The sequence below is a fragment of the Sphingobacterium sp. 2149 genome, assembly GCF_031455655.1.
Taxonomy (GTDB): Bacteria; Bacteroidota; Bacteroidia; order Sphingobacteriales; family Sphingobacteriaceae; genus Sphingobacterium.
Window position 1 is genome coordinate 519043 of the sequence record NZ_JAVDTD010000001.1, and the last position, 57671, is coordinate 576713.

The following is a 57671-nucleotide window of genomic DNA, read 5'->3' on the forward strand; positions in this document are numbered from 1 at the left end:
GTAGCGACGCTCTTCAATTCCGGTAATTGCCTTGAATTTTTCGATGACTAGTTGAGACTGTTTAAATGGTAGCCCGTTCTCATCCAAAAAAAGATGATTTTTAAAGTAATCGTTTTTAATGCGATTTGATGGGACTAAGCTGCCCGATCCGATGATCTTAATATTCATAATATTTCCCTTTTTAAGCCTTGAAAGGATTTAGATACTGTTAACTACGCTGATTTCTTGTGATCGCTACAGGCATATTGCTAGCGTCTTAATCTTTATCGTTAATAATATACTAAATATTGTCGGAATGGGACTAATTTTGTTTTGAGCACCATTCTAAGAGGGGCTTGTATAAAGACGCTATATTTTTGTTTTTATTGTCTTTATAGCGGCTAAACAATTCGGCGTTAAATTCATCTGCTTTAGGAAATCCTTTTTTGTTCACCATCATATCATTGACGTTTTCGACAATCTGTCCAAATAGATCATAATCTTCGCCAAATTTGTCATAACAATACAAAATGAATAGTCCCCAAGTTAGGTATTCGTCGAACACTTTGACCGGACTTGGGTAATGGACTGTACTTTTATTCGATGCATCTATCCAGAATTCCCGGTTGTTAAATATGGTATCAATCTGTTTTTTATTTTTTTCACTCAGAGGTCCGACGTAGTTATGGTCTATTTCTGTGAAAATGATCCGGGTATTTATTGCTTTCTTAAATTGGGGACTCCAAGATTCGTCTTCACGAAGCGTGGGTAGAAAAAGTAATATTTCTTTGAATCCTTTATATTTGAAGGTGTGTGTTGCATTCATCCCGGCAATGAGGGGCGATGTCAATATACGATAACTGTTGATTTTGTAATTGAATCTTTTTTCTAACCATTCTTTCTGTTCGGCAATGGAAGCATATTCTTCATAGGCGGCGCGAAGACTATCGTAGTAGGGTTTATGCTGTTTATAAAATGCCCGGTATCCAGATTTTCTAATAAACTCTTCCAGTTCTTTTTTGTAAGCCGGAATGGGGTTTGATTTGATCTGGTAATTTCCAACTCCTTTTGCCGGAAAAATATAGATGTTCGTCGGTATTAGTTCATCGTCTTTGAACTTGAAGCCATAAACATTTGCTGCTAAAAGAAAATAATTCGTTAAATTCTCTCGCAGTTGTTGGTCAAATTTCTTCACTATAGGTAGATCCGAAAATGCCGTAAAATGTGATTTGACCTCTTCAAAATATTCGGTATTCTGTTTGGTCATGTTTGGATTTTCTTTTCCAAAGTCCGTTATTGAAAAGATAATATAAACGAGTTCCTGTGCTTCATTGATTTCCACAGTTGTCTTGCCATCATTATGCGCAATATAGGCATTGCTAAAATCCACCTCGCGTTGTTGACATAGGGCCAGATTCCAGGTTAAGATAAAACTTGTTAAAACTAAAATTAGATTTCTTTTCATTGTATTGTTGCTTCCAGAGGTAGGGCTTGGTGGTCTGACTCCAGGGATTGATAACCGTCAGACCTATCCACGTACGCGTACATTTATGTTTGGTCTAAACTTTAATTTATAAACAGATATGTATTTATTCGCTGTTCTTTTTTCGAGTGGGGAGTCCCTATCGGACAAAGAGAGGATATACGACATAGACTTTAAAAGGAAATATTTACAGATGAAATCAAAACTTTTTATTCGCTTAGTCACTTTATTGGCGTTGACCTTTTCAATGGGGTCATGTACTGATCTCGATGTTGACATAAAATCGCAACTCACGGAATTTCCGGATTCAGAGCGTGCCGCTGAGGCTATTCTTGCTGATGTATATGCGGCCTATCGTGGTGCAATGGGGCGCGATCACTGGATGGTTCAAACCCTTTCTGGGGATGAGGCGGTCAGCGTTGCTATGGGGACGGACTGGTATGACGGCGGTCGGTATCGCGAATTTCATGTGCACAATTGGAATGCCGACAACGGCCTTTTGCCCAGTATTTGGAACGATGCTTCTACAGGAATCACCTTAGCCAATAATGCCATCGAATTATTTGGGGAAGATAAAGAAAAACTCACAGCACCTGCCCGTGCTATCCGTGCTTATTACTATTTCATATTGATGGATAATTTTGGTGCTGCACCATTAATTACAGGGCCTGTGGATGTCGTGCCAGCACGTTCAAGCCGTGCTGAAATTTGTCGTTTTATTGAAACCGAATTGCTTGCGGTGAAGGATTTGCTGCCGACAGCAGTTTCTGTGGCAACTTATGGAAAAGCAACGAAATATATGGCTGAGGCATTGCTGGCTAAGTTGTATCTCAATTGGGCTGTCTATACGACGGCGGATGTCGCCAACTACAACCCAAGTGCGCAAAATGAAAAATTAAATGACGTGGTTGCGATGTGCGATCAGATTATTTCCTCAGGACAATTTAACCTGACGAGCCACAGATTTATGGCTAAGTTTCGTCCGGACAACGATTACCGGGTGAAGGATTTTATTTTTGCCATACCCTTTGATCGTGAGAAACAGCAGGGAATGACCTATTCACGGTTTTGGATCCATCGTAGTGCCCAGAATCAGTTTGCCACATTACCTCAAAGTGTTGGCGGGACCTTTCGTGTATTGCCCACCTATTTGGACAAGTTTAGTTTAGATGGCGACGAGCGCAATGCATCTTACATCGGTGGCAAACAATATTATTGGTCAAATTATGTTGAGGACAAAAAGCGTCCTTTCATGATCAAGACCTCTAAACGTGGTATAGACCAAGATTATAAAGGTGCTGATGCTGATGTGCAGTTTGACTGGCAGCTCGAAACCACCAGGGAGATTACTTTGCGTCCCGATGGTGCGGCCACGTTGAATGCAGGAAACGACCAGAAGGGCCGTTCGATGGGATACCGTTCCATTAAATTTTATATGGATGTTGCAGTAACGTCGGCCAATCAACGGAATCAGAGCAATGATGTTCCTGTATTTCGATATGCGGATATTCTACTGATGAAAGCTGAAGCTATACTTCGTGGTGCTACCGCGACCAACGGTCAGACGCCCCAATCCCTAGTCAATCAGATTCGATCGTATGTCAATGCACCGGCACTGACAGTCGCCCCAAGCTTACAGGATGTATTGGATGAGCGTGCACGAGAGTTTGCCGATGAATCCTGGCGTAGAAATGACTTGATCCGTTACGGCAAATTTGAAGATAACTGGGGATTCCGATCGCTGTATCCGGCTGGCATGAGCGAGAAGTTTCGTCGCATCTTTCCGGTGCCAACAACAGTCTTAAATGTAAACACACACTGGAAGCAGAATCCGGGTTATTAGAAACGATTTATGAAACGCAGAACTTTTATGAAAAATTCCCTGGGCACGGCGATTGCAGCCGGCCTGGGAGGAATTTCGTTCGACAGCTTTGGAGCCGTAAAACCGACCCAACTGGAAAGCGAAGATATACAGCAGCTTTTGAAGCCGAAAGATGGCTATGATCTTCATTTCATGGCTGTAGGCGACTGGGGACTCAACGGCGCCGATCATCAGTTGGCAGTAGCAGGGCAGATGGGCCAATGGGCCGATCAGCATCCCAATGACTTTATTATTTCTACAGGTGATAATTTTTACCCCTCCGGTGTGGTCAGTGAACATGATCCCCTGTGGCATTATTCATTTGAAAATATCTATACTGCATTTTCGTTGCAATGGGACTGGTACCCTATCCTGGGTAATCACGATTATAAATCAGATCCCGATGCTCAGGTGCGCTATAGTACGATCAGCAGGCGCTGGAAGATGCCTGCGCGTTATTACAGCAAGACATTTAGGCTCAAGGACGGAAAAAAGATACTAATGGCTTTTATCGATACCAACCCGATGATCCCTGAATTTTACAGCAATAGCGAGTATGGACCACATGTAGCGGGGCAGCAGCCCGAGAAACAGCTGGCCTGGCTGGACCAGCTACTGGAAGATTCGGATGCCCATTGGAAAATTGTCGTCGGTCATCATCCCTTGTATACGGCGGGACCGCGTACGACGAATTATGATACCTTGGCAGTGCGAAAGGTTTTGGAACCTATCTTTGAAAAAAGGGGAGTAGATATCTATCTTTCCGGGCATGAACATTCGTTGCAGCACCTAAAAGTAGAGAGTAAGAGGTTTCATCAATTTATTTCGGGGGCAGGATCCGAGGTAACACCGGTGAAAACTGACCTGTCGTACAGTCGTTTTGCAAAAGACCAGTATGGGTTCTTTTATTTTTCGATCAATGCTTCAGAAGTAATGTGTCAGATGATCAGCCATGAGGGGATAGCGCTTTATAATACGGTGGTTCGAAAGTCTTGATTGATATAAAAAGTAGAAAAAAGGTGTTTGTTTTTTAAAACACCTTTTTTCTAAAAACGTTTATCTCTCACATCGACCAGCTGCAGGATTTCGCTGCGAAGAAAAATACGGCTAGCCATACGAGCCCTTTGGCCAGGAAGAAGAGAAATGCTCCAATTCCGGCACGCTTAAGCCATTTTGATTTGTTATCTTTTTGCTCCATTTAAGGAATTAAACACTATTGCTCTTATTTTAGTTTGCACTTGCAATAGGAGTGAATACTTCGCCAAAGTTATAAAAAGTTTGGTTAGCAATCTCTACTGCGCGGTCATAAGTTGACGGATCTTCGGAATATTTGTTTAATACTGTTGTAAAACCAGCCCACATGTCGCGGCTATTTTCGCCATAACCTTCGAAGAAAGAAGTTCCTTTGGTAACGCCATATTTGTTGAGCATCTGCACGATATACGGACCACCCATGATTGAACCTTCCAAAACATATAATGATGCAAGTGCTTCCTGTACATTGGCTACTGCCGGAGCAGTGGCTTCTGGCAGGTTATCTACGTTACCACCCAAGGCTTCGATGTCGCTTTTGATGTACGATGAATTACGGCGTTCGGCCAAATCTGGCAATACTTCGGCAGTAACGAAAGGAGCTATGCGGTCTTCTACGGCACGGAAATATGCATAAAAGCCTTTCAATACTTCTGCGTAATCTGCTTCTGAACGAATACTTTTCAATTGGCGCACGATCGTTCCTTCTACGTTTTGGTGAGCTGCGTGCGTTTGCTCTTTGATATGTTGACTTAACATGTTTCTATTTTTATTTATAACGATTCTATACAAAGATTCGTATTTATTTTTACAAATTTATGCTGTTTTCTGCTTTATCATCTATGAAAAACGCTTTTAATTTTAATGGAAAGTATTATTGTCATATATTCGATGTTATTAATATAAGAGAGTTTTTAGTTTTAATAAACTATTTTTTTAACAAAATAGGATGTGTATATATATCTTTTAGTGTTATTAAATTTATGTGATATTTAATGTTATTTTAATTTAATTTTTAATTGGAATAATTATAAATAAGCGTATATTTGACCAAGTTAACATATAATTATTTAAACAATGAAAAGAATATTTTTTGGTGTAGCATTGCTTATGCTATCATGTTTTAGTTCTTGTAAAAAGGACATTCCTAGTGATGTAATTGGAACAAGTCAACGGTCTGCAGGGGATAAAGATCTTGATTTATTAGGGCATGGATATAATGCGTTGGGTAGATTTGCTAATGAGCAGGAAGGAAAAGGATTGGTAATTGATGTAAAGAAAATCAGATCTGAACAAGCAAATAGAATTGAAGTAGGGACATTAAGTTATCAAAATTTTAATGTCAATTCGGCTGAAGATTCAAGAACATATATTAAGAATATATTAACTAAAATAAATATAGATACAAAATATTTATTATTTAGTTCAACGCTGAGAAGCACATTTACGGATTATGATTCTACAGAAACCACATATTCTTATGCTTCGGTTGATAAGTTAGTAATTACAAAGAAATTGGCTATTATTATGGGGCTTGACGAAATAAAAAGTAATTATCTCTCTGCTAATTTTTTGAGTGATTGTGAAACAATGAGCCCGCAAGATATTATTAAATATTATGGGACACATGTATTGCGTGATATTACATTAGGGGGGAAAATTTCTGCGACCTATAGATCCCAAATAAGTAGTACTGACAAAAAGCACAAAGTAGAAATTGGTGTAAAGGCTGGTGTATTTAAAGTTTTTGGCTTAGGAATGTCCGTGGGGGGGGGTACAAATATTAATGAGAGTGAATTGACCGAGAATAAAAATCAAACCTTAACTTATTCTGCAGTGGGTGGAAACCCTTCAATAAATATTGCTGGTACAGTAAACTTGGCTCCGGGAACTACTATTCCTACAATAGATTTAACGGCTTGGCAAAATAGTGTTGATTTGGATAACTCCCATTTAATTGATATAGCACAAGATGGTTTGATACCAATATATGAGCTAGTACCAGGCTATAAAGGCGTGTTGGTAAAGGAATATTTTATGAAGAATATAAATAAACTGAAACTTGCAATAGACTATTTTAATTTAGGTGATTTTGTTTATCACGATGATTGGGAGTCTAATAAGTATTTTTTGTTTTTGAATTTTCCTGATGGTTTTAGGCTGGTTGGAGCCACTGATATTGAAGCATCTATGATTGGAAACAATAAACTTGATGTTAGTAAGAAGTATTTTAGCAAATTTGAATTGTGCGGAGATGCTATTATAAAACATCATATTCGTGAACCCTTCGCTCGTTTTTGGCCTTACGATAATAGTTTAGCAGATTATTCAGAAAGAGATATAGCTTGGGATAAATGGCATGAAATGCTGTACAACTACACCTATACAATGGAAATGAATAATTGGAATCCCAATATTTACCCACGAAGAGATTGGGGGGTGGATTTAGTTAAGTTGACATCAACAAACAAGTATTATGTTCGTTGGAGACAATATACAAAGGCTAACGCAAATGATTATCAGAATTTTGTTGAAAAGTTATATCCAATTGCTGAAGCTGATATCACTAGGTATGGCTTTAGTAAACAATTTTTGAAGCAAATTGCTAGTACGGGAACTGCTTCAATAGGTAAATCTTTTTAGTCTTAAAATTTTCTGTTTTTCCAAGTTATGGTAGTTAGAATATTAATCTGCTTTCTCCTAATGAACATAGCTTGGAAAGATTCTTTTTCACAAGTAGTTTTAGATTATTCATTAAGGCCTAAAGTTTCTCGCGAAAATTTCTCGTGGAATATTGCCGGTAATTCCCGAGGTGAGAAGCCAAATATTTTGTCAGAATTGTTGTGGAGAAATAATATGCGTGTTGGCGCTGATTTGAAATTAGGGATTAAGTTAAAAAGAAAATTTACAGCTGAAATTACTTACGGGTACGCGAAGACTATATCGGGAAAAGTTACAGATATCGATTACTCCGCTGATAATCGTAAAGGTATAACTAGTAATGAAACCTATGATAGCGATGTGGGAAATGGACAGACCTTTAATATAAAGCTAGGGTATAATGTACACATGCAGCGTAAAGAGCTAGATATTTACGCTGTTATGCAACTACAAAAAAACAGTTATTCCCTTATTGATAAAATGGAAAAATTATCTAGCACTTATAATAACCGAATTTTAGGTGCTGGTATTGGAGCAATTTTTTTCCTTCCATTTTTTGATTCGTTTGACCTCAACATCCTCTTTCAAGCTAGAATGAGTAAATTTAATGGGGATGCAAATTGGAATTTAAGAAGTGATTTTGCTCATCCGAAAAGTTTTGAGCATGATATACCTATCGTGGAATGGGATAATGAAGTTAGGCTTAATTACAGGCTAACTAATTTTTTAAAGATGGGCGTTTTTACCGGTTTTTCTAGATATAGCAGTATTGGCAGAGGAATAGATAAATTATATTACAATGATGGCAATATAAGTTTTACTAGATTAAATGAAGTCAAGGCTCTTTCCATATCTGCAGGACTGTCAATTTTATACTCTGTTTATTTTAAAAACTAAGTCCTCCTCTTGGTTTAAGCCGGTAGTGTGGAATGTGATTGTCCATATTGATAATCACATTTTTAATACTAACATCTAAACTCGGATTGCTCCTAACTACTTTAACCTAAAATTTGTTTTGAGTAGCAAATTTTCTTCTGCTGGCAAGGGAAAATAAGTCACGGATGAAATTGCTTTGATACCTTGGTCTCTGGCAATATCTTTTAATGCCGCTCCAAGCCAGGCTTCCTTTGGATCTCCGGGATGGCGGGAGGTTTCCTGCGCAGCTAAAGGCAGGTCGACTGGGATCCCATCAAAATAATCCGACCAACCATCGGCGTTCCGGATGAGAAATGAAGCCAGGTAAATATCGAAGGCTCCTACACGTATGGAAAAAAATCCGACGGGTTTGCCAAAGGTCTGCTGGCCGATGAGTCGCAGCGGAAGATAGGGTTTGAAACTGCTAATCAAAAGCTCACTAGCCGAAGCTGTACGTTCAGAGACAATACAGGATAACTGCTGCAAAGAATTGAAATGCCCCTTTTTGATAAAGTAATGCGTATTGGCTTTTTCACTATAATCCACATCAGCCATTGTCGCAAGGCGTCCTTTGTATTGAACCACTTTGCCACTGGCATCCAGATAGGGTTGTTTAAGGAGTAGTTTTGCTTTGCCTTGCTGCACATTCGGATGAAATTGCTCGCTAAACATCACTTTTTTATCCAGTCTGGCTGGGCTAATGAGGTTGGCTAAATATTCGGCTGTTTCCACATAACCGCCACCGTTATGACGTAGATCGAGGATTAGATGAGTAACTTGCTGCTGTGCGAGTTCGGCCGCAAGTTGATCCAGTTCGGTCTTCACTGTCTGGAGCTCTGGAAAAGAGGGGATGTATACATAAGCAATCCGTTTATTACCTGCGGTCCAGTAAGAAAGGTGTGTCGCATACCGATAGGGTGTGGTGGTGCTAGCCATGTGACCGCTACTTTTCTTTTCTGTCCGACGGCGTTCCAGATATGAATATTTGGGCTTATTGGGAATGGTCGACCATTCATAAGGCTTATCATACTTGCGCAAGGCATATTGGCTGAGTGCAAAAAGTTCACGCTCGTAGGCCGTTTGCTCGGGTTCTATTTGGGCATATTTTCCCCGCGGATCAAAAGTGGTATACGAAGGGAGAGATTCCTGCCAGCGGTAGAGCTGTTTGGCATACAGGTATATAGAATCGAGTGTGAGTTCTTTTTTTGTTCCTGTTTTTGGACTAATAAGTTCATCGGGTGAAGTCGCTGTTCTACTGTTTTGCTGGCAGGCCGAGGTAGCGGCTACTATAAAAAATAAACCAGTTATTGGGCGGATTTGACTCATAATTTGATGCGCATTTTGTCCTATATATTTGTAGCTGATTCGCTACAAATGGATAATTATCTGAAATTTAATACTTTTTTACTTTTTTATTTAATATAAAAGCCTAATTTTGTGCCAATTTATTTAATTTTTGATGCCTCCGCTGCTGTGGAGTACTCAAATGTCCCAAAGCTAGTCCCTTTGGGATTTTTTATTTTAGGGCAATACTGGCCGCTCGGTCTTGGTCGGTACGCTCGATAAGCTCTCCAAAAAAGCCACGATATTTTCCTGTTCTTTACTGCTCAATCGGACGTTTTGAATATGCGGCGATAAGGTGCCATTGATCTGTTGTCCTGATTTTTGGGGCATGCCCTGACTCAGCAGGTTGATCAGTTCACTTAAGCTTGCAATACTACCATTGTGCAGGTAGGGTGCAGTATGGACTACATTGCGCAGGCCCGGCGTACGAAATTTACCTTTGTCTGTTTCCAGTCCTGTTGCCTCAAAGCGACCATTGTCCAAGGCACCTTTGCTGGTAACAGCATAACCCAGGTTATGAAAATCGAGATCGGTAAAGAAGGCACCATTATGGCAGTTGATACATTTCCCTTTGGTTCGAAACAGATGGAGACCTTCAAGCTGTGCATCATTTAACGCCTGATAATCCCCTTTGATAAACCCATCAAAGGCGGTTTCACCACTGCTGATTGATCTTGAATACGCTGCTATAGCATCCAGTAAGCCTTCGACGGTCATCGTTTCGCTCGAGTAAGCCGCCTCATATAAACGAAGATATCCAGGTATAGCTTGCAGCTTAGCGGGTAAAGCAGTCGTATTTCCGCCCATTTCGATCGGGGAGTTGATGGCTTCGGCGATCTGCTCTCGATATGTCTTTGCGCGGCCATCGTGGAAGAGTTTGCCTTCGAGGTGCCAGACATTTTCCATGGAAGGTGTATTGCGGTGATGCAGAGCGATACCATCTGCCGTTGTTTTTTGATCGATCCAGTAGGTGTCCGGATTATGACATGAAGCGCAAGTCTTCATGCCATTACCGGTGTGGGGGTCAAAAAATAGGGCTTTGCCAAGTGCTACAAGCTCGGCCTTATCTTTCGATGGGTTTTCGGGTATAGTGGCCAATTCACGTACCTGGATATTGTTATACCAAGTGGCAGCTGGCCATTGTTCTGCCGACTTACTATATCGTTGGCGTAAGGTTTCCTCCGGGGTAGGGACAACGATTGTCGGTTCCTCTGTTGTAGCCTTACCTTTGCTGCAGCTGTATACCATTATGTTTGCTAAAGCAATCATAATAAACTGCTTTGTTTGATTAATGACAAACACGATTAAAATGAGTTGGTGAGGCGTATTAATTTAGTGTGATATATTGATCACCCTCTGTTAATATTTGACCATTTTTATCCATCAATTTGAGCGTTTTAATCTGATTGCCCTGAATTGTGGTTGGTATTGGTAATGTAACTATTTTTTTAGTGACATCAAATGTTGCATTTGTTATCTTATAGGAGTTGTTAAGGTTGTCAATTGCTATAAAATGATCGAAATCTGTTTTGAAAAATAGTTCATAAATTTCGGTACTTTTAATCGGCATGACCAGATTTTCTCCTTTTTTTACAGTGTAAGAATCTAATGTAATTAAACTGTAAATCTGTGGCAGTAATATCTCAAAAGCATCTGTGAGTACCGTATAGCGTCCAGATATTAGCTTGATGTGGTAGATGCCTGGTTTGAGATCTCCTGGAGTATTGAATTGTGCAATAAAAGATGTTGGAGGTTGAGAAAAAGAAAGTAAGGTCTCTTTTCCATCCTTATCGACCAGATAGCCCTTGGTTTGGTTCTCGTCCGGGAGGATATTTTCTCCTCGTACTACCAAATCCTCATTTTTTGGGTGACTAAGGTAATATTTACCTTCTAGAAGATTCATTTTTGCCTGTACTAGGGGCTGGTTGTACTGGAATACCAATGTATAATTTTTGCTGGAACCATCTTGTGCCCGTACGGTATAGGTAATAGGTTTGTCGGATTGCAACTGTATGGCAGTACCCGAAGCCGGCGTAATAGTCGCTAAATCCGAAACTTTAATCGTCGGTGTAATGCTTTCGGGTTGATTCACTAATGGAGGCCAATATAGGATAATCTGGTCATCTACAATACTTGCCGATAAGGTTTTGCCGTCAGCATCCTGAATACTAAAAGATTCGATGTCATTGTAGGGCAGGCTTGGGTATTCAGTTTTACAGGACCAGCATGTTATTGCTAGCATAAAAATAGCTAGGAATTGAAGAATATGTATTTGTTTTTTCAAAAACGAGTGTTGCATAATTTTTTTGGTTAAAAAAATCGTTATGCGGATGTTAATTAGGCTAAAAAGATCCGCAACCCATCCACCAGGTTGCGGAATCTTTTATTCATCAAATAGGAAAGACTATAATGCCTTAACTTCGATATTCACATCTGCTTTTACTTCTAATCCAGTAATATTTCTTTGACTGACATTGCTGAAGTTAAGTAGTTTGACTGCATATTTAGCACCAGTTACATCACCCACCAATACGGTAAGATCCGAAACGGCTACATTACTATGGCTATCTAAGTCATATTCATACCATTCGTTATTACCTTGTGATGTCACAGGAGTAGCACTAGCCCAATCTCCGGCTGCAACGGAAGAGATGTCTTTTGTTATAGTTCTGATTGAATAGCCAGAATTTGCTTTGATCGATCCATTCACATGGCTAAAGAATGCAACCTGACCAGAGCTACTCAGGCTTTGCGCTCCGGTTGAAAGGTCTACATAGACTGCCGGCCATGTTGCCGCTGCCGAAGGACTCCACCATTGACCTACTACAGTGTAGTTGCTGTTTGCTTTAGCCTGGTTTAAAGCCAAAGGAGCTGTTGCTGATTCTGTTGTTGGAGCTGCTGCCCATACTGCTGCTGATAGCATAGTCACGGCCATCGCTGATTTTAAGATAGTTTTGATGTTTGAGTTCATGTTGAGATCTCCTCTTGTTTTAATTTATTTAATTTTGATGCCACCATGGCATCTCGTGGATGTCTGTTTAGGATTCTGTTATCGTACTAGGATTTTGCTCCGTTTTTACCACATCGGCCCAGTCTTTAAATTGGAATTTGACCTGTACCTTTTCAAATGTTCCCGTCGGAAGATCTGCAGGTAATGAAACTGTCATTTCAGTTCTCGTGTGCGACTTGATAATCAATGGATAATCTTTGCCATTGAGTGTCATAATAACAGCTGTCGGATCTAAAATCACTTTGTCCAAGTTGGCTGTAATGGTCCAGTCTTTATTTTTTGCCAAATTTAGTCCCAATAAGCTAATATATACATCGGGTTGGCGATACGTAATCTTGAGCGGATTGGCCAAAATAATGGCGTGGTTTAGATTGGTGACCTCAACATCATAAGTTCCTGCCAAAATATCGGATGGAATGCGGTTTTCCCGTTCGGTACCCGTATAGCTTAATTGGTATCCAATCCCCGATACTTTTAAGCTATTGGGCGTTGCCATTTGATACCGTTTTTTCGTTTCTTGATTAATTAGCGCAATACTTACCAATGCAGGATTGGTATGCATAAAGGTTCCATTTATCGCTGGAAAACCAGTGCCGGGCCCTTTTGTAAGTGAAATGGACGATGTAGAGGCGAAAGCGGCTTCAAAAGATGGTGTACTTTGTAGTTCAATCTTTAAGCTATAAGTTCTAGTGGTACCTGTAGCGGACTTTACGGTATATGTCTGGTTCTTTTCATCTGTTTTAACAGGTAAAATTTCTTCGGCTATACTGGCTCCATTGGAGAGTTTAATGCTCGGATCTATCACCAATAGCCCATAGTAGTAAGGGACATATACCGTAATGGTATTGGCCTTATTGTCGACGGCTCCATAAATAACTTCGTCATTGGGGAGGTTGGTGACTTTGTATTCCAGTATTTTGTCTGCTGGAAGTAAGGCTAATTCTTCCGTTTTGGTGCAGCCGGGTAGTAGCAATCCTACAAAAAGGAAGCTTAAAATGCTGTATAATCTTTTCATGTTAGTTTAGTGTCTAAAAAGTGCGCTATACTTATTTTTTTAGTTAGCAATTGTAAATTTGGTACTACCAGCTTTAGCAAGTACATATTGGAATGTAAAGAATGGTGTTGGTGAATCTTTAAACCAATCTTTTGGGTCCAATAGGTCTTTGTAGATACTTTGCATTTTAATCTTGCCATAGTTTCCTTGTGCCGTACGAACAATTATTGTATGCCCCTCAATTGGATAAGCAACGTGTTTTTTGTTTTCAGCACCACCGCCTTTGAACGTACCGTAAAAATCATACAGATACCAGCCCAAGCCTTCACCAAAATCGCCGGAATTATCAGTACCGTAAGCTTTTTCACCTTTACGGAACTCCGCATCTAAAGGGATATCGATGACATCTTCAAACTTTTTCTCGACAATCAAGATACCGCCTTTGCCTGGGCCGCCTTTACCAAATCCGTTTGCTGTGTTGTTGCAGTTGATAAAGCTGCGGAACAAACCCGAAAAGGACATATCCCAACGGACGGTACCGACGTAGTCGGAAGTAATAGCTTTGTTCTGCTCTAAGCTGTAATATATTGGTGACTGCTCTGTTGTAGGTGCACTTCCAGCAGGTAAGTCTTCGCCAAAATTCTTAACCGTAATCAAACGGTTGAACATAGCTTCTGGTGCAACAGGATCTGGTTCAGGCTCTACTACTGTGGGGTCGCTTTTGCTGCAAGCACCCAACACAATTAAAAATGCCAATACCGGTATGAATTTTAATAGGTTGCTGCGTTTCTTTATTTTCATTGTTACTAGTTTTTTTTGTGTTAGTTGATACCTTGTTCCTTTTCTATACATGCAGTAGGGCTGTTAGTATTTTATTTTTATTTAAATTGATTCTAAATAATAGTAAAGATAGAATCTTTTACTGATAAAGTGTGTATGAAAATTGGTATTTAATATATTTTTTTCGGTTTTTGATTTTTGGTTAACAAAAGCAGCTGGAATTTTAACCAGCTGCTTTTGTTGATGCTATTTAAATTCTTGGTAATCGATGGAGTAGAAAACATAGTTATCTGACGCCATTGCTTTATTTGGTGTCTCATTGGAATATACGCTGTTGACTTTAAATTTAAAATAAGGCTTTCCATCTTTTGAAAGAATAAACGTACGGTCTTTAACAGCTATAACATGGTGTGTTGTCTTATCGTAACCAGCCCATCCAATAGCAGTAGGAGTTAATGCAATACCAGCTTTGTTGTCAGTCAATGTTGCAAATTGATCCGCTGAATTGACAGTCTCATAAGCTTTATCTATATAAGACAGTGTAAATGATTTTGCAGTGTTTGCGATCACATCCATGACACGTTGTTGTGCGATTAGGGTTAATGGGGCATCAGCAGTTTGTAGCCCATCGTTCTCCTTAAAGTCGAAATAATAGGTTTGCGCTGCAGTTGTAGTTGCTTTTCCATCTTCACCGATTGTAAATTGTTTAAAGTTATGAAGTGAATAGGTATTGCCTGTACGCTTGATTGTTCCTTGTGTATTGATGGTTTTGGAAACCTTTGTTAAATCAACAGTTTCACCGTCTTTGACCATAACCTTAGCTTGGTATTCCGGCTCGACTTGCTCCACCTTATCGTCATCCTTGCTACAAGAAGTAAAACCTAAACTCAATGCACATAGAAGTGCTGCTGTTGTAAATAATCTATTCATCTTTAATTTAATTGTGTAATTTTTCCTTATTATAATGTGTTTGTGTTTAAATCTTTACCGCCATCCTGCTGTACATAATATTTAAATGTGTAGTATGGGGCAGGCCAATTGAGATTGGTTACCGCCGCTGGATTTCCTTTGTAAGCATTGATAAGCTGCAATTTGGCGTATTTGCCATCTGGCAGTCGAATGGCGTAGGTGCGATTAGGTAAGGCCTGCATAATATGGGTGCTCAAGCTATAACGGAACCATCCATCCGAACCATCGGTTGCTGCCCAGCCAATTTTGTTGACTTCACTTTTATCGAATTCTTCATCGGAAGGTGCTACTGTGACACTCTGATAGGACTGTCTCAATAAAACCACAGCGGTATTGTTGACCTGACCGCCATAACCCGGATTGTATTCATGCTGGGCATTGTTCACATAGATCTCCGAATTGTAAGGACCTGTAAAGGCAATATCCCAATCTTTTGTTTTAAGCCACTGCGCTGAATCGGCTTTGGTTTTAACCCAGATTTGCTTTTGGTCTTTAAAACGAAAAAGAAATATAAAAAATGGTCTTTGCTCTTTTCCTTCAGTACCTTCACCCATTGCTGCATCGGTATCGCCAGCAAGATCTTTGATCAAGGTACTTTTTCCGTCTTCTAATCCGATGGTATAGTCTTTGTCTTTCCCACAGGATACCACCGTCAATAGCAATAGTGCTGAAAAAATACAACGGCCAATCTTGTGAAAGGAAAGCCAGATGCTACATTCTCCAATAATCATGCGAATCGTTCTCATCTTTTATCTTGTACTTGGTGTGCTAAATTCTTGTTTATTAGTCCTTATTATTCTTTTATCCAACGGTAACTGACGCCGCCCATGATAACCCGTCCAGGTTGCCCGAGTAAATAACGGCTGGTAAAATTGAAGAGATTGTCACCGATCAGACGGAAGGTCAACCTTCTGTTCATCAGACTCTTTTCTACCGTCATGTTAACCAGCGTATGATAGGGAATAAAAATGTCGTATTTGTCGATAAACTGGTTGCCATTGTATTCCTGAAAAGGTGTGGCACTTCTGAAATTAACCCGCGCATTGACGTTGACGCCCCAGGGTTTATATTCATATTGGGCTTTTGCATTGAACATGTGTCGCGAACGGTCCTCAATACCCCAATAATCCGATTTTTTACTCTGGCGATATTCACCTGTAGCGGGATCGTTGATCTGGTTATAGGGATAACTGCCCTTGGCAATACTATCCAATACACTCAGGTCTTTGGCAATCAGATATTGATAGCCCATCGACAATTGCAGATCTTTGGTTGCCTGATAGGTCAATGAAACTTCGAAACCTTTATTCATGGCTTTGGGCAGGTTGCGGTAGCTATAGATCTGTGCGACCTTGGTACCGTTACCTACACTAACCGTGTTGATCTGATTGTTGATCCGATGGTAGAAGACAGAGAAATCAGCCTGTAATCTTTTGGACGGGTTCCAGGTCAGTCCAAGATTATTTGAAATGCTGGTTTCGGCTTTAAGGTTGCCCGCCACCAGGTTGAGCATATAGCTGTTTTTGTAACTCAGTTCTCCGGCTTGATCCATGGCTGCTATCACATCGGCTACGCGCTCGGAACCGACCACAAGATAGTTGGCGGCTGGATTGAAGAAGACCTGATAGCGCATTTTATAGTCAGGTGCTTTGAATCCTGCGCCAACACCGCCTTTGATAAGTAGTGTGGGGCTGACATGGTATTGTAGACCGAGACTTGGACTCAAGTGACCATTGTAGACGTTGGTCTGATCGTAGCGTAGGCCCAGCGTAGTTAGCAATCGGTCGACAGGTTTCCACTCAGTCTGCAAATAGGCAAAGGCACTGTTCAAAGATCGTTTGGCATCCAGATCTTGGTTGTCCATGAGTTCGAGGCTACCGCCTATACCTCCTGTGAGTTTAACCTGTTGTGCTGGACTATACGCAAATTGCTGTTCAATGCGGTGTACATTCTGACCAAACTGCTCCGCACTGGCAACAATACCTTGTTGCAACCATTGTGCGGCAATCTGGGAGTGGAAACGCGAGAAATAGTAACGCGTCATGCTGCGCAGTCCCGATTCAAAATTATGGTCGTAACTTGCCGAGAGGTTGATGTCCTGATCTTTTTGTTTATCCTGTAGGGTAGCCGATTCAGACCAGGCATTGATCATTTCGGACTCTCTAGCTGCATAACGTCCCGTCATACCCAATGTTCCATTTTTGCTTGTACGATAGCGTACACGGCCCTGAAAACTGTAATTGGTATAAGGGGGAAACGTTGTACTCTTGGAATCCAGATACTGCTTATCTGTATTGAACCCATCGGTGCGGTAATAATTGCCCGAGAAAACAGCACTGCCGCGCTGATTTGAAAATGGTGTTTCAACCTCCAGAGTTGCATCGACGGTATTGAGACTGCCATAGAGGAGGGAAGCCTGTGCCTGTGGCGTAATGGCGCCATGGCGTGTAATGATGTTGATCGCACCACCCAGTGCATCACTTCCATATAAGCAGGAGGAAGCTCCTTTGATGATCTCGATGCGCTCGATGTTGGTCACCGAAATACGGGATAGGTCAAAGTTTCCGCTATTGCGCCCCAGCATAGGTTGCCCGTCTACAAGGACCATCACGTAGTTGCTGCTGAAGCCCTGAATCTGTACACCCACCGCTCTGGATCCGCCGGCAATATCGTTCACAATGGCAATACCGGTCTGTTCTTTGAGCACTTCATCGAGCCGGCGGCTGCCCATCAGTTCAATCTCGCGCTTGGTGATGACCTTGACGGGCATGGCCGCATTTTCGGCCTTGACAAGATTGTCGACGGCCTGTGCTTTTCCTTGGACATCAATGATATCCATCTGACGGTCCTCAGTTTTTAACACTAGGGCTAATTGCTGATTTTTGTCTTCTAAATCGATGATTTTTCGTTGCTGCTGATAGCCCAGGGCTTGTACTTGCAGTTCATAGCGACCCGCATAAAGCTGATTGAACTGAAACCTTCCTGCAGTATCTGTTTTAAAAGCATATTTATCTGGATAAAGATAGACGGTCGCATTGGCCACGCCTTTATTGGATTCGTTCTTTAATACACCCGAGATTTTCCATTTTTCCTGTGCTTGCACAGTGTAGATCTGGCAGGCGCATAGGGCTATCAGGGTGCTTGTTCGAATAGATGAGATGCTTTTAAACACTATTTTTATTTTTACTAATTCTAAATAATGTTACAAAAAACGGTAATCCGCCGGAATTTTTCTCTATGCAAAATGTCATAAATTCTATTTAATTCGTTTTTTGTTGTGGCTAAAGTGATGATATTTTTATGTTAAATATTTGTTTAATAGTGGTTTGGCGTGTATTTTAAGGTTCATTCCTTTATATTGAAGGATTCAATTTAATTTGTATTTAGACTGATTATTGATTTGTTTTGTACTCAAGATGAGTGGCAAGGCAAGAAGATCATGCAGAAATTTTGCTATTGCCCGGATAGAGCTAAAGAATTGCGATGAGTAGATTTTATGTTGTTATACTGTGCTGTTTGATGCAAATCGGAGGATGGGCAACGGCACAGCAAAGAATCATTACATTAAACAGTTCCCTGACGGAAACGATCTATGGATTGGGCGTAGGTGAGCGCATGGTTGCGACGGATGTGACGAGCATCTCGCCCAAAGCTGCGGCAGCATTGCCTCGAGTTAGTAAAAACCGATCAGTTTCGGCCGAGGGCTTGTTATCTTTTAAACCGACGATCGTGATCGCGAATGAGGGGGATGTATCCAAGGCTGTCGTTCAGCAAATCCGTGCGGCAGGGGTGAAATTTGTTTCGATCAAGCCCAACTATTCTGTTTCGGGTGCCCTTCGTTATATTCAGGAGGTAGCAGATGCTGTAGGCGAATCTGCGGCTGGAAAGAATTTGGCTTCGCGTACAAAATTAAGTCTCGACCATACTATGGAATTGGTCAAGAAGGAGAATCAGGGAAAAGTAGCTCCGAAAGTACTGTTTTTGTATGCACGCGGTACAGGTACGATGAGTGTTGCTGGAAAAGGAAGTAGTCTCGATGCAATGATCAACCTGGCTGGTGGTAAAAATGCCGTGCAGGAATTTTCAGATTTTAAACCGTATACAACCGAAGCGCTGGTACAGGCCAATCCGGATATTGTCTTGCTATTTGACTTTGGGGCAAGTAGTCTTGGGGGCGAGGATGCTATTCTTAAATTGCCGGGTATGCGCATTACCAATGCAGGTAAAAACGATCGCATCTTGGTGATGAATGCTTCGTTGCTGGTCAATTTTAGTAACCGGCTGCCAGACGCGATTCTGGAATTGCACCGTGGATTTGGAAAAGTGATGGATTCAAAATAGATCAGGTGCAGAGGAAACAGAAATTGATATTGCTGGCCCTGGGCCTTGTATTAGTTATGACAAGTATTGTTGCCTTGGGGATGGGGGCCTATCATATTCCGTCCGGTGATATATTAACGATGTTGCTGCAAAAGCTGCACTTGGGGAGTGCCGGCGGTGTGCCTGATATGCAAGAAGATGTTCTTTTTGAGATTCGCATGCCGCGTCTTTTGCTCGGACTTTTGGTAGGTGCAGCGCTCGGTATATCCGGTGCTGCCATCCAAGGTATATTCCGTAATCCACTGGCTGAACCGGGGCTGATTGGGATTTCGTCGGGAGCGTCTCTTTTTGCGGTATTGATTATCGCATTTGAGACTTTTCTATTCACTTCGTTGTCTGCCTGGATCGGTTATTATTTATTGGCTTTTGGTGCGTTTGTGGGGGCGGGTTTAACAGCCTCTCTGGTTTACCGTATTGCAAGCAAGAACGGGCGCCCCAATGTTACCACCATGTTATTGGCGGGGATTGCTATTAATGCATTTGCGGGGGCGCTAACAGGTTTGATGACTTATCTGTCTACAGAACAGCAGTTGCGTACCATCACTTTTTGGATGCTGGGCAGTTTGGGCGGTGCTACTTGGGATAACTTAACCGCTTTGGCGCCATTTATTTTGATCCCGGTATTGATATTGCCCTTTTTTGGTAAGTCGCTAAATGCTTTTGCATTGGGGGAACTGCAGGCAGATCTATTGGGGATGCGCACGGATCGTGTCAAACGATGGGTTGTCATCCTCTCCACGTTAGCAGTGGGAGCTTCTGTTGCTGTATCGGGCATCATCGGATTTGTGGGGCTAATCGTTCCGCATACTGTCCGGTTAATGGGTGGAGCGGATCATCGTTTTGTCCTTCCCGGTTCATTATTATTGGGAGCGCTGGTGTTGACATTGGCAGATGTAATTGCCCGGGTTGCTGTGGCACCGATAGAATTGCCGATTGGTGTGATTACGGCACTTTTAGGAACACCCGTATTCTTGTACATTTTAATCAAAGATAAATAGTCTTTTGACGGAGACCGAATAAAATAATTGAATTATGTTGCGCGTAGAGAAAATCAACTATGAAGTGAATGGACGAAAGCTTCTGAAGGATATTACCTTTCAGGTGCGCAAAGGTGAGATCCTGGCCATTCTCGGCGCCAATGGTGCGGGTAAATCTACATTGATGGGGGTGCTCTGCGGCGAAAAGAAACCAGATTCGGGCGCGGTTCATCTCAATGGAAAGGCTTTATTGGATTATGACCCAGCGACGCTCTCTAAATGCCGGGCGCTGTTGAGTCAGCAGCAGCAGATGACGCTGAGCTTTAATGTGGAGGAAATTGTGTTGATGGGAAGGTATCCGCATTACAAGAATACACCAAAGGAACATGACTATAAGGTCGTTGCGGAAACCATGGAACTTTGTGGGGTATCGGCTTTCGCAGAGCGGGATTTTCTGAGCTTATCCGGTGGCGAGCAACAACGTGTCCATCTTGCACGCATCTTGGCACAGATCTGGGATAACCCCGATTCATTGCTGTTATTGGATGAGCCAATTTCTGCGCTGGACTTACACTACCAGCAGAAGGTCCTTGCCATAGCCCGTGCGCTTGCCCGTAAAGGATTTATGGTGGTGCTGATCGTGCATGATGTCAACTTTGCGGCCATGTATGCCGATCGTATCCTCATGCTCAAAAATGGGCGTAAGCTTTTTCATGGAACGCCTGTAGAAGTGCTCGCCCAAAAGGAAATTTATACCATCTTTTCGGTGGAATCCAATGTCATTATGAATCCAAGAACATTAAAACCGTATGTTCAGTTGGAGGAAATGGATATTGAACTGGGGTAGGTTTTTATTTAGAAAGATTATAAATAATTTTAACTTGCCAACTTATTTCGTTAATTTTGAGTATTTCGGACATATTTTGGATTTGTAATCATGTTGGTTAAAAGTAAAATAGTAGAGTTGTCAGATTGGCTTTTTGAAGAGGAGATTCCGGATGGTTATGTTCCTGCCAAACCTTTAGTGGAAAATAGAGTATCAATATCCAAGGATCCTGTGCATATGGAGAATTTCCAGCTATCCACTTCAGGGTTGTTTATCCTGCATTCAAAGATGCAGTTTGATCGGCCAGTGCAAGTGCTTACGGAGATTGAAGGGGAGACCATCACGAGTCAGTTTATATTTTTTAAGCCGACGGACAGCAAATTACCTTATGGGATGAGCAGGCATAATATCCGCTATATTCCTTCGGTTAAATCCATTCATGAGGTAGAGCCCGGGATCGAATATACCTACTTTATAGCCGTTATATCCAAGGAATACTATCTCAATCTTATTAAACGTGACTCTCTGTTGCACCAACAATTTATGCACGAGATCGAAAAGGGAGAGTATGCATCTTTCTCGGAAGAGGACCTGATAGCAACCTACGAGATGCAGCATACCATAGCTGAATTGATTGAATCCAAAAAAAAAGGTGAGATCCGCCGATTGCATACCGAGTCGCGTATTGTAGAATTATTAATGTACCAATTTGAGCAATATAACGAGAAGAAGGAAAGTAGTAACTCCTTATTCCATGAAGAGGATGTGCAACGCTTGGAGATGGCTAGGCAAATCTTAGAACAACGCATTGCGAATCCACCAACCCAAAAGGAACTCGCCGCAGAGGTACTCACCAGTGAGAGTAAACTCCGAAAAGATTTTAAAGAGTATTTCTCTGTCACTATCCACGATTACCTTATACGCGTACGAATGGAAAAGGCCAAAAGCTATCTTTTGGAAGACAAAATGACAGTTTACGAGGTTGCATTGTTAACTGGCTATGGCCATCAGAATAACTTTAGCAGTGCTTTTAAAAAATATTACGGGATCTCGCCCGGCGAGCTCAAAATCTAATTAAATTTTTCTTGCTACCTGCCTTTTTGAATAGGAAAAATGAGGTCTTCTGAGATTGCGTAACATTGATATTTAATCGATAGTTCCCTGCTGTCAATTCCTGTAAATTTGCTAAATGCAGGTAGGATGATCTGATGCTCAGAGACTAAAAAACAGGGTAGGCGAAGTTGCCGCTTTGGTGGTATAACGATACTCACGCCAGGATGTAGGTGTCCGCTAATCCGGAAGGATGATGGATCGATTGCTTCGGAAGGATGATGTTTAAATTGTATTTGCTGTAGAGCAAAAACTTCGTCATGGTGTTGGATAGCAAATTGCTCGGTGATATTTTTCGATAGCCGATCATGATTTCCTTTGACCAGGTGGAGCTGGAGCCCTGTATATTTTTTTCTAAACTCTTCCAATAACAGAACTTCACGATTGATGCTTGCATGAACGAGATCACCGACGACAATAACTTGATCGGGTTTATAGTGATCTACTAATTCTTCAAGTCGTTTCAGATCGGCAATAGCTGTATCAGTGGGGATGGCAATGCCGTTTTTTCTGAAATGTGCAGCTTTGCCAAGATGGAGGTCTGATAGGATCAATGCTTTTTCTGCTTTCCAAAATATAGACCTTTGATTGTTAAGTGTTAATTGTTGTTTATTGAATGTGATTGTTTGTTCAAAAAGCTTCATCTTCTACGTTTCTTTTTTTGCGCGTTGGTCTTTTCCATTCGTTGAATACGTTCAATCAGTGCCTCACTCGACAACGACTGCCGAAGACTGTCTACCTTAATGGGAAAGCTTAGTGGCGTATATTCTTCGACAAAGGTATAACGTATTTTGCTATTATTAATCCTATCGAATGCTCTTACTAAACGATATTCTTCCAATTGCTGATTGAATACTTCGCTAAAAGCTTGTTTGAGGAGTAAATTGTCGGGATCGTGTTCCATCAGTACCCGGAAAATAATTCCAGATGAAGCTTGTAAAGATTTGTTATTTTGCTGGGTGCCCGGATAGTTCTGGACAACCAATCCTGAAATTACAGCGATATCTCTAAATTTGCGGCTAGCCATTTCTGCGGAATTTATGCTGCTTATTACATCTTCCATTAGATTTTTACGGCTCAATACTTCTTCGAGCTGTGTTTGGGTCAGTTGAATTTCTTTATCGGAATAGAGCTCAAACCCATAATCATTCATGGCCATGGAAAAACTGATGGGATACAATTTGCTGATACGATAAGCGACGAGGGCAGCCATCACTTCATGTATTAGCCTGCCTTCCAAAGGATAGAAGAAGAGGTGGTAACCTTCTCTGGTTTTGATATGCTCAACCAAGAATTCCGATTCGCTCGGTAATGCAGAAAGGGAGGATTGCTTTGCTATAAGGGGAGCTAGGAATTGCAGTTCTTTTTCGTTTGATGGGGGATTTTGGGATTCCGAGAGCTTTTTGCGAAGAAAGTGACTGAGATTGGACGACAGCGGCAGTCTGCCGCCAAGCCAGCTTGGCGTTATGGCTTTTCCGGATGAATTTTTTACAAATACAGTCATGTCCTTCACCATAATAAGTTCTAGGATTCGTCCTGCGAGTATGAACCGTTCGCCTTTTTTGAGTTTGCTTATGAAGTATTCTTCGATCATTCCGATGTAGCCGCCCGAAAGAAATTTGACACGCATCATGGCATCGCCTACAATGGCACCGATATTGAGCCGATGCAGCAGAGCCAAACGACGGTTTTTGATAATCCAATTTCCCTCTTCATCCTGTATAACTTTGTGGAATTCTTCGTATCGCTTACCGATTTTTCCGCCTGCGGTAATAAAATACATGCACCATTGCCATTCTTGCTCTTCCATGTATCTAAAAGCATGGGTATTAGCGACAGTCGCATGCAGTTCTTCCGAACGAAATCCCCCGCCCAAAGCGATCGTTACCATGAATTGAACAAGCACGTCAAAAGTCTGCACCATCGGGTCGCGGTTTTCGATGGTTTGCGTTTTCACTGCATCTTTCAATGCTGCAACCTCAATCAGTTCCAGTGAATGTGTTGGAACGAAGTAGATGGTTGATGTTTCGAAAGGACTATGTCCACTTCTACCAGCACGTTGCATAAATCGGGCTACACCTTTGCTTGATCCCACTTGAATAACCGTATCCACAGGCTTGAAATCTACACCTAAATCCAATGAAGAGGTGGATACGACAGCCTTAAGTTTACCGCTGCTGAGATTCTCCTCGATCCATTCACGTATGTGCGCATCAATAGAGCTGTGGTGGAGGGCGATTTGTCCAGCAAAGTCGGGGTGAGCCTGTAAAAGGAGCTGGTACCACATTTCACTTTGGCTGCGTGTATTCGTGAAGAGAATCGTGCTTTTACTGTTGAGTATAATAGGAACGACTTGATCTGCGAGGTTTCCTCCTAAGTGACCTGCCCAGGGTAGTAGTTCCACTTTGCTGGGGTAAATTGGTTTGATTGCAATCCTCTTTTTTTCTTTGGCAACAATTTGAATGCGTTTTTTTTCTGTTGGTAATAGAACCTCCATCGCTTCGTTAAGATTGCCAATTGTTGCTGTAATACCCCAAACACGCATTGTTCTATATTGTGATTTGAGGAAAGCGAGAGCAAGCTCGACCATGACACCGCGTTTATTGCCCATAAGTTCATGCCATTCATCGACCGTGACACATTGGAGATTCTTAAAATACTTTTCGCGTTGTGTGTGCGCGAGTAGCAAATGCAAACTTTCTGGTGTAACGAGGAGGATATCAGGCATCGATCGTGTCTGTCTGGCTTTCACCTTGGCATCGGTATCCCCGTTGCGAACCTCGACTACCCAATCCAGTCCGATATCGTCTATGGCTTTTTGCATGGCACGGGCAAGATCTTTTGCTAAAGAGCGTAATGGAGTTATCCACAGTAGTTTTAACCCCTTTTGGTAGCGCTCTGGCTTATTTAGAAAATCTATCAATACCGCCATAAATAGCGAAAAAGTCTTTCCAAATCCTGTGGGAGCGATGACCAGACCACTGTAGCCCTGTGTATACTTCTCCCAGGCCTTTGTCTGAAAGCTAAAGGGACTATTTCCTTGGGATTCAAAATAATTGTTTACAATTCGGAATCCCTCACTTTGTACTATTTTATCGCTCACTGTATGCTATCAAACTTTTATTGTATCAATTTTTTAACGTTATCCAATTCGTCGATTTCCGCAGCAGGTTTATCTTTTCGCCAGCGCAATATCCTCGGAAATCGCAATGCTACACCAGATTTGTGGCGTTTACTGTATCCTATTCCTTCAAAGGCAATCTCAAAAACAAGTTCGGGTTTAACCGTTCTCACCGGGCCAAACTTTTCGATTGAATTCTTTTTCACAAATCGGCTCACCTCAAGGATTTCCTTGTCTGTAAGTCCTGAATAAGCCTTGGCGATAGTGACTAAATGATCTCCATCTTTTACGGCAAAGGTATAATCTGTGTAATGAGCACTGCGGCGGCCGCTTCCTTTTTGCGCGTAAATGAGTACAGCATCGATGCTCATCGGATTTACTTTCCACTTCCACCAATCTCCTTTTTTGCGGCCTGCATGATAGGTGGAATCTATTCTTTTAAGCATAATTCCCTCACTGTTAATTTCGCGTGCTGCCGCCTGAATATGCTGGAGTGCTGTCCAGTCCTGAGCATGTATCAAGGGGGACAATTCTAAAATAGTATCCCGATTTTCGGCATGGAGTTTTTCTAGTAAAGAACGCCTATAGGCTAGAGGCTCATTGCGGAGATCGTTGCCATCGAGTTCCAATAGATCATAAAGGTAAACTGAAATAGGGACTTCGTCTCGAAGCGCTTTCGGAATGGTTTTGCGATTGATCCGTTTTTGAAGTTCGGAAAAGTTGAGTACCTGTCCGTCTTTGACAGCAAGAATTTCTCCATCCAGCACGAAATCTCCTTTCCACTGATCAAGTGCTGCCGTAATTTCCGGAAACTGGGCGGTGACGAGCTCTTCGCCACGAGACCAGATGTGGATATCTTCACTGCGTTTGATCAGCTGTCCGCGGATACCATCCCATTTATATTCAGCTTGCCATAAGGTAATCTGTCCTAGCTGCTCAGGATCTTTTTCAACGGGATAAGCGAGGCAAAAAGGGTAAGGTTTGGACAGTTTTGTATCACTATATGCACCGCGAACAAGCTTTTCGAATTCGACTTCATTCGGATTCCACTCGCCCATGATGCTATGTGCTACAGCACTGGCTTCGGTACCTGTATATTGCGCTATGGTATTGATAAGGCCTTTTGCGGAAACTCCCAAACGGAAGCTTCCGCCAAGAAGTTTGTTAAAAATAAAACGCTCGACTGTGGTCAATGCATTCCAGGAATGTAGAACAAAAGTTTTCTTTTCCGTAACTGAGGCATGTTGCAGGGAGATAATTTCATCCATCCACTCGCTTAAGCTTTTTTCTATCAGTTGCGATGCAGGTGGTAAAAGTAAGGATAAGGTCTCAGACAGATCTCCTACAGCTGCGTAAGATTCGACAAATAACCATTCAGGAATTTCTGTTATTTCTAATGTCCAAGTCTTGAGGTCCTTTACTGCAATGCTACGTTTAGGTCTTTTTCCTGTCATCAGTGCTAAAAACCAAAGTTTGTCTTTTTCAGAGGCTCGATTGAAAAACTCCAAGATAGCTTCTTTTTTCAAGTTCGTCTTATTGCTGCTATCCAATGCATTGATTAAGTTCGCAAATTCTTTCATGGGCTATCTTAAGTCGTTTGGGGCTGAGGTTCTTCTTCGTCACCGTACTGAGTCGTGACTTCTTCGGCTTCGATACCGATTTCATTGAGGTATTTGGCGAATGTTGCCGTCTGCCCGTGTGTGACATATACTTTTTCGGCTGCGCTTCCACGTACAGCTTGCAGTAAACCAGCCCAGTCGGCGTGGTCACTGATCGCAAATCCTGCATCAGCACTACGCCATCGCCGTGCACCTCGAATTTGCATCCAGCCCGAACAGATCGCATAAGCCATATTAGGTATCTTCTGAAGGGTCTGGCTATCCAATAAGGCAGGGGGAAGCAATACAATCTGGTTATCCAGTACTTTGACGCCTTCCTTTAGATCTACAATTTGATAGGGCGGTAATTCTATCCCTTCTTGAAGATAAGCTTCATTGAGTTTAGCAATACTATAATGCACAAATACTGGACCCATCTCATGGACTGCATTTAGAATGCGCTGCGATTTTCCGAGTGAATATCCTATAAATACAGACGTTTTTTTATTACTCTGATTGTTTTTAATCCAGGACTGCAAGCGTTCATTTTGCCTAGCAACTGGTTCCCAACGATAAATAGGGAGACCAAAAGTGCTTTCTGTGATAAGTTCATGACACTTAATTGGTTCAAATGGCGTAGATAAGCCGTCGTCCTGTATTTTATAATCACCTGTAAATACAACGACCTTCCCTTTATATTCGAGTCTGATCTGGGCGGAGCCAATGATGTGCCCCGCGGGATGCAAAGAAACACGTACACCATTAATCTGTATCGGTTCATTGTAAGCCAGTCCCTGAACTTGAATATCAGGGCCTATGCGGCTTCGAAGGATATTTACTGTAAAATGATGACAGAGGTATTTTTTCATTCCCCAGTGAGCATGATCTGCATGACCATGGGAGATAACTGCCAGATCAACAGGTTTCCAAGGGTCAAGATAAAACTTGCCCGGAATACAGTATATACCTTTCGATGTAAAACGTATCATATAGCAATAAAACAGCCTTTGACACACTAAAGTTTTACTTATTTCATTCCTATAGATCTTGCTTTTGGGATTCCTCAATTCGATTAGTGGTATTCAGTTAAATTTTTTTAGATTTGTTAACCTTGATGCTAAGTTCAAATACACTATGATATTAATTGTTGATGATAATCCGGATAATATTTACTCGTTACAAAAGTTACTTGAATCCAAAAATTTTGAAGTTGATACCGCTCATTCTGGCGAGGAAGCTTTAAAGAAGATTTTAAAATATAATTATGCATTAATTATACTGGATGTTCAGATGCCGGATATGGATGGCTTTGAAGTGGCTGAAAATATTGCAGGGTTTAGCAAAACGAAAGAAACTCCGATAATATTTTTGTCGGCTGTAAATACGGATAAGCGTTTTATCACGAAAGGGTACAATTCGGGCGGTTTGGATTATGTAACCAAGCCTGTTGATCCTGATATTCTCCTGTTGAAAGTCAAGACATTCTATCGGTTATATGAACAGACGCAAGCACTTAAAGATGTTCAACAAACATTGGAACTGGAAGTGGAACGGCGAAAGCAGGCACAGAAAGAATTAAGTTCGAAAGTAGACTATTTGCATACACTTCTGGAGTCTCTGCCACAAATCGCTTTTACATGTAATCATGAGGGGACTATTGATTTTGTGAATGGTCGCTGGTTTCAGTTTTCCGATGATGCTGTAAAGTTTCCGGAGACATATCCTGGCGATCCATCTATTGAGAAGGAGCTTCATGCCAGTCTTCATTCGGGAAAACCACTCGAAATGGAGGTTCGTATTCAAAGGCGGGCTTGTGGTGAATATCTGTATCAACTTTTGCGTGTGTGGCCCATTTTAGAAAAAGGCGAAAGTAAATGGGTAGGAACATTTACAGATATTGACGCACAGAAAAAGGCAGAAAAGGAAAAAGATGAGTTTCTTAGTATCGCGAGCCACGAGTTGAAAACACCGTTGACAAGCATAAAGGCATATATGCAGCTACTGGATCGAAAGCTAAAATTGGATGAAGAGAGTGCCGAAGCAAAATATGTAACACGGGTGCAGGGGCAGGTAGATAAACTTAATAGCCTGATTTCTGACCTTTTGGACCTCTCAAAGATCGATAACGGGAAGTTGTTGATTAATAAAAAAGTATTTTCGCTTGAGCATATGGTGAAAAGTGCGATAGACTCCATTGTCCAGACGCATGACCAAAGCAATATGAAACTGCTAAGGACAGGTGATATTACAGTTGTACAGATTTATGGTGATGAGATCCGCCTTGAACAGGTGCTGGTTAATTTTTTGACCAATGCTTACAAATATGCTGCTGGTACGGAAAAAGTAATTGTTGACTGTAATGTTATTGGTGATACCGTAAAAATCAGTGTAATTGATTTCGGAATAGGAATACCTGTGGAAAAGCAGGCCGATGTCTTTGAGAAATTTTATCGTGTAGAAGAAACGTCTTTTGATTTCCAGGGACTAGGTATAGGACTTTATATCTGCGCTGAAATTATTCGTGCCCACCAAGGAACTATTTCTGTTGAAAGTTCGGGTGGACAAGGAGCTACATTTTCTTTTACTTTACCTGTAACTATACCCGAAGATGTCAAATACTAAGATACTCAGTAATATAACTTGGGGAATCGGGTTTTCTTTGATTGTGCTGCTCATGAGTTCTACGGCTTCCTATATCGGGATTCAGGAACAAAACAGGCATCGTCGGGAGCTTGCCGTGACAAGAAAGATTATCAATATATCGAATAGCGCGCTTAATTCTTTGCAAGGAGCTGAAACTGGGAATCGGGGGTTTCTATTAACCGGAAAGGAGAGCTATTTAGAGCCCTTTAATAATGCATTAGCAAACTTACCAGCCGAATTAAAGGAAATGGATATACTAACTCATCAGGACCCGGTACAAGGGGTTAAGGTGGATAGCTTTCTAACAGCAGCAAACTTGAGGTTGGAAATTTTAAAGGAATCGATAGCTACCAAAAGAAAGGGTGGGGTGGTTAGCGTAGCGCAGTTGGATCGCAGTAAAATGGTGATGGACAAATGCCGTCAGATTATCGATGAAATTATTCAATATGAGGATGAGAATATTGACCGCAAATCGGCAAAAGTGGATAATTCCTCTTCAATTACGACATTATTTATTGTAATCAGTGCTTTACTTTCACTTATCATTACCAGTTATTTTTATATTCGGTTACGGGTAGATTTCAAAAAGCGCCTGACGCTTGAAAAATCACTTCGGGAAAAAGATGAAGTCATTTCAAAACGTTTAAATTTAATCCAAAGGATTACTAATCGTATCGCATTGGGGGAATACGATGTAAGGGTGGAAGAGTTGGAGGATGACGATCTAGGAGCGATAGCGAAATCTGTTAATAGGATGTCTAAAGCGCTGCAGAAATCCTTTGGCCAACTTACGGATAATGACTGGCTGCATACGGGTTATGCTCAACTCTATATAGGATTAATGGGGAATAAAAACGAAGATGCTATTGCTGCGGACTCCATTAAAACCCTTGTGAGCTATATGGAAGCGGTTAGTGGTGCAATTTATATTTTTAATGAAGAGAGATTGATCTTGATGGGTACCTATGGGCTTGATAGTCAGGTGCAAAAATCTTTTTTACCTGGCGAAGGATATATCGGTCAGGTGTATAGGGACCGGCAAACAAAGACACTAAATAATATTAATACGGCGGATTATGTAGTAAGTTTTGCTAACGGAAAAATTAATGTGCCATATATTCAATTCTTACCTTTATTGGTTGAGGATAAAGTGCTAGGGGTATTAGAAATCGGCAAAATGAATAATTTTACTGCGGTTGAACTGACATTTCTACATGAATGTGCCAGACAGATCAGCATTGCGCTGATGTCTGCCAAGGCACGTGCAAAGATTCAGACATTATTGGAAGAGACCCAAGTGCAATCTGAAGAGCTGTTGACACAACATGCGGAACTTGAGAGTTTAAATGCAGAACTGGAGGCCCAAACTCTACGTCTTCAATCTTCGGAAGAGGAATTGAAAGTTCAACAGGAGGAACTGATACAATCCAATCAAGAACTGGAAGAGCGTTCTCGATTGCTTGAAGATAAAAATCTAATGATTGCGGAACGCAATAAGGAAATCCAACTGAAGGCGGAGGAGCTGGCGATGAGCACGAAATATAAATCGGAATTTTTAGCCAATATGTCGCACGAACTCCGTACGCCGCTCAATTCAATTTTGCTACTTTCACGGTTACTGTCAGAGAACGTCGATGAAAATCTGAATTCAGATCAGATTGAATCTGCCAAAGTCATTCAGAGTTCGGGATCAAGCTTGTTAACACTTATTGATGAAATCTTAGACCTTTCTAAAATTGAATCCGGCAAGATGACTTTGGAATATACGACGTTGGATCTGAACGATATCTTATCAGATTTAAATAGTCTGTTTTTGCCAGTTGTACAAGAAAAGGGATTGGTTTTCAAAACGAATATCAGCGATAAGGTGGCTACAAGATTTGAGGGGGATCGTCTTCGAATAGACCAAGTCCTTCGCAATTTGATTTCGAACGCAATAAAATTTACCAAGGAAGGTGAGATACGCCTGGATATTTACGAAGATTCCCAGGATAAGGATAAGTTGGTTTTTGCCGTTATTGATTCTGGTATCGGTATACCTCTTGATAAGCAAAAAGTCATTTTTGAAGCTTTTCAACAGGCAGATGGATCGACAAGAAGAAAGTATGGAGGTACAGGTTTAGGGCTGTCTATTAGCCGTGAGATTTCTCGTCTTTTGGGTGGAGAGATTCGGTTGGAGAGTGAGGAGGGGAAAGGCAGTACATTTTTGTTTGTTATTCCAACATATAAAATTGAGGTCAGTGAGGTACTGACAAAGGAAGAGCAGCTTGTTGATGAGATATCTTCAGAGGTGGAGGACGTCATTGAGCTGATTAAAGAAGATGGTTATGATCCATTAACAATTCCTATCCCGGAGGAAATACCTGATGACCGGGATACGATTAAAGAGGGTGATAAGGTAATATTGATTGTTGAGGACGACGTTAATTTCGCTAAGGCCCTATTGAAGTACACACGCACACAAAAGTATAAGGGAGTTGTGGTGGTGCGTGGTGACCACGCTTTGCCGGCAGCATTAAAATACAAACCTGCTGCTGTTTTATTGGATATACAATTGCCCGTGATGGATGGATGGGCAGTGATGGATCGATTGAAGGGGAAGAAGGAAATACGTCATATCCCCGTGCATATCATGTCCTCCCTAGCGGTAAAAAAAGAAAGTTTATTAAAAGGAGCGATTGATTTCATAAATAAGCCTGTTGCCTTAGAGCAAATGACAAACATATTTCAAAAGATTGAATTGGCTCTAAAGTCTTCGCCGAAGAAGGTACTTATTGTGGAGGAAAATCCCAAACATGCAAGTGCACTATCTTATTTTTTAAGTAGTTTTAATATCTCCCTTGAAGTAAAAAATAACGTTGAAGACAGTATTACAGCTTTGCGAACGGCAGATGTTGATTGTGTAATTTTGGATATGGGGGTGCCCGATGAAATGGGGTACAATACCTTGGAGGCTATTAAGCAGCATGAAGGTCTTGAAAACTTACCTATCATCATCTTTACCGGAAAAAATCTGTCCAAGTCTGAGGAACTTAAGATAAAGAAATATGCAGATTCAGTTGTGGTGAAGACTGCACATTCCTATCAGCGTATTCTTGATGAAGTCGGATTGTTTTTGCATTTAATAGAGGTCAATAATGCAGATGATATAAAAAGGAAAAATAATGGATTAGGGTCATTAACCGATGTGCTGAAAGGAAAGAAGGTACTAGTAGCTGATGATGATGTTCGCAATATCTTTTCCTTGACCAAAGCTTTGGAGAAATTTCAGGTAAAGGTCCTTCCGGCCATGGATGGCAAAGAGGCCCTAGATGTCCTTGCTTCGGGGGAATCCGTCGATATCGTGCTGATGGATATGATGATGCCAGAGATGGATGGCTATGAGACAATCAAAAATATCCGTCAGGATTCCCAATACGTCGCACTACCAATTATTGCTGTTACGGCAAAGTCGATGATTGGTGATCGGGAGAAATGCATTCAGGCTGGTGCGTCTGATTATATTTCCAAACCGGTGGATATTGATCAATTGTTGTCTTTATTGCGTGTGTGGTTATATGAAAATTAAGGAAGGTTGGATATATGGATAAAAATAAAGTGATATTAATTGTAGACGACGATCAGCGAAATATCTTTGCACTGCGTTTGACTCTAAAGGCCAAGGGATATCGGGTTTTGAGCAGTAATTCTGCTCTTGATGCGATCCGACTATTGGAAACTGAAGATCAGATTGCCTTGGTTTTGTTGGATATGATGATGCCTGAGGTAGACGGTTATGAAGCAATCCAGTTAATCCGAAAGTTGAATTCGAATAGTCGGTTACCTATTATAGCTGTGACGGCACAAGCGATGAGTGGGGATAAAGAAAAATGTTTAAATGCTGGGGCGCAAGCTTATGTTTCGAAACCTATTGACGTTGATAAATTGGCGCTTGAAATTGAAAGATTGATTTAGATGTTGGGCTATAATATTATAAGAGACGATGAGGTCGATATCTTGCTTGAGGATATATACCGTCAATATGGCTATGATTTTTTGCAGTACAGTAGAGCTTCCATCAAGAGAAGGATCAATCGAATTATGACCAACGATCGATTGGCAAGCTTTGCTGAACTCAGATTTGCTTTGAAAGACAATGCCGAATTTCTACAACACTTCGTTGAAGAGATTACTGTAAATTTGACAGAGATGTTTCGGGACCCGCTGTTTTTTCGGGAACTTCGAGAAGAAATTCTTCCTCAATTGGGAACCTATCCTTTAATACGGATCTGGGTTGCTGGCTGCTCTACAGGTGAAGAGGCGTATTCTATGGCCATTTTGTTAAAAGAAGCTAATCTATATCATAAGTCATTGATTTATGCGACAGACATTAACCCTAGGGTTCTTGAAATTGCGCGTAATGGCGTTTACCCGTTGAGCTTGGTCAAGACTTTCTCCGAAAATTATATGGAATCAGGCGGGAAGCAGGATTTTTCGAACTATTATACGGCTAATTATGAGTGGGCAAAATTTGATGATGAATTGAAAAGAAAAATGATTATATCAACGCATAATTTGGTGTCGGATACTTCGTTTAACAGTTTTCAATTGATTTTGTGCCGCAATGTGTTGATTTATTTCAATAAGGAATTGCAGGAACGAGTTTTTAAATTGTTTGACTTGAGTCTTGAAAATTTAGGATATTTGGGTTTAGGTAGTAAAGAAACGATACGATTTTCTAGCATTCAGCATAACTTTACGGCTGTTGGGAATCAAAAAATTTGGAAAAAACTTTATACATTGTAGCCGTATACTTTTAGATATGATTTTCTGTTCAATATTAAACGTAGCGAGCAAAGTATTTTAACTATTTTATGAGTAAAACAAAAACTGTATTGATATTTGATGACGATACCATTATTTTGGAAGTCATAACTGTTGTATTAATGGATTTAGGGTTGAATGTTGAAGTTTCCGAAACTTCACATGACATTATCCCACGGGTCGAATCTTCTAAGCCAGATCTCATCTTGATGGACAATTGGATTCCCAATATAGGAGGTGTGGAAGCGACTAGGTTGCTGAAAGCCGATGCTCGATTTAATCATATTCCCGTAATTTATGTTTCGGCCAACAACGATATTCAATCGCTGGCTGATCGTGCTGGAGCAGATGATTTTCTATCCAAACCATTTGATTTGGAAGATCTAGAAAATATTGTAAATAAATATATCACTTAACAAAATTGGTATGCGGATCTGCTCGAAGAGTTTCGGAATGATCCTTTTTTTGTACTCTCTAAAAACTACAATAAAAAAAGCCTTTCATTTCTGAAAGGCTTTTTCTGCGGAGAGTGAGGGATTCGAACCCCCGAACCTGTGACAGTTAACGGTTTTCAAGACCGCCGCATTCGACCACTCTGCCAACTCTCCGCGACAAAAGTACGAATTTTTACTCTTCCACCAAATTTTATTTTATAAATCGAGCTTATTGAGCTTTTATAAGCTGAATATCAGCACTAAATTTTACTTCATCACTTACCATCACGCCACCCGTTTCCAGTGCAGCATTCCAACTAAGTCCAAATTCCGAACGTTTTATTTTTCCTTCTACAATAAATCCAGCTTTGGTATTGCCCCAAGGATCTTTCTGTATACCTGCAAACTCTAAGTCGAATGATACGGGTTTAGTAACATCACGTATCGTCAGATTTCCTTTAATCTCATCATTTTCTAAACTCGTGGCTTCGAAAGTAATCTCAGGATATTTTTCTACATCAAAGAACTCTGCGCTTTTTAGGTGGCCATCACGTTGTTCATTACGTGTGTTGATAGATGACGTATCAATAACCACTTTCGCAAGCGCATTTTTAAAATCTTCTCCCTCTGCATCAACATCTAGTTTAAAAATGTCAAAGTTTCCTTTAACGTTTGTGATCATCATGTGTTTTACTTTGAATTCTATCTCGCTATGTGCGGCGTCTAATTCCCATTTTCCATGTGCCATAATTTTATGTTTTTATTATTTGTTTAATAACACAAAGGTAACAGCTGTTTTATTCATTTTGTTTGACCAACATCAATAAAATAATCTTGTTGAAATGCAACTAGTTATTGAAAAACCGCAAAAAAATAGAAGTGATATTTTGGAAATATGATGCAAATGTCTACTTTTGCATTACCGAAAGAAACGCGCCAATAGCTCAGCTGGATAGAGCATCGGTTTTCTAAACCGACGGTCTCAGGTTCGAATCCTGATTGGCGTACCAAAAGTGTTAAAGATCGGTCTTAATAACCTCATTAAGGCCGATTTTTCATTTTACTAGTGTTGTAACTAGTCAAATCGAGGCCCGTGTTAACGATTTAACGGCATTTTCTGGATCAAACCGAAAGTTTGGGGGTAAAGTTTGGATATGATCCGATTTAATATTTTTATAATTTTCAAAAATTCTATTTTGTAGCATACTTTCCGACAGCTATCAGCGATTACAGGTCAAAAATTGCGATAATTAAACCAACTTATAAGGACAGGTTTACTAAATGGCAATAATGGATCAATATGGACACATACTTCCTAACTTTATTTTTAAATTGCAATATGATAGGTAGCTATATGGAAAGAAATTCAAAATGGAAATCCAGTATTTAATGATTAGAAGTTCCGGTTTCTTACCACTTTTGTGATAACAAGATGGATGCAGACGAATGTGCCGAACTTGTACGGAAAGGTATCAAACAGGCTACTACACATTCTTTAACAGCATTGCAAATCAACAAAGAAAGTTACCTGCAATTAGAGACCTAGCTATCATCACCGATTGGCATGGAATTCCCAAAGCGGTCACCAAGACCGTTAAAGTGGAGATTGTAAGGTTTAAAGATATGACAGATGAATATGCTTTTATCGAAGGTGAAGGAGATTTATTGGAAAGAAGTATATTGGACTTATTATATGCGCGAATTGAGCAAGCATAATTTAAAGCCAACTATTGAAATGGAACTTGTCTGCGAGTACCTTGAGACGATCTGGCAAAAGAAATAATTGGATTAGTAATAGCGATTACCCAAATTGCCGGAGAGAGGTGTCGGCTGACTCTCCATATTAATAATTTGGGTTACAAAAAAGCGAGTTAATATGGAGGAGAGATTCAAAAAACAAATATATGAGGTAGCTAAACTGATCCCACAGGGACGGGTGACGACCTATGGGGCGATTGCCAAGGCCTTAGGTTATCCCAATCATTCACGGCATGTTGGCAAGGCAATGGGTGGATGTCCGGCCGATGTTCCGGCCCACCGAGTGATTTCAAGTGGAGGATTTTTAGCAGTGCCTGGATTTCAGGAACGTTTGGAAGCAGAGGGGCTTGTTGTGAAGAACTTTCGAGTCAAGGATTTTAAACAGTTGTTTTGGGATCCAATGAAGGAATTAATTGATTAATTTAAAGAAATGAAATACTGTGCTTTTCTACGTGGAGTCAATGTAAAAGGAACTAATATGAAAATGGCAGATGTTTGCCAGGTCTTTAAGAATGCAGGTGTGGCGGATGTAAGTTCGATACTCGCTTCTGGAAATATTATCTTCTCATCTGACCAGCCGGCAGAACTGCTGAAGCGCCTAATGGAAGAATGCATGTCGACACATTTTTTATATGACGCTTCTTTGTTTATCCGGTCAAAGGAAGAAGTGTGTTTACTGGAGAAAAATAATCCTTTCGATAAGCATGAGGATTTTAATGTATATGCATTTGTGGGACTAGATGGAGTCGAAACAATATTGATGGACGAATTCAACAATTCAATGCATTTGTCAGGGGAGAACGCTGAAATAGTCAACGCTATTTTTTATTGGCAAGTGCCCAAAGGAAATACCTTGGATTCTGCGTTTGGAAATGTGTTAGCGAAAAAGAATTTGAAAAATAAAATGACGAGCCGTAATATAAATACGTTTGGGAAGGTATTGAAAAAAATGGGCGAATCATAAAATGAGCCCATTTCTATTTGGGCTCTTTGTCTTTTCAATACTTTTCTCAGCACTGATTTATTGTTCTTGATCAATCTCAGCGGATTTAGCCCAGATGTTAATATGACCGTCTTTTGCATAGAGATCAATTTCTTGAATCTCCTCTTGACTAAAAGACAGATTTCTTAGCGCATCTACACAATCACTAACTTGCTGAGGTTTTGATGCACCGATCAGCGCCGATGTTACCTGTTTCTTACGTAGGACCCAAGCGATAGCCATCTGCGCCAGAGATTGTCCTCTACGCTGTGCGATAGCATGTAAAGAAAGGATATTTTTCTGATTCTCTTCGTTTAGGAATTTTTTCTGAAGTGATTTAGATTGCGAAGCGCGGCTGTCTTGAGGGACGTCATGCAAGTACTTGTCGGTGAGCATGCCCTGCGCCAGCGGGGAAAATACAATAGAGCCAATTCCTATCGACTCCAGGGTGTCAAGCAAGCCATCAGTTTCTACCCATCTATTAAGCATGGAATAGCTGGGCTGGTGAATAATAAAGGGTGTCCCTAATGATTTAAGGATCATATAAGCTTCCTTAGTCCTTTGCGAATTATAAGATGAAATACCTACATAAAGCGCTTTTCCGCTACGGACCAAATGATCCAGCGCCAACATGGTTTCTTCTAAGGGGGTATTGGGGTCGAAGCGATGGGAATAGAAAATATCGACGTAGTCGATACCCAGTCTCTTAAGTGATTGCTCACAGCTTGAGATCAAATATTTACGGCTGCCCCATTCTCCATATGGCCCATTCCACATGTGATAACCTGCTTTTGATGAAATGATTATTTCGTCCCGTAAGCCGTGCAATTGTTCATTTAATATTTGTCCAAAGGCTTTTTCGGCACTTCCAGCAGTTGGTCCATAATTGTTTGCAAGATCGAAATGCGTAATGCCAAGGTCAAATGCCGTTGTACAGATATCTACTTTGGTTTGATGAGGCGTGTCGTCTCCGAAATTATGCCACATGCCTAAAGATATTGCGGGCAATAAGAGGCCGGATCGGCCGCAGCGGTTATAGATCATATTTTGGTATCGGTCTGGATTTGCTGTATACTGCATAGTATTGAATAAGTTTCCTATAAACTAAGATAAATTTTGGCTTATTTGCAAATTTTAATTGCAAGCTATGCTCGAAAATTTTTAGAGTGAGGAAATTTTAGGATAAATCTTGAACTATTTTTAGTGCGAAATATAAAGAAAACTTTTCGAGTTTGGCTTTGGCAAAGCTAAATTTAATGTATTTTTATACACATTAAAAAATTGTTTTATGGAAGTGATAAGGAAAGTTCAGATCACACTATGGTTTGTCTTAATTACTGTAGTCAATTGTTATGCACAGTCAAAACACCTGCTTTTTAAGACGGAATTCGGTAATTTTAAAGCTGTGCTTTATGACTATACACCTCATCATCGTGATTTGATGTTGCGTTCAATTCGAGATCATGTTTATCACGACGCTTTATTTAATCGCATTATCGAAAATTTTGTTGTTCAGGGTGGAGAGCATGATATAGATATTGCAAAACGTGAGGCTGCAGATCCTCTTCATCAACAACCACGACTGGCGGCAGAGTTCGACGATCGTGCTTTTCATAAAATGGGCGCACTTGGCGCCGGACGAGACGGGAATCCCGAAAAGGCGTCTTTTTTGAATCAGATCTATTTTGTTGTTGGGAAGAAAATTACAGCAACGGAACTAGATAATTTGGAATTAAAGAAAGGTATAAAATATACTGCTACACAAAGGAAAGAGTACCTAAACAACGGTGGGCAGCCAAGACTGGATCATGATTATACTGTTTTTGGTGAAATTTATGAAGGTTTTGAGGTAATTATGAAAATTAGCCGGCTAAAAACGGACAATCAAGATTATCCACTTCAAAAAGTGCCCTTCCAGATTGTTGAGATTAGTAAATAATCGTATAAACCCTTACTAGACGCTGCATGTAGCTATTCCAGCAAGGGTCTTTTTTTTTAAGCTAAAAGGCAACTGTTTTAGGATTCGATCCAGAAAATCCCATTTCTGGCAATGATTGAATAGTTTTGATATCGTCTTCTGTCAGCTCGAAACTGTTAATGACTAAATTTCTCTTTATATTATCTGGATTGGTCGATTTCGGCAGGGGTAAGATTCCTTGAGACAGCGCAAATTTAATACAGATTTGCCCAACACTTGTATTTTTTTCTTTTGCCAGTTTAAGGAGTGTCTCATCGCGCAATATTCTTCCAGAACCAAGCGGCGACCAAGCCTGAACAAGAATGCCATTGGACTGACATAGCGCCACAGTATCCTTCTGAAGATAACCCGGATGAAATTCAATTTGATTCACGGCAGGTACTACTTTGGCTGTCTCCAATAATTTGTCAAGGTACTCTTTTGGGAAATTACTCACGCCAATGGCTTTTACCTTTCCCTGCTGATATAAATCTTCAAAGGCTCGCCATGTATCGGCATTGATTTTGGCCCAGTGCTCAAATTGTGTCTCGTTGGCAGGCCAGTGGATTAAGTAAAGGTCAACATAATCCATTTGCAGATCATTTAGCGATTTTTCGAAAGCTGCGGTCGTTTTGTCGTATCCGCGCTCGGTGTTCCAGAGCTTTGTGGTAACAAATAATGAATGGCGGTCGATTCCACTGTCTTTTATGGCCTTTCCAATACTCTTTTCATTTCCATAAATAGCTGCGGTGTCAATATGGGTATAGCCGGCGTGAAGTGCTTCTCTAACTGCCTGATAAGCTTCGTCTCCATCGGGAATCTGCCATGTTCCAAACCCAATGGATGGAATTTCAGTTCCATTGTTCAATTGAATTGATTTCATTGTCAGTTGTTTTTTGATTTGAGCTAAAATAGGGTTTCGGTTGATGTCTCTAGTCACCGAAATGTCAAGAGGAATACTTTTAAGCTAATGCGATAGTGTTTATTCAGTGTAGCCAAAAGATATTTATTTTGACAATTTTATTGTCAAAATGGGTGCGATTCCTCGTAAATTATGGCATTAATTCTTATCTTTAGGCGAATTTTTGAGAAATTCAGATTTTTCAATGAGTTCACATAGCATTAAAAATTAAACATATTTCTAATAGATTACTATGTCAAACAAATCAAAAATTGTTTGGACAAAAACAGATGAAGCTCCTTTATTGGCGACTTATTCGTTTTTGCCTATTGTTCAAGCGATTACAGCTACAGCTGGTATCGATGTTGAATTGAGGGATATCTCCTTAGCGGGCCGTATTCTTGCTAGCTTTCCAGAATTTTTAAAAGAAGATCAAAAAATTGTTGATGCATTGGCCGAGTTAGGGCAGTTGGCAACAACTCCTGAGGCAAACATCATTAAATTACCCAATATCTCCGCTTCAATTCCTCAGTTGAAAGGTGCTATCGCTGAACTACAGCAAGCAGGGTACGCTGTTCCCAATTATCCGGATGAAGCCACAACAGAAGAGGAAAAATCAGCAAAAGCTAAATATGCGAAAGTATTAGGTTCTGCTGTGAATCCCGTATTACGGGAAGGAAACTCCGATCGTCGCGCGCCTAAAGCAGTTAAGAATTATGCAAAAGCAAATCCTCATAAAATGGGTGTTTGGGCGAAAGATTCCAAAACAAAGGTTGCTTCGATGACGTCAGGTGATTTCTATGGTTCCGAGCAATCTGTAACTGTTGAAAATGATGGTCAATTCAAAATTGAGTTTGTAAATGAACAAGGTGCAGTAACGGAATTAAAGGGGCTTTCACCATTAAAGGCTGGTGAGGTCATTGATTCTTCAACCTTGAGTTTAACGGCTTTGAAAGGGTTTGTAGTAGATGCTATCGCAGAAGCTAAGGCGGCAGGTGTATTGTTGTCTGCGCACCTAAAGGCGACAATGATGAAGGTTTCTGACCCGATTATATTTGGTGCTGTTGTAGAAACTTACTTTGCTGATGTTTTTGCGAAGTATGGTGGCTTGTTTAAAGAGTTGGGTATCAACAAAAACAACGGATTAGGCGAAGTGTATGCTAAAATCGCTGGTCATGCAAAAGAGACTGAGGTTAAGGCTGCTATTGATGTTGCTATTAAAAACGGGCCTGCTTTAGCGATGGTAAATTCGGATAAAGGAATCACCAACTTCCATGTTCCTTCTGATGTCATTATTGACGCTTCTATGCCAGCGATGATCCGTATCGGTGGTAAAATGTGGAATAAAGATGGTCAAGAAGAAGATACAATTGCTATGGTTCCTGACCGCTGTTATGCCGGTGTTTATGAAGCAACTATTGAAGACTGTAAAGAGCATGGTGCATTGGACCCTAAAACAATGGGTTCTGTTCCCAATGTTGGTTTGATGGCGCAGAAAGCGGAGGAGTATGGGTCACATGACAAAACTTTCCAGGCTGCAGGAAACGGTGTCATCCGCGTAGTAGACGCTTCAGGGGATGTTTTCATGGAGCAAAAAGTGGAGGCAGGTGATATCTTCCGTATGTGTCAGACCAAAGATGCTCCGATTCAGGACTGGGTGAAATTGGCTGTAAATCGTGCGCGTTTGTCGGAAACACCTGCTGTTTTCTGGTTGGATAAAAACCGTGCTCATGATAGAGAGATCATCAAAAAAGTAGAGAAATACATGCCTGATTTTGATACAACAGGTTTAGACATTCGCATTTTATCGCCTATTGAAGCAACGAAACTGACTTTGGAGCGTATCCGCAAGGGAGAAGATACGATTTCCGTAACCGGCAACGTATTACGTGATTATTTGACAGATTTATTCCCAATTTTGGAAGTTGGTACATCTGCTAAAATGTTATCTATTGTTCCGTTGATGAATGGCGGCGGTCTATTTGAAACAGGTGCTGGTGGTTCTGCTCCAAAACACGTGGAGCAATTTCTTCAAGAAGGTTACTTGCGCTGGGATTCATTAGGCGAATTCTTGGCACTAGGTGCTTCGTTGGAACACTTGTCTCAAACGCAAAGTAATCCGAAAGCGCTGGTATTGGCGGAGACTTTGGATGAAGCTACGGAGAAATTCTTGGCAAATGACAAATCTCCAGCCCGTAGGGTTGGCCAGATTGATAACCGGGGGTCGCATTTCTATTTGACGTTATACTGGGCTCAGGCTTTGGCAGCACAGACAAAAGATGCTGAATTGGCTGATAAATTCGCTTCCGTTGCGAAGGTTCTTACAGAAAATGAAGCTAAGATCAATGAGGAGTTGATTGCTGCGCAAGGTAGTGCTCAGAACATCGGTGGGTATTATTTTCCGAACGATGAATTGGCAGCGCAAGCAATGCGTCCATCGGAAACATTGAATCAGGTTATTGCTAACATATAAACGGTAGTTTTTTAAATAAATATAAAAGCCTGTATCAAACGATACGGGCTTTTATATTTACCCCTTCTATGAAACAAAATATCTGCTATTTTAGTGAATATTTGACACCTGTAAAGGTCATTTTAACAGGTATGATATGCCCGTTTTTGTCAAATTTCATTTCTTCAATACAAGTTACCCGCTCGTTAGCTCCCTCTTTGTCAAGCGGTCTTCGGTGATATACAATAAAATATTTTTCTTTGTTTGGTATTTTGATGACCGAGTGATGCCCGGCTCCAACCGCTACTTCGGGATCCCGCTCCAGTATCGTTCCTATCCGCTCAAAAGGGCCAAAAGGGGAGTCGGCGATGGCATAAGCGACTTTGTAGTCGGGGCCAGTCCAGCCACCTTCAGACCACATAAAATAATATTTCCCATCTTTCATAAACATAAATGGGCCTTCAACATAATCTTTAGGAGTGATTTCTTTATAAAGGCTGCCGTCTTCGAAAGGGAGTAAACCCGTGAAATCTGGTTTTAACTTAACCAAATTGCAGTGCTTCCAACCGCCATAATACATATAAAAAGTTCCATCTTTGTCTTTGAAAACAAACTGATCTATGGGTTGTGCACCATTGATAATGTCATTGATTAAGGGTTTACCTAAAAGATCAGTGTAAGGGCCATCTGGCTTGTCGGCTACAGCTACTCCAATCCCGCCAATCTCTCCCTGATGAACATCGTTTGCTCCAAAAAATAAATAATATTTTCCTTTATTTTCCAATACTGCGGGTGCCCACATGGCTTTTTTTGCCCATTTTACGTTACTGTTATCCAGGATGCGGCTGTGCTTTGTCCAGGTAGCTAAATCTGGAGATGAAAAGGCATCAAAGAATATCTGTTCTTCATAAGGCGCCGAATAGGTTGGGAATATCCAATATTTATCCCCGTACACAATACCTTCAGGATCAGCGTAATTTCCAGTTATAACGGGATTCTTTTGAGCAAAAACTGTAGCGGATAAAAGTAGTGCTGTTGATGTTAAAATTGTTTTAATCATTGTATGGTTTTAAATTGATAAGATACGGTATCAAATTGATGGTCGCGTAGCAAAATGAATCAATTTTATGCTCATTTGTCTCACGAGCTATCTATTTGTTAAAATTTTGTTAAAACAAGTTTTGCTTTCGATTGTTTCCGATTTATTTCACATATTTGTTTATGTCGTTTCCGAATGGCATAAATACTTTTCATAAAATAGGTTAATAATATGGCTAAGACACCCAAAGTTTCCCAGACTTTGGGTGTTTTTTATTCCCGCTCCAACCCAAATATCATCACTAGTTTACCGTTATAATATAAGTTTAGAGTCTGTTCTGCGATATCGAATTGAATTTGCCTTTGTTCGAATATTTGGAAGAACTCATTTTCTATATGTATGGTATTACACGAACGCATAGTACTTGCTAAGTGGGTAAAGTTGATTTTATAGCCTTTAATATGAAATCCGCCCCAAAAAATGTTACAGCCCGTCGTGCCGTCGATTGTACCATTCTTGGCGTCGAATCCCAGGCTCGCCTTACTTGAGCTGACATCCTTTCCATTCAATTGAAGTAAATTCCATTTAAACCGAGCTAGAAAGGCCGCTACGCTGGGCAATTCATTTGTACGTTTTTTCGAAAGGATATCAATTAATCTGTAATTGACAGTGTCAGTATCTCTTCGTTTCGTTTTCTTTACACGAACACGATAGTGGTAGCCTTCCTGATAATCAAAACCATGAATTGGTGTACTCAGATATTTCCATTTATTCGATTTTTCCGATTTTATTTGGAGGCATTTCATTTGTCCGAGCTTTGGCGCATACACATAGTTTTCTCCAACCTCCCAGATTCCGACTTCAGTATTTTCCATTAGTGATTTGGATATTATTTTTATCAAGCTATATCTCGGATGCGAATCGTTTTTGTGTTTGCGGACTAGGATATTGTATTCAAATTTTGGGTTATAATCAAACTTGAAAATTTTAGCATAGAATTTCTCCCAATCATTGCTATTATAGTATTTAACAAGATAAGGTGGAGCTTCCGAAAGGCCTGACTTTACTTTTAACCGAAAAGAAGAGCCTTGGGCTAGTAAATTATGGAATGGTAATAAGAGAGCTAAAAAAATTAATAACAAATGGTGTATTGAGGACTTCTTCATAAACTGTAAAGTAAATATCAATAAAAACGTATCTTTAAACATGAATATTGCACGAGTGAAAGTTTACCTGCTGTTCCTTTTTTTTCTTCTGAGTCTGCAGGTCTATAGCCAAAATAGGAAGGATTATTTTAAAACACAAATAGCTCTCGGAGAACTGACCGATCCACAATTGAAAGAAGTATCTGGCATTATAGCGGCGGCTAGTTCAGGTAATTTTTGGGTACATAATGATAGTGGCGATGGGGCACATATTTATTTAATTAGTCGTGAAGCCCAGCTATTAAAAAAGATTACACTTGAAGGGGTGTCCGTGGTTGACTGTGAGGATATCGATCGGGTAAAGATTGGCGACACCTATTTCCTCGTCCTTGCGGATATCGGTAATAATCTCAGAAAAAGGACCTGGGTATGTCTTTACGTGTTTCCGGAGCCTCAGGCGGAAGATCCTGAACTTATTCCCAAAAAGTCAATTCGTGTAATTTATCTAAAATTTCCCAATCACCAACGCTTGGATGCCGAATCGGTAATGATAGATCCCATAGACAAAATGTTGTATTTGATATCTAAACGTGAATTCCGATCGACTGTTTATAGTGCTTCAGTATTTAGCAATCCTAAACAGCAATATTTTACTTTAGATAAAGTTGTCGAATTACCCTTAACTTTTGCAACAGGGGCTGCTTTAGATCCGACAGGGACTAAAGTACTTGTAAAGAACATTACACATATATTTTACTGGCAGAGGCACGCTAGGGAATCTTGGGAGCAGGTGTTTAAGCGAAGGCCCACTATTTTACCTTATCAGGTGGAACCGCAGGGAGAAGCAATCACATTTGACAGCATGGGAAGCGGATTTTACACGATAAGTGAACGCCCATTCGGTTTAAAGTCCTATCTTTATTTTTTTGAAAAAACGCTATAATTTATGATAAACACTGTGTCTATTTCTGCAAATTCAAATGATCGATTTCGTATCGCCGATGTCGCTAAAAATTGGTTTTTCCGTGAGAGAAGGGGCGCTCCGGTGCTCACGGTCCTCATTCTTTTTTTTTGTTCCTTTACGGTATGTTATGCCGCCAAAGTTGATACCCTATCTGTTCCAAGCCATTCCATGAACAAAGGGATTAAGACTGTGGTCATTCTTCCCCAAAATTATTCTAAAGAAATCAATTACCCAGTGCTGTATTTGTTGCATGGATATTCAGGCAATTATAGTAATTGGATTAAGAACTCGAGTGTGGGTGCATTAGTAGATCAATATGGTTATGTGGTGGTATGTCCTGACGGTGGTTTTGGAAGCTGGTATTGGGATATGCCGAACGACAAGAATTATCAATATGAAACTTTCGTGTCTAAGGAGTTGGTTGAGTACATAGATCAACATTATTCGACGATTAAAACCCGGGATGGAAGGGCAATAACAGGGCTGAGTATGGGCGGACATGGTGCTTTGTCATTAGCGATTAAGCATCAGGATATATATGGTGCAGCAGGCAGCACAGCCGGCGGAGTAGATTTTAGGCCTTTTCCGATGAACTGGGAAATTAAAGACCGTATTGGGAATTATGCCGATGTACCACAAGAATGGGATAGCCGTGTGGTTATCAATATGGTTCCAAAATTGGTTAATAATAAGCTTCGTTTAATGATAGATTGTGGTAAGGAAGATTTTTTCTATGCTGTGAATGTTGCACTGCACGATAAATTGATGTACCATAATATAAATCATACTTTCGTTACAAGCGAAGGTGGGCATAATTGGGAGTACTGGTCTCGGTCCATAGTGTATCAGATGGCTTTTTTCAAAGGGTATTTTGGTGAATCGGAAAGAAATAAGAATAAAAAATAATAAATATTTGGCTTAAATGAATAAATTACTATTTTTGCTAAACAGAGACCTTAACTAACAAATTATAAACTTATTATTAAGCCTTACGAATTGTAAGGCTTTTTTATTATTTTCAGCAAAATTTTTGATTTTACTTGATTATGTTTAGACCTATAAAGGTTGTTTTTTGTTTTTCCTCCCTTGTGTTTTGCGTACAGCAAGCGTATAGTCAACAATCTAAATCTATTTCCGGATTTGTAAGGGACAGTATCAGTGGTGAAAATATTATTGGTGCTGTCATAAGGAATGATATGGAAAAGAAATCTACAGCTTCAAATAAATATGGATTTTTTAGTTTCTCGATCCGAGATGGGAGCAGACCTCTGGAAGTTTCGTCTGTTGGCTATAAGACAAAGGCCTTTTCTGTTCAATTTGATAGGGATTCAACGTATATCGTTCAGCTGGTTCCAGAGGAAAATCAACTAGCGGAAGTAACAGTGACAGGCAGTAGGCGAAAATCAATTAAAGATTTGACTCCCGGCCTTACCCAGTTCAGTCCAAAAGAAATTGAAAAAGTTCCTGTGCTTTTTGGAGAAAAAGATATTTTAAAAACTATTCAGTTATTTCCAGGAGTGACAGGTGGCGGAGAAGGAAGTAGCAATTTTTATGTGCGAGGTGGCGGTGGTGATCAAAATCTCATTTTGCTGGATGAAGCCCCTGTTTACAACAGCTCCCATTTGTTTGGTTTCTTCTCGACATTTAATTCAGATGCAATTAAAGATGTCAATTTTTATAAAGGAGGGGTTCCTGCACAATATGGAGGTAAAATATCATCTGTAATGGAAATAACAACTCTAGATGGAAATAACCAGCATTTCAATGTAGAAGGGGGCTTGGGGCTTATCGCTTCAAGACTTAAAGTGGAGGGGCCAATCCAAAAGGGGAAGAGTTCATTTATGATCTCCGGCAGGCGTACTTATGCAGACCTTTTCTTAAAACTTTCAAATGATGAAAACATAAAGAAGAGCGCATTATTTTTTTACGATCTCAATGCAAAATTAAATTACCGGATCAATGATAAAAATACCCTTTATCTCTCGGGATATTTTGGCAAGGATGCCATGGCTTATCATGATTTGTTTGATTTCAATTGGGGAAATGCTACCGGCACAATGCGTTGGAACCATGTTTGGAACAATAGACTGTTTAGCAATACAACGCTCATTTTTAGTAAATTTAATTATCAGGTTAAAATTGAGGACGATAGCAATTTTAAAATTCGTTCTGATATCTATAATTACAATTTTAAACAAGACTTTCAATACAGCCTTTCGGACGGTCATAATTTAAAATTTGGATTACAGGGAGCATTACAAGAGGTCCGACCAGCAAGTATCGAAGCCGGCGAGGATTCGAAAGTGAATTCATTACAGATTCAACATCGAAAAGGTGCCGATGTCGCAGCTTATCTAACAGATGACTGGTCCGTCACAGACCGCGTAAAATTAAATTACGGGCTGCGGGCGTCTGCTTATGCCACTTTGGGGCCGGGAACTTTCTATGCATTCGATAATAATGGAGAGGTGGTAGACTCAACCTACGTGGGTAATAACAAAATGGGGAAAAAGTACTTTTATCTGGAACCTCGTGTATCGCTGAATTACGCTGTCAGCAATTTAGCCACTTTAAAGGCATCTTTTAACACAAATGTTCAATATTTGCATCAATTGAGTAATACAACGAGTAGTCTGCCAACTGATCAATATGTATTGAGTAACAATACAATTAAGCCCCAGTTATCCAACCAGTATTCACTTGGCTACTTTCGGAATTTCGCCTCCAACAGATATGAATTCTCTGTGGAAGGTTATTATCGTGATTTGAAAAATCAGATCGATTATAGAAACGGAGCCGATTTGCAGGCAAATGAATTGTTGGAAGGAGAATTGTTGTTTGGAAAAGGTCGAGCTTACGGAATCGAATGGTTCCTAAAAAAGAGATTAGGACGATTCAGTGGTTGGATTAGTTATACTTTATCGAAAAGTGAAAGGCAATTCGAGCAGATCAATAATGGTGAATGGTTTAACGCTCGTCAAGATAAAACCCATAATATAGCCCTTGTAGGACAGTATCAACTAAATCCGAAGTGGAACCTTAGTGCTAATTTCGTTTATTATACAGGGGATGCCGTTACCATGCCTGCGGGTAAATATTTTGTTGACGACCGTACAATTTTTTACTACGATAGAAGGAATGGCCAGCGGATGCCTGCTTATCACCGCCTAGATTTGGCAGCAACGTATGATATCAAGCGAACAAAGAATAGTTACTCCAGCTTATCTTTTGGGTTATACAATGCATATAATAGAAAAAATGCCTATTTGATTGACTTCAGAGAAAAAGAAGGCCAATCCAACGTCACTGAGATTTATCGAATAGCATTATTTGGGACTATACCATCGATTACTTGGAACTTTAAATTTTAAAAAAAAATGAAGAAGATATTGGGTGCAATCGTTGTTGCACTAGTCACACTATGGGGCTGCGAAGATAAGATCGATCTGGAGTTGCCAGAAAATACAGGTCAGTTGGTTATCACAGCCGACCTAATGGTCTCGGATCAACAGCATGAAATTAGTATTCAAAAGGTCGTAAGCATCAAAGACTCTCTGTTTTCACCGATAACTGACGCGGAGGTGATCATTACAAATATGCAGAATAATCGCACTTACACCTTTTTAGCGGGGAAAGATGGCGTTTATACCAATAAGAGCTTGCGTTTACAAGAGAAGGTCACATACCAGTTGCAGGTACGTACAGCCGATGGAAGGGAAATCGTTGGAACATCAAAGGTGCCAAGTTATGTAGATGTGGATTCTATAGGGCTATCGGAGCGGGTTATATTTACAGACACAATTTATTACCCAACACTTGTATTCATTGACCCACCAGAAAAAGGTAATTATTATAAGTATAAAATGTCGGTAAATAGTGGTAAATTACGGTTTATTGATGTTTTTAGCGATAAATTTAATAATGGGCTTGAAGTACAGCACGATATTATAGACCGCGATAGGGATCTAAAAGTTGGTGATCGGGTGCGTATTCTCCGACAGTGTATCGATGTAGGGGCCTACAATTACTGGAATAGCTTTCAGATGATTAATCCTGGTGCGGCTTCACCGTCCAATCCTATTTCAAATCTGAGCAATAATGCACTGGGTTATTTTAGTGTTAGTGTTGGTAAGTATTACGAATCCGAAGTCACTTTTGCCCGAGGTAAATCTTAATCTATCCTCGCAAGCTGATAGTTGTTTTTTAACAAAAACTCTATCGTTTTAGGTAGGGCATATTTGACACGGGGAATGGCTTTGATGTTATCGTGAAAAATGATAACAGAGCCATTTTTAATATTAGATAAAACGTTTTCTAGACATTTTTGCGGACTCAAATTCAGATCGAAGTCGCCCGACATAATATCCCACATGATAACCCTATAGCTTTGATAGAGTTGTCGCAGTTGTGATTTTGTTGCTTTGGCATAAGGAGGACGAAAAAGATCGGTCTGTGTCAGTTCCTGACATTGCGCAACATTCATCAAATATTGTTCATCATTTGTTTCCCAGCCTTTAAGGTGATTGTAAGTATGGTTGCCCACCTGATGTCCTTCAGCTAAAATTCGTTGAAACAAATGTGGATTTTTTTTAATATTTTCACCAACACAAAAAAATGTTGCCTTTGCCTGATATTTTTTTAGGATATCGAGTATAAAAGGTGTAATTTCAGGAATTGGACCATCATCAAATGTAAGGTAGACTTTTTTATCATGGCGTGGCATATGCCATATTGATTTGGAATATAGCCATCTTAGGAAGAATGGAGATTTGACAAAATACATAACCGATGAATGAAGGTCAAATCTAAAGAAAAAATGTATGGTTCTACATATGGACATGAAAAGATTTTATTATTCTGCAGTAATATTTACTGGATTACTTTTAGGAACTAATGACGTGGTTCGCGCGCAACAGGTGGTTGGGGTGGCTGATGCGATTCGTATGACCCTGGAACGCAATGTACAAATAAAACAAGCGGAATTGAATAAAGATTTAGCTGCTCAAGATGTATTTCAAGCGAAAAGCAATCTGTTACCAGATCTAAGTGCCTCCGTGGATCAAAGTTTCCGTTATGGTTTTGGTTTCGATTTAACTTCCGGACGAATTGTCAATAACACCTGGACGAAAGGAACTAGTGGCTCAGTGGGATCGAGTGTCAATTTATTTCAGGGTTTTCAACAGGTCAATCAGATAAAAGCAAATAAATTGCAGTTAGAGTCCACAGCGACGCAGGTAGACAAGATAAAAAATGATCTAATTTTAAATGTATTAGTGAATTATTTGGAAGCTATTACCAATCATGAAATGATGGTTGCCAGTGAGGATCAGATCGCTTTATCAAAGCAACAATTCTCTTTGGATTCCATTCAGTTTGCAGTCGGAAATAAAACTATTGCTGATCTTGCGAAATCGAAAAATCAGGTCGCTACGAATGAATTGAACAAAGTGAATTTGAAGAATTCATATGAAATGTCTTTGTTGACCTTAAAGCAATTGATGGAGATGCCACCTGAAACCGCAATTTCTTTAGAACGTCCGAACTTAGAATCGGTATTGGTTCATGCTGAGGATAAAAATGCGGTCGATATATACCAAAAGGCTTTAACATTGCAGCCTGATATCCGCAAGTCGGCCCTGGATAAAGAGGTGGCCTTAAAGCAAATAGACATAGCAAAAGGCGGGTATTATCCTACAGTCAATTTGAATGTAAGTTATGGTACAAATTATTCTTCTGCAACAACTAGACAGACGGATCCATTGGATCCCGCAACCTTATTTAGGGTGCCTTTTGGTCAACAACTATCCGATAACAAATCTTTCTTTACAGGTTTATCTCTCGCCGTTCCAATTTTTTCTAGGAATCAGAATAAAGTGAATGTTGCTAAAGCAAAGATTGGTTTTAAGCAAGCTGACGCTAGTGAGCAATTAGCAAAGAATAACTTGAATAAAGCGGTTAATCAGGCTGTGCTCGATGTGAATGCGGCCAAACAACGGTACAGCTCCGCCACTGTGGCATTTGAGAGCGCTGAGACAGCATTTAAGGCGACCAAGGAACGCTATGATATAGGCATGGCTAATTCGCTTGAATTATTCACCGCGCAAACTGAACGAAATAAGGCTGAATTTGATCTTATCCAAGCAAAATATAATGTAATATTCCGATCAAAGATCATCGATTATTACATTGGAAATCCAATTCAATTCGATAACAATTAACCTATTTGATCCAACAAAAGAAATGGCAAAGAAAAAACGTAGCATAGGAAAAATTATATTGATCATTGTCGTACTCCTGGCAATCCTTGGCTTTATCGGTTTTAAAGTCGGATGGTTTGGTAAAGGAGATATTACTAAAGTCGCCGTGGATGTGGTAAAGGAAGTGGATGTCGATGAGTTAGTTTCCGCAAGTGGAAAAATTCAACCCGAGGTGGAGGTGAAGTTAAGTTCCGAAGTGTCAGGCGAGGTGGTTGAACTTAATATAAAAGAAGGCGATTTAGTTAAAAAGGGGCAAGTTCTCTGCCGCATAAAACCCGATATCTTGCAGTCTGGCTATGATCGGTCTGTAGCAGCTATGAATTCACAGCGCGCTAATCTAGCAGCTGCACAACAACAATTAAAACAACAGGAAGAGAACTTTAAGAATGTTGCCGCTACATATAAACGGAATCAGGAACTTTTTGAAAAGCGTGTTATTTCTGCGGCGGAGATGGATAAAAGTTCAGCTGAATATTTCGCTGCACAGGCGTCTATTCAGGCGCAGCGAGAAACAGTACGTTCTACGAAATATGGTATTGACCAATCGCAAGCGTCGGTAAAGGAAGCGCAGGACAATTTAAATCGAACGACCATTTATGCGCCCTCTGACGGCATCATATCACTTTTATCTATCGAAAAAGGAGAACGGGTGGTGGGTACGGCACAAATGGCAGGTACGGAAATTATGCGCATAGCCAATATGAGTTCTATGGAGGTGAATGTTGATGTAAATGAAAATGACATCAATAATGTAAGAGTAGGCAATCAAGCTGAGATCGAGGTTGATGCTTTTAAGGACAGAAAGTTTAAAGGCGTAGTGACCGAAATTGCTAGTTCATCTAAAAACATAGCAACGACCACTGCGTCCACGTCGTCGACTGACCAGGTGACAAATTTTAATGTAAAGGTTCGTATCAGTGCAGAATCTTATCAGGATTTGATGAGAGAGAATGTTGCGTCTCCATTTAAACCGGGGCTTTCTGCAACTGTTCAGATATTTACAAAACATGCTAGAGGATTGGTCGTTCCCATTCAATCGGTGACTGTACGCTCTGATGACAAAGATTCTACAACTACCAATAAGAAAGTTGAAGAGTATGTATTTGTTTTAAAAGATAAAGCGGTTAAACAAGTTTTAGTGAAAACAGGGATTCAAGATGATAAAAACATCATAGTCATTTCTGGATTAAAAAAAGGAGAAGAGGTTGTTTCTAGACCATTTGATGCCATTTCAAAGACTTTAAAGGATGGTAGCCAAGTGGAGAAAGTGGATAAATCTAAATTGTAAATCTCTTTGTAGATAATAACTGTTGAAAAGGAGGTTTTTAATTTTAATAACCTCCTTTTTATTTTCCTTATAATTTATTAAATTTAAAAACCCAATTATCAGCGGCTTATGAAGAGGCTATTGACGTATTTTAAATTTAATAAAACAGAACAAAATGGGTTTTTCATAATTTTGGTGATTATCGTATTGTTTTTCACAATCTATGCCTTGCTTAAAAGCAACACAATTGATACAATTCCAAATCAGGCCAAGCTATTTGAACAATCCTTTCATGACTCTCTTGAGCTCTCAAGTTCGACAAAACAAGAGACGGGAAATTCAGCCTATTTAACTAATAATGAAAGAGAGTTGTCAGTAAATCCAAATACCGTTTTGGATGATAGTAAACTATTCTACTTCGACCCAAATGATTTACCGCATGCCGATTGGCATAAATTGGGGCTTTCTGATAAACAGATTGCGGTATTGAAAAACTACGAAAATAAAGGAGGACGATTTAGACAAAAGACCGATCTAAAAAAAATCTATTCCATTAATGATCGACTTTACAGGCGACTGGAACCCTATATCCGCATAAAAACAATTCCCGATACGGCAATAACCAAACAGCAAAAAAGAACGTCCTTGTTGTATGATAAATTCGAAAGTAATACAGCTGAACTTATTGATATAAATACCTGTGACACTACGGCTTTGATGACTCTTAAAGGGATAGGTTCAATTCTATCCAAACGCATTTTGAAATATAAAGATGTACTGGGAGGATTCTACCGTATTGAACAGTTAAAAGAAGTTTATGGTGTTCCAGCAGAAACTTATGATCTGATTAAAGATTATATTGTTGTGTCAAGTTTAGATGAAATCAAAAAAATCAATATTAATAAGGTAGATGCAGCTTCATTGGCCAAACATCCGTATCTTAGCGGCAAAGATGCGAAACTGATCATTAATTATCGGGATCAGCATGGAAATTATGTTAATATAGAGGATCTGACAAAAATAGGAACGCTTTCAGATTTAGCTATTGCCAAGATCGCACCTTATTTAATATTTGAAAATGATTCAAGATAAATTGAAACTGGAAATCCGGGATATTGTGGATTTTCCTAAACCTGGTATTGTATTTAAAGATATCACACCTTTATTGAAAGATGCGGCACTGTGCAGTGAAATGATTGATTCGATTGTTGATCAATTACAACGTGTAGAGATCGATGCGATTGCTGGAATTGAGAGCCGTGGATTTCTATTTGGATTTTTACTGGCAAACAGATTAGGCTTACCTTTTATTCCAATTAGAAAGCAAGGCAAATTGCCTTTTAAGACAGTATCTGAGTCTTATGCACTGGAATATGGGCAGGCGACGATTGAAATTCATGAAGATGCATTCAAAAAAGGAAGCCGAATATTGGTTCATGATGATCTGTTGGCTACAGGCGGAACAGTTGTTGCAGCTAGTAAGCTTATTGAAAGATTGGGAGGAGAGATTGTCGCTTATAGCTTTATTATCTCTTTAGACTTTTTAAAAGCGAAAGGTAGATTATCCAGGTTTAGTGACAACATCTATTCATTGGTGAGCTATTAATTTTGAAATATAGAATCTAGATAAACTCAAATGATACTTTTTGCAAATGCAAAAATAAATATTGGACTGCAAGTAATTGCTAGGCGCCCAGATGGCTATCACGAGCTGAATAGTGTTCTTTGCCCGTTGCCAATTTACGACATTATCGAATTATTAGAGATTGACTCGGCGGAAACTATATTAAATATGCAAGGAGAACATATTCCAGGAAATCGTGTTGACAATCTTTGTTTAAGAGCTTTTCTATTGCTAAAAGAGGATTATGATATCCCAAGTGTTTCGATCGATTTGATCAAACAAATTCCAATTGGAGCGGGATTGGGTGGAGGTTCTGCAGATGCATCTTTTGTGTTAAAGGGACTTAATACGCTTTTCCATCTGAATCTCACCAATGAGCAGCTAGAAGGTTATGCGGCCAGACTTGGAGCCGACTGTCCTTTTTTTGTTGCGAATAATCCAGTTTTTGCAACAGGTATCGGTACTGATTTTAAGCCTTTGGATTTGAACCTTGATGCCTATCATATTGCGGTAATCATGCCTAATATCCATATTTCCACTGCTGAAGCCTATGCAGGTGTACAACCTAAGATACCCGAAATTAATTTGGAAGAAGCAATACGTCTGCCTATTCAGGAATGGAAGTTTCACATTCGGAATGATTTTGAGGATGGTATATTTGAGCGTTATCCATTGTTGAAGGAAATTAAAGAAGCTTTATATCAAAAAGGTGCAGTATATGCTTCCATGTCTGGATCAGGAGCGGCTATTTATGGTATATTTTGGGATAAGACTGATTTAAGCGAATTTGTTAGGTATGGTAAAATATATCATCCTTCCAAGATTTAGTTATTACCCCATTCCATGTATTTAATGTGAAATTTCCTAATACTTTTCTTCCACTTTGTAGTTCAAGAGTTCATGAGCTTCATTTAAAACTTTTTCTTTACGCTCTCTTGCGAGGTTTAAGAGGTCAAGTTTTTCAGGATTGTTGACAAGGTCTTTTACCAAAATTAGCTGGTTTTTTAGTAGTTGCTGCTCTTCAGTGTCAGAAAGTGTTGTTAGGCATGTAATCGGATAGAAGACAGCTTTGTCTACTCTTTTTTTGATACTATTATCTTTGGGATAATCCCACGATAACAAGTTAATTTGATAGTATTTGGCAAAATCAATCGAATCGGAGGTAAAGTACGCATTTGTGATTAGCCACCCTTCATGAAACTGCAGCTGTTTTCCAAAGAACTGATAATTGATATTGCTGATATCTTTAAATCTGGACAGGTAATACATCGGAGTTGTCACCGAAATTCTAGCGTCAATATCATTGCGAAACTTGCATTCTGCAGTAATTAATTTTCCATCTTTATATGCCACGACATCTAATTCATGTGAAACAGCATGCCCTTGCACGGTTTGTCCGGTCGTGCTTTTGTAGCCCATTGACTGTAAAAGGTGCGCAATGTATTTTTCGAAATAAAAGCCCTCTGGTCCGAGTTCTCGAAGTGCCTTCTTTAAACTATAGCGAGCTGCATAGGAGGCTCGAACAGTTTTCAAAGTGTCAAATGCAAGCTGATAGAGCTCTCTAGTTGAAATTCCATCATATATTTCGTTGAGAACCTTATCGTAAACTTGATTGACCTCATCCGCATTGGCACCAGAACGATTAAGCGATTTGCGTAAAGCTTCACCGTTGAAAGGTACTATTTCACCTGAATATTTTTTGATTTGCATGTATTTGAAATTTCTAAATACGAATATAAGAGTTGTTGTTGGAGAAACAACATAAAATCTATATGCTATTCTTAAACTTTTTTGGACTGTAATTTGTTTATATGATAATAGACTTAAAACATAGAGAATTATGAGTAACCTACTAACATTTGCATTTGACAAGATCAAGACGAAAATAGAAGACGATTGCATCGAAGAAAATATTGGTACCTCTGAACGGGTTTTATCGGTCATTGCAGGGGGCTTTATTTTAGGTATGGGTGTCAAAAAACTAATTAAATCGCCATTGACGGGATTTTCTGGATTAACACTTGGTGGAGCTTTGATTTACCGAGGAGTAACTGGTCATTGTGATGTGAAAAAAGTTTTGGAAGACAAGGACATCAAAAAAGTGGAGGTAATTGAACATCGCTATTTTGTAAAATAGCCAGTGTTTATCGAAGCTCATCCCAATTAAACTATTTAGATACGAATGATAGAATTTTAGCGGTCACGTAAGCGTGTTTTCAAATTATGGTAACATGGTCAATATCGCCTTAAGGTGGTATAGATCTGAGTATATTTTATAATGCTCCATCAGACGTGCGCGAATGTACATTCGATTAGCTTGCCGTGTAGTGTGAAATAATACCTTTTGTAAAGGTGGGGTGATAAAAACAAAAATAGGCAGTAAATAATTTACTGCCTATTTTTGT

Annotated in this window: 52 protein-coding genes, 2 tRNA genes and 1 pseudogene (1 of these 55 running past the window's edge); 29 read left to right on the forward strand and 26 right to left on the reverse strand. The window is 40.1% G+C overall.

All coding sequences use genetic code 11. The annotated features are described in order from the left end of the window. Together J2X77_RS02070 and J2X77_RS02075 are read right to left on the reverse strand one after the other, a co-directional pair. Positions 1–168 carry the beginning of a 3-oxoacyl-ACP synthase III family protein gene (locus J2X77_RS02070; RefSeq protein WP_209579879.1) on the reverse strand. It extends 888 nt beyond the left edge of the window, so the window shows 168 of its 1056 coding nt (coding positions 1–168); its start codon is at positions 166–168; the stop codon falls past the left edge of the window. 133 nt (positions 169–301) lie between these two features. Then, a complete protein-coding gene (locus tag J2X77_RS02075; RefSeq protein WP_209579881.1) occupies positions 302–1444 on the reverse strand; it encodes a DUF4932 domain-containing protein in 1143 nt (380 codons plus the stop codon). A 211-nt stretch (positions 1445–1655) separates the two neighbouring features. Here J2X77_RS02075 and J2X77_RS02080 point away from each other — a divergent pair, with 211 nt between their 5' ends. Beyond that, on the forward strand, positions 1656–3305 hold the full coding sequence (locus tag J2X77_RS02080) for a RagB/SusD family nutrient uptake outer membrane protein (RefSeq protein ID WP_209579882.1): 1650 nt from the start codon (positions 1656–1658) through the stop codon (positions 3303–3305). A gap of 9 nt (positions 3306–3314) precedes the next feature. After that, positions 3315–4319, forward strand: a complete 1005-nt coding sequence (locus J2X77_RS02085; RefSeq protein WP_209579884.1) for a metallophosphoesterase — start codon at positions 3315–3317, stop codon at positions 4317–4319. 67 nt (positions 4320–4386) lie between these two features. Here the strand turns inward: J2X77_RS02085 and J2X77_RS02090 are convergent, their stop codons facing one another. Together J2X77_RS02090 and J2X77_RS02095 are read right to left on the reverse strand one after the other, a co-directional pair. Next, the gene (locus J2X77_RS02090; protein WP_310078769.1) at positions 4387–4521 is read right to left on the reverse strand and encodes a hypothetical protein; all 135 of its coding nucleotides are present in this window, start codon (positions 4519–4521) and stop codon (positions 4387–4389) included. 29 nt (positions 4522–4550) lie between these two features. Further along, the gene (locus J2X77_RS02095) at positions 4551–5114 is read right to left on the reverse strand and encodes a biliverdin-producing heme oxygenase (protein WP_209579885.1); all 564 of its coding nucleotides are present in this window, start codon (positions 5112–5114) and stop codon (positions 4551–4553) included. Positions 5115–5432: 318 nt separating this feature from the next. Between J2X77_RS02095 and J2X77_RS02100 the strand changes: the two genes are divergently transcribed. Both J2X77_RS02100 and J2X77_RS02105 read left to right on the forward strand, forming a co-directional pair. Further along, a complete protein-coding gene (locus J2X77_RS02100; RefSeq protein WP_209579887.1) occupies positions 5433–6998 on the forward strand; it encodes an MAC/perforin domain-containing protein in 1566 nt (521 codons plus the stop codon). Positions 6999–7058: 60 nt separating this feature from the next. Continuing rightward, on the forward strand, positions 7059–7913 hold the full coding sequence (locus J2X77_RS02105; protein WP_209579888.1) for a hypothetical protein: 855 nt from the start codon (positions 7059–7061) through the stop codon (positions 7911–7913). 96 nt (positions 7914–8009) lie between these two features. On the opposite strand, the gene J2X77_RS02110 is transcribed toward J2X77_RS02105, so the two are convergent. From J2X77_RS02110 to J2X77_RS02150, 9 genes are all read right to left on the reverse strand, one after another. Beyond that, positions 8010–9257 (reverse strand): S41 family peptidase, encoded by a 1248-nt coding sequence (locus tag J2X77_RS02110; protein WP_209579890.1) that lies wholly within the window; start codon positions 9255–9257, stop codon positions 8010–8012. A 195-nt stretch (positions 9258–9452) separates the two neighbouring features. After that, positions 9453–10544, reverse strand: coding sequence for a cytochrome c peroxidase (locus J2X77_RS02115; RefSeq protein WP_310078775.1), 1092 nt, complete (start codon positions 10542–10544; stop codon positions 9453–9455). A 58-nt stretch (positions 10545–10602) separates the two neighbouring features. Beyond that, complete coding sequence (locus J2X77_RS02120; RefSeq protein ID WP_209579894.1) at positions 10603–11517, reverse strand: hypothetical protein; 915 nt, start codon at positions 11515–11517, stop codon at positions 10603–10605. 162 nt (positions 11518–11679) lie between these two features. Then, positions 11680–12246, reverse strand: a complete 567-nt coding sequence (locus J2X77_RS02125) for a hypothetical protein (protein WP_209579897.1) — start codon at positions 12244–12246, stop codon at positions 11680–11682. A gap of 67 nt (positions 12247–12313) precedes the next feature. Then, complete coding sequence (locus J2X77_RS02130; RefSeq protein ID WP_209579899.1) at positions 12314–13300, reverse strand: hypothetical protein; 987 nt, start codon at positions 13298–13300, stop codon at positions 12314–12316. A gap of 39 nt (positions 13301–13339) precedes the next feature. Beyond that, positions 13340–14080: an HmuY family protein gene (locus tag J2X77_RS02135; protein ID WP_209579902.1), complete on the reverse strand. Its 741-nt coding sequence runs from the start codon at positions 14078–14080 to the stop codon at positions 13340–13342. 225 nt (positions 14081–14305) lie between these two features. After that, positions 14306–14989, reverse strand: a complete 684-nt coding sequence (locus J2X77_RS02140; RefSeq protein WP_209579904.1) for a hypothetical protein — start codon at positions 14987–14989, stop codon at positions 14306–14308. A gap of 29 nt (positions 14990–15018) precedes the next feature. Beyond that, entirely contained in the window at positions 15019–15774 is a 756-nt protein-coding gene (locus J2X77_RS02145; protein WP_310078779.1) for an HmuY family protein, read from the reverse strand. 47 nt (positions 15775–15821) lie between these two features. Continuing rightward, positions 15822–18200, reverse strand: a complete 2379-nt coding sequence (locus J2X77_RS02150) for a TonB-dependent receptor (protein WP_310078781.1) — start codon at positions 18198–18200, stop codon at positions 15822–15824. A 311-nt stretch (positions 18201–18511) separates the two neighbouring features. Here J2X77_RS02150 and J2X77_RS02155 point away from each other — a divergent pair, with 311 nt between their 5' ends. The 4 genes from J2X77_RS02155 (at position 18512) to J2X77_RS02170 (ending at position 22285) form a co-directional block, all read left to right on the forward strand. After that, entirely contained in the window at positions 18512–19369 is an 858-nt protein-coding gene (locus tag J2X77_RS02155) for an ABC transporter substrate-binding protein (RefSeq protein ID WP_209579907.1), read from the forward strand. Positions 19370–19374: 5 nt separating this feature from the next. Continuing rightward, positions 19375–20406: an iron ABC transporter permease gene (locus tag J2X77_RS02160; protein WP_310078783.1), complete on the forward strand. Its 1032-nt coding sequence runs from the start codon at positions 19375–19377 to the stop codon at positions 20404–20406. Positions 20407–20440: 34 nt separating this feature from the next. Further along, a complete protein-coding gene (locus J2X77_RS02165) occupies positions 20441–21232 on the forward strand; it encodes a heme ABC transporter ATP-binding protein (protein ID WP_209579910.1) in 792 nt (263 codons plus the stop codon). 90 nt (positions 21233–21322) lie between these two features. Then, entirely contained in the window at positions 21323–22285 is a 963-nt protein-coding gene (locus J2X77_RS02170; RefSeq protein WP_209579911.1) for a helix-turn-helix domain-containing protein, read from the forward strand. Positions 22286–22299: 14 nt separating this feature from the next. Here the strand turns inward: J2X77_RS02170 and pdeM are convergent, their stop codons facing one another. From pdeM to J2X77_RS02190, 4 genes are read right to left on the reverse strand one after another with little or no spacing between them, the layout of a single operon-like run. Next, positions 22300–22965: a ligase-associated DNA damage response endonuclease PdeM gene (gene pdeM / locus J2X77_RS02175; protein WP_209579914.1), complete on the reverse strand. Its 666-nt coding sequence runs from the start codon at positions 22963–22965 to the stop codon at positions 22300–22302. Continuing rightward, positions 22962–25424 (reverse strand): ligase-associated DNA damage response DEXH box helicase, encoded by a 2463-nt coding sequence (locus J2X77_RS02180; protein WP_209579916.1) that lies wholly within the window; start codon positions 25422–25424, stop codon positions 22962–22964. The genes pdeM and J2X77_RS02180 overlap by 4 nt, the downstream gene beginning before the upstream one ends. Before the next feature lie 17 nt (positions 25425–25441). Beyond that, the gene (locus J2X77_RS02185) at positions 25442–27022 is read right to left on the reverse strand and encodes an ATP-dependent DNA ligase (protein ID WP_209579919.1); all 1581 of its coding nucleotides are present in this window, start codon (positions 27020–27022) and stop codon (positions 25442–25444) included. Between the two features lie 8 nt (positions 27023–27030). Further along, entirely contained in the window at positions 27031–28029 is a 999-nt protein-coding gene (locus J2X77_RS02190) for a ligase-associated DNA damage response exonuclease (protein ID WP_209579921.1), read from the reverse strand. A 145-nt stretch (positions 28030–28174) separates the two neighbouring features. Here J2X77_RS02190 and J2X77_RS02195 point away from each other — a divergent pair, with 145 nt between their 5' ends. The 5 genes from J2X77_RS02195 (at position 28175) to J2X77_RS02215 (ending at position 34902) form a co-directional block, all read left to right on the forward strand. After that, the gene (locus tag J2X77_RS02195; protein ID WP_209579924.1) at positions 28175–29662 is read left to right on the forward strand and encodes an ATP-binding protein; all 1488 of its coding nucleotides are present in this window, start codon (positions 28175–28177) and stop codon (positions 29660–29662) included. Further along, positions 29649–33251 (forward strand): response regulator, encoded by a 3603-nt coding sequence (locus J2X77_RS02200; protein WP_209579927.1) that lies wholly within the window; start codon positions 29649–29651, stop codon positions 33249–33251. Before J2X77_RS02195 ends, J2X77_RS02200 begins: the two co-directional genes overlap by 14 nt. Positions 33252–33265: 14 nt before the next feature. Continuing rightward, positions 33266–33637 carry a response regulator gene (locus tag J2X77_RS02205; RefSeq protein WP_209579929.1) on the forward strand — a complete coding sequence of 124 codons (372 nt, stop codon included), beginning with the start codon at positions 33266–33268 and terminating at the stop codon, positions 33635–33637. Beyond that, positions 33638–34468, forward strand: a complete 831-nt coding sequence (locus J2X77_RS02210; RefSeq protein ID WP_209579932.1) for a protein-glutamate O-methyltransferase CheR — start codon at positions 33638–33640, stop codon at positions 34466–34468. It begins immediately after the preceding gene. 68 nt (positions 34469–34536) lie between these two features. Next, a complete protein-coding gene (locus J2X77_RS02215; RefSeq protein WP_209579934.1) occupies positions 34537–34902 on the forward strand; it encodes a PleD family two-component system response regulator in 366 nt (121 codons plus the stop codon). 107 nt (positions 34903–35009) lie between these two features. Here J2X77_RS02215 and J2X77_RS02220 read toward each other — a convergent pair. Next, positions 35010–35094 (reverse strand) — tRNA-Ser (locus tag J2X77_RS02220). Positions 35095–35149: 55 nt separating this feature from the next. Then, positions 35150–35668, reverse strand: a complete 519-nt coding sequence (locus tag J2X77_RS02225) for a YceI family protein (RefSeq protein ID WP_209579937.1) — start codon at positions 35666–35668, stop codon at positions 35150–35152. Between the two features lie 185 nt (positions 35669–35853). Between J2X77_RS02225 and J2X77_RS02230 the strand changes: the two genes are divergently transcribed. The 4 genes from J2X77_RS02230 to J2X77_RS02245 all read left to right on the forward strand — a co-directional run bounded on the left by J2X77_RS02230 (position 35854) and on the right by J2X77_RS02245 (position 37642). Further along, positions 35854–35930: transfer RNA gene (locus J2X77_RS02230), tRNA-Arg, on the forward strand. A gap of 436 nt (positions 35931–36366) precedes the next feature. Beyond that, a complete protein-coding gene (locus tag J2X77_RS02235; RefSeq protein WP_209579940.1) occupies positions 36367–36636 on the forward strand; it encodes an ASCH domain-containing protein in 270 nt (89 codons plus the stop codon). A 160-nt stretch (positions 36637–36796) separates the two neighbouring features. Further along, positions 36797–37099: an MGMT family protein gene (locus J2X77_RS02240; protein WP_209579942.1), complete on the forward strand. Its 303-nt coding sequence runs from the start codon at positions 36797–36799 to the stop codon at positions 37097–37099. Between the two features lie 9 nt (positions 37100–37108). Continuing rightward, positions 37109–37642: a DUF1697 domain-containing protein gene (locus J2X77_RS02245; protein WP_209579944.1), complete on the forward strand. Its 534-nt coding sequence runs from the start codon at positions 37109–37111 to the stop codon at positions 37640–37642. Between the two features lie 57 nt (positions 37643–37699). Here the strand turns inward: J2X77_RS02245 and mgrA are convergent, their stop codons facing one another. Then, a complete protein-coding gene (mgrA, locus tag J2X77_RS02250) occupies positions 37700–38740 on the reverse strand; it encodes an L-glyceraldehyde 3-phosphate reductase (protein WP_209579948.1) in 1041 nt (346 codons plus the stop codon). Positions 38741–38948: 208 nt separating this feature from the next. Here mgrA and J2X77_RS02255 point away from each other — a divergent pair, with 208 nt between their 5' ends. Continuing rightward, positions 38949–39599 carry a peptidylprolyl isomerase gene (locus J2X77_RS02255; protein ID WP_209579950.1) on the forward strand — a complete coding sequence of 217 codons (651 nt, stop codon included), beginning with the start codon at positions 38949–38951 and terminating at the stop codon, positions 39597–39599. Between the two features lie 61 nt (positions 39600–39660). On the opposite strand, the gene J2X77_RS02260 is transcribed toward J2X77_RS02255, so the two are convergent. Then, positions 39661–40500 carry an aldo/keto reductase gene (locus J2X77_RS02260; protein ID WP_209579952.1) on the reverse strand — a complete coding sequence of 280 codons (840 nt, stop codon included), beginning with the start codon at positions 40498–40500 and terminating at the stop codon, positions 39661–39663. A gap of 271 nt (positions 40501–40771) precedes the next feature. Between J2X77_RS02260 and J2X77_RS02265 the strand changes: the two genes are divergently transcribed. Beyond that, positions 40772–42991 (forward strand): NADP-dependent isocitrate dehydrogenase, encoded by a 2220-nt coding sequence (locus J2X77_RS02265; RefSeq protein WP_310078794.1) that lies wholly within the window; start codon positions 40772–40774, stop codon positions 42989–42991. Between the two features lie 85 nt (positions 42992–43076). Here J2X77_RS02265 and J2X77_RS02270 read toward each other — a convergent pair whose 3' ends face one another. From J2X77_RS02270 to J2X77_RS23670, 3 genes and pseudogenes are all read right to left on the reverse strand, one after another. After that, positions 43077–44030: a glycoside hydrolase family 43 protein gene (locus J2X77_RS02270; protein WP_209579956.1), complete on the reverse strand. Its 954-nt coding sequence runs from the start codon at positions 44028–44030 to the stop codon at positions 43077–43079. Positions 44031–44281: 251 nt separating this feature from the next. After that, the gene (locus J2X77_RS02275; protein ID WP_310078796.1) at positions 44282–44884 is read right to left on the reverse strand and encodes an META domain-containing protein; all 603 of its coding nucleotides are present in this window, start codon (positions 44882–44884) and stop codon (positions 44282–44284) included. A gap of 18 nt (positions 44885–44902) precedes the next feature. Beyond that, positions 44903–45217: pseudogene (locus J2X77_RS23670) on the reverse strand (DUF4377 domain-containing protein); the annotation flags it as partial. On the opposite strand from J2X77_RS23670, the gene J2X77_RS02280 reads away from it, so the two are divergent. The 4 genes from J2X77_RS02280 (at position 45216) to J2X77_RS02295 (ending at position 50293) form a co-directional block, all read left to right on the forward strand. Further along, the gene (locus J2X77_RS02280) at positions 45216–46097 is read left to right on the forward strand and encodes a hypothetical protein (protein WP_209579960.1); all 882 of its coding nucleotides are present in this window, start codon (positions 45216–45218) and stop codon (positions 46095–46097) included. The pseudogene J2X77_RS23670 and the gene J2X77_RS02280 sit on opposite strands and share 2 nt — an antisense overlap. 3 nt (positions 46098–46100) lie before the next feature. Continuing rightward, positions 46101–47024 (forward strand): alpha/beta hydrolase family protein, encoded by a 924-nt coding sequence (locus tag J2X77_RS02285; RefSeq protein ID WP_310078798.1) that lies wholly within the window; start codon positions 46101–46103, stop codon positions 47022–47024. Positions 47025–47164: 140 nt separating this feature from the next. Further along, positions 47165–49489 (forward strand): TonB-dependent receptor domain-containing protein, encoded by a 2325-nt coding sequence (locus J2X77_RS02290; RefSeq protein WP_209579968.1) that lies wholly within the window; start codon positions 47165–47167, stop codon positions 49487–49489. Positions 49490–49495: 6 nt separating this feature from the next. After that, entirely contained in the window at positions 49496–50293 is a 798-nt protein-coding gene (locus J2X77_RS02295) for a DUF4249 family protein (RefSeq protein ID WP_209579970.1), read from the forward strand. Here J2X77_RS02295 and J2X77_RS02300 read toward each other — a convergent pair. Then, the gene (locus tag J2X77_RS02300) at positions 50290–50901 is read right to left on the reverse strand and encodes a polysaccharide deacetylase family protein (protein ID WP_209579972.1); all 612 of its coding nucleotides are present in this window, start codon (positions 50899–50901) and stop codon (positions 50290–50292) included. The two genes, J2X77_RS02295 and J2X77_RS02300, sit on opposite strands and share 4 nt — an antisense overlap. A 55-nt stretch (positions 50902–50956) precedes the next feature. Between J2X77_RS02300 and J2X77_RS02305 the strand changes: the two genes are divergently transcribed. The 5 genes from J2X77_RS02305 to ispE all read left to right on the forward strand — a co-directional run bounded on the left by J2X77_RS02305 (position 50957) and on the right by ispE (position 56094). Further along, positions 50957–52336 carry a TolC family protein gene (locus J2X77_RS02305; protein WP_209579974.1) on the forward strand — a complete coding sequence of 460 codons (1380 nt, stop codon included), beginning with the start codon at positions 50957–50959 and terminating at the stop codon, positions 52334–52336. Between the two features lie 22 nt (positions 52337–52358). Next, positions 52359–53663: an efflux RND transporter periplasmic adaptor subunit gene (locus tag J2X77_RS02310; RefSeq protein WP_209579976.1), complete on the forward strand. Its 1305-nt coding sequence runs from the start codon at positions 52359–52361 to the stop codon at positions 53661–53663. Between the two features lie 108 nt (positions 53664–53771). Beyond that, the gene (locus J2X77_RS02315; protein ID WP_209579977.1) at positions 53772–54734 is read left to right on the forward strand and encodes a helix-hairpin-helix domain-containing protein; all 963 of its coding nucleotides are present in this window, start codon (positions 53772–53774) and stop codon (positions 54732–54734) included. Next, positions 54721–55248 carry an adenine phosphoribosyltransferase gene (locus J2X77_RS02320; RefSeq protein ID WP_209579979.1) on the forward strand — a complete coding sequence of 176 codons (528 nt, stop codon included), beginning with the start codon at positions 54721–54723 and terminating at the stop codon, positions 55246–55248. The genes J2X77_RS02315 and J2X77_RS02320 overlap by 14 nt, the downstream gene beginning before the upstream one ends. Positions 55249–55278: 30 nt before the next feature. Next, positions 55279–56094, forward strand: coding sequence for a 4-(cytidine 5'-diphospho)-2-C-methyl-D-erythritol kinase (gene ispE / locus J2X77_RS02325; protein WP_209579982.1), 816 nt, complete (start codon positions 55279–55281; stop codon positions 56092–56094). A 36-nt stretch (positions 56095–56130) separates the two neighbouring features. Here ispE and J2X77_RS02330 read toward each other — a convergent pair whose 3' ends face one another. Continuing rightward, positions 56131–56976 (reverse strand): ATP cone domain-containing protein, encoded by an 846-nt coding sequence (locus J2X77_RS02330; protein ID WP_209579984.1) that lies wholly within the window; start codon positions 56974–56976, stop codon positions 56131–56133. A gap of 130 nt (positions 56977–57106) precedes the next feature. Between J2X77_RS02330 and J2X77_RS02335 the strand changes: the two genes are divergently transcribed. Further along, complete coding sequence (locus J2X77_RS02335; protein ID WP_209579990.1) at positions 57107–57403, forward strand: DUF2892 domain-containing protein; 297 nt, start codon at positions 57107–57109, stop codon at positions 57401–57403. Positions 57404–57671: the final 268 nt, after the last annotated feature.

Bases quoted from the DNA above. Each gene is read 5' to 3' on its own strand.
- J2X77_RS02075 (WP_209579881.1), bottom strand. From the start codon at position 1,444: ATGAAAAGAAATCTAATTTTAGTTTTAACAAGTTTTATCTTAACCTGG.
- J2X77_RS02080 (WP_209579882.1), top strand. From the start codon at position 1,656: ATGAAATCAAAACTTTTTATTCGCTTAGTCACTTTATTGGCGTTGACC.
- J2X77_RS02085 (WP_209579884.1), top strand. From the start codon at position 3,315: ATGAAACGCAGAACTTTTATGAAAAATTCCCTGGGCACGGCGATTGCA.
- J2X77_RS02090 (WP_310078769.1), bottom strand. From the start codon at position 4,521: ATGGAGCAAAAAGATAACAAATCAAAATGGCTTAAGCGTGCCGGAATT.
- J2X77_RS02095 (WP_209579885.1), bottom strand. From the start codon at position 5,114: ATGTTAAGTCAACATATCAAAGAGCAAACGCACGCAGCTCACCAAAAC.
- J2X77_RS02100 (WP_209579887.1), top strand. From the start codon at position 5,433: ATGAAAAGAATATTTTTTGGTGTAGCATTGCTTATGCTATCATGTTTT.
- J2X77_RS02105 (WP_209579888.1), top strand. From the start codon at position 7,059: ATGAACATAGCTTGGAAAGATTCTTTTTCACAAGTAGTTTTAGATTAT.
- J2X77_RS02110 (WP_209579890.1), bottom strand. From the start codon at position 9,257: ATGAGTCAAATCCGCCCAATAACTGGTTTATTTTTTATAGTAGCCGCT.
- J2X77_RS02115 (WP_310078775.1), bottom strand. From the start codon at position 10,544: ATGATTGCTTTAGCAAACATAATGGTATACAGCTGCAGCAAAGGTAAG.
- J2X77_RS02120 (WP_209579894.1), bottom strand. From the start codon at position 11,517: ATGCTAGCAATAACATGCTGGTCCTGTAAAACTGAATACCCAAGCCTG.
- J2X77_RS02125 (WP_209579897.1), bottom strand. From the start codon at position 12,246: ATGAACTCAAACATCAAAACTATCTTAAAATCAGCGATGGCCGTGACT.
- J2X77_RS02130 (WP_209579899.1), bottom strand. From the start codon at position 13,300: ATGAAAAGATTATACAGCATTTTAAGCTTCCTTTTTGTAGGATTGCTA.
- J2X77_RS02135 (WP_209579902.1), bottom strand. From the start codon at position 14,080: ATGAAAATAAAGAAACGCAGCAACCTATTAAAATTCATACCGGTATTG.
- J2X77_RS02140 (WP_209579904.1), bottom strand. From the start codon at position 14,989: ATGAATAGATTATTTACAACAGCAGCACTTCTATGTGCATTGAGTTTA.
- J2X77_RS02145 (WP_310078779.1), bottom strand. From the start codon at position 15,774: ATGAGAACGATTCGCATGATTATTGGAGAATGTAGCATCTGGCTTTCC.
- J2X77_RS02155 (WP_209579907.1), top strand. From the start codon at position 18,512: ATGAGTAGATTTTATGTTGTTATACTGTGCTGTTTGATGCAAATCGGA.
- J2X77_RS02165 (WP_209579910.1), top strand. From the start codon at position 20,441: ATGTTGCGCGTAGAGAAAATCAACTATGAAGTGAATGGACGAAAGCTT.
- J2X77_RS02170 (WP_209579911.1), top strand. From the start codon at position 21,323: ATGTTGGTTAAAAGTAAAATAGTAGAGTTGTCAGATTGGCTTTTTGAA.
- pdeM (WP_209579914.1), bottom strand. From the start codon at position 22,965: ATGAAGCTTTTTGAACAAACAATCACATTCAATAAACAACAATTAACA.
- J2X77_RS02185 (WP_209579919.1), bottom strand. From the start codon at position 27,022: ATGAAAGAATTTGCGAACTTAATCAATGCATTGGATAGCAGCAATAAG.
- J2X77_RS02190 (WP_209579921.1), bottom strand. From the start codon at position 28,029: ATGATACGTTTTACATCGAAAGGTATATACTGTATTCCGGGCAAGTTT.
- J2X77_RS02195 (WP_209579924.1), top strand. From the start codon at position 28,175: ATGATATTAATTGTTGATGATAATCCGGATAATATTTACTCGTTACAA.
- J2X77_RS02200 (WP_209579927.1), top strand. From the start codon at position 29,649: ATGTCAAATACTAAGATACTCAGTAATATAACTTGGGGAATCGGGTTT.
- J2X77_RS02205 (WP_209579929.1), top strand. From the start codon at position 33,266: ATGGATAAAAATAAAGTGATATTAATTGTAGACGACGATCAGCGAAAT.
- J2X77_RS02210 (WP_209579932.1), top strand. From the start codon at position 33,638: ATGTTGGGCTATAATATTATAAGAGACGATGAGGTCGATATCTTGCTT.
- J2X77_RS02215 (WP_209579934.1), top strand. From the start codon at position 34,537: ATGAGTAAAACAAAAACTGTATTGATATTTGATGACGATACCATTATT.
- J2X77_RS02225 (WP_209579937.1), bottom strand. From the start codon at position 35,668: ATGGCACATGGAAAATGGGAATTAGACGCCGCACATAGCGAGATAGAA.
- J2X77_RS02235 (WP_209579940.1), top strand. From the start codon at position 36,367: ATGTGCCGAACTTGTACGGAAAGGTATCAAACAGGCTACTACACATTC.
- J2X77_RS02240 (WP_209579942.1), top strand. From the start codon at position 36,797: ATGGAGGAGAGATTCAAAAAACAAATATATGAGGTAGCTAAACTGATC.
- J2X77_RS02245 (WP_209579944.1), top strand. From the start codon at position 37,109: ATGAAATACTGTGCTTTTCTACGTGGAGTCAATGTAAAAGGAACTAAT.
- mgrA (WP_209579948.1), bottom strand. From the start codon at position 38,740: ATGCAGTATACAGCAAATCCAGACCGATACCAAAATATGATCTATAAC.
- J2X77_RS02255 (WP_209579950.1), top strand. From the start codon at position 38,949: ATGGAAGTGATAAGGAAAGTTCAGATCACACTATGGTTTGTCTTAATT.
- J2X77_RS02260 (WP_209579952.1), bottom strand. From the start codon at position 40,500: ATGAAATCAATTCAATTGAACAATGGAACTGAAATTCCATCCATTGGG.
- J2X77_RS02265 (WP_310078794.1), top strand. From the start codon at position 40,772: ATGTCAAACAAATCAAAAATTGTTTGGACAAAAACAGATGAAGCTCCT.
- J2X77_RS02270 (WP_209579956.1), bottom strand. From the start codon at position 44,030: ATGATTAAAACAATTTTAACATCAACAGCACTACTTTTATCCGCTACA.
- J2X77_RS02275 (WP_310078796.1), bottom strand. From the start codon at position 44,884: ATGGAAAATACTGAAGTCGGAATCTGGGAGGTTGGAGAAAACTATGTG.
- J2X77_RS02280 (WP_209579960.1), top strand. From the start codon at position 45,216: ATGAATATTGCACGAGTGAAAGTTTACCTGCTGTTCCTTTTTTTTCTT.
- J2X77_RS02285 (WP_310078798.1), top strand. From the start codon at position 46,101: ATGATAAACACTGTGTCTATTTCTGCAAATTCAAATGATCGATTTCGT.
- J2X77_RS02290 (WP_209579968.1), top strand. From the start codon at position 47,165: ATGTTTAGACCTATAAAGGTTGTTTTTTGTTTTTCCTCCCTTGTGTTT.
- J2X77_RS02295 (WP_209579970.1), top strand. From the start codon at position 49,496: ATGAAGAAGATATTGGGTGCAATCGTTGTTGCACTAGTCACACTATGG.
- J2X77_RS02300 (WP_209579972.1), bottom strand. From the start codon at position 50,901: ATGTATTTTGTCAAATCTCCATTCTTCCTAAGATGGCTATATTCCAAA.
- J2X77_RS02305 (WP_209579974.1), top strand. From the start codon at position 50,957: ATGAAAAGATTTTATTATTCTGCAGTAATATTTACTGGATTACTTTTA.
- J2X77_RS02310 (WP_209579976.1), top strand. From the start codon at position 52,359: ATGGCAAAGAAAAAACGTAGCATAGGAAAAATTATATTGATCATTGTC.
- J2X77_RS02315 (WP_209579977.1), top strand. From the start codon at position 53,772: ATGAAGAGGCTATTGACGTATTTTAAATTTAATAAAACAGAACAAAAT.
- J2X77_RS02320 (WP_209579979.1), top strand. From the start codon at position 54,721: ATGATTCAAGATAAATTGAAACTGGAAATCCGGGATATTGTGGATTTT.
- ispE (WP_209579982.1), top strand. From the start codon at position 55,279: ATGATACTTTTTGCAAATGCAAAAATAAATATTGGACTGCAAGTAATT.
- J2X77_RS02330 (WP_209579984.1), bottom strand. From the start codon at position 56,976: ATGCAAATCAAAAAATATTCAGGTGAAATAGTACCTTTCAACGGTGAA.
- J2X77_RS02335 (WP_209579990.1), top strand. From the start codon at position 57,107: ATGAGTAACCTACTAACATTTGCATTTGACAAGATCAAGACGAAAATA.